Origin of the sequence: Streptomyces crystallinus (genome assembly GCF_039521265.1) — a bacterium.
Taxonomy (GTDB): domain Bacteria; phylum Actinomycetota; class Actinomycetes; order Streptomycetales; family Streptomycetaceae; genus Streptomyces; species Streptomyces crystallinus.
This window is the reverse complement of sequence record NZ_BAAACA010000009.1, coordinates 113,992-171,373: the sequence shown is the minus strand read 5'-3', so window position 1 is coordinate 171,373 and position 57,382 is coordinate 113,992. Positions and strand designations below refer to the sequence as shown.

Here is a 57,382-nt window from a genome sequence, read left to right as displayed (position 1 = left end):
GGCTGCACCCGCTGCCGGAACCGCTGCCCGCCGCCCCTGGCGCCGAGGAGTTCACGGACCGCCTCGCCACCCGCCTCGGCGCCGGCCCCCTCACCGCCTATCTGCGCGAACCACGCGAGGGGGACGGCCTGGCCGCGCTCGCCACCGCGCTGCGCGCCGCGGGCCTGGACGCCCTGCGCTGCGCCGATCCCACGGACCGTGTCCCCGAGCTGCTGCGCGAAGCACGTCTGAGCGGGCGGGCCGTCGTCGTGCCGGGGCTGCCCGGCCACCCCGGCCCCCTGGTGCGGGCGCTGACGGCCGCGCCGGACGTGACCGTACTGCTCACCGACACCCGCCCCTACGACCCGCACTGGTCCCCGTACGACCCGTTGGTCCTCGAAGCACCGGGCCGCCGGGCCGGGGGAACGCCCGCCTGGCGGGCCGCGCTGGGCGCGGACGCGGACGGGTTCGACCTGGCCGCCACCGTCGCCCCCTACCGCCTCGGCGGCGACCGCGTCCAGCGTGCCGCGCGGGCCGCCCGCGCTTTGGCCGACTTCGAGGGCACCGCGGTGACCGCCGCCCATGTGCGCCGCGCCGCCCGCCGCCAGTCCGCCTCCGGCCTGGAACGGCACGCACGGCGGATCCGGCCCGCCGTGGACTGGCGCGACCTCGTCCTGCCCGACGGGCCCCTCACCCAGTTACGTGAACTCGCCCTGCGCGCCCGCCACCGCGACCGTGTGCTGGGCGACTGGCGGCTCAGCGCGGGCGGCGGACGCGGCCGGGGCGTTCTCGGCCTGTTCGCGGGCGAGTCCGGCACCGGCAAGACGCTCTCGGCGGAGGTCGTCGCGGCCGATCTGGGCCTGGACCTCTATGTCGTCCAGCTGTCGTCCGTCGTGGACAAGTACGTCGGCGAGACGGAGAAGAACCTGGAGCGGATCTTCACCGAGGCCGACCGTACGGACGCGGTACTGCTCTTCGACGAGGCCGACGCGGTCTTCGGCAAGCGCTCCGAGGTCAAGGACGCGCACGACCGGTACGCCAACATGGAGAGCGCCTATCTGCTCCAGCGCCTGGAGTCCTTCGACGGCATCGCGCTGCTCACCACCAACCTGCGCGCCAACATCGACGAGGCGTTCACCCGGCGGCTCGACCTGGTGGTCGACTTCCCGTTCCCGGACGCCGGGCAGCGCCTCGCCCTGTGGCGGCACGGCCTGGCGCACGTCCCGGCCGCCGACGGCATCGATCCGGCGGCACTGGCGCGGGACTTCGAGATGGCCGGCGGGTCGATCCGCAGCGCGGTGGTCTCCGCCGCGTATCTGGCCGCCGGCCGCGACGGCGAGGTGACCTTCGCGGATCTGCTGGAGGGCGCCCGCCGGGAGTACCGCAAGGCGGGCCGGCTGGTGCCGGGGGAGGGCGGCTGGTGACCCCGCCCCCGGGCCCCCGAGTCAGCCCTTGTTCGGGTGGACGATCTGCCACTCCTGGTCGTCCGTGTTGGAGCAGTCGAAGAGCGTCAGGCGGGCCCCGACACCGCCGTCGCTGTAGCCGCTCACGTCCAGGCACTTGTTGTTGCTGGCGAAGTTGCGGATCCAGTAGGCGCCGCTGTCCTGCTTCTGGATCCACCACAGCTGGTTGTCCGCGGTGGTGCCGTCACAGGTGAACTCGGCGATACCGGTACGGACGGGCTCGGCCCCGTAGTTGGGCAGGTCCATGCAGAGCTGGTCCTTGACGTTGCGGATCAGGAACAGCGGCTCGCCGCCCGGACCGCCCTTGGGCAGCGTCACCTCCAAATTCCAGTTCTGGTTGTCGCCCGTCTCGTTGCAGGGGGCCTGGTTGACGGGCCCGGCGAGCTGTCCCTTGTCGCGTCCCGGGATGTCGGCGCACATCTTGGTGGTGGTGTTGCGCAGCAGGATGTCGGTGGCGGGCACCACGCCCGGCTTCTTGGAGGGCTTCGGCGGCTGCGGCGCCCCACCGCCGTCGCCACCGCCGGGCTTGTCGGCGGGCTTCTCCTTCTCGGGCGGCGGGGCGGCGCTCTGCGAGGCCAGCGGTGTGGGGCTGGCGCTGGGCGGCAGCGTGTTGCCCGCCTGCTGGGTCTGCTCGGTGGCGCTGCTGCGCACCTGGGGCTTGTAGGCGATCCACAGGGTGACGAAGGTGATCGCCAGAGCCATGGCCATGCCCAGGAACGTCGCCAGCCAGCGGGGCAGGAAGCCCCGCTGGACGTAGGTGCCCTGCACCTCGGTGGGTTCGGCGGCGGCGCGGCGTACGGCCAGGGTGAAGTTCCGCTCTTCCTTGGAGCCGAACCAGATGATCCGGCGGGGCCGCAGGCCCGCGTCCACGAACGCCGCCCGGCCCGGCTCGATCTGCAGGGCGGCCGGGCGGATCTCGTACGACAGGTGGTCACCGGTGTCGCTGCCGCTGACCGACGCGGTGACCTTGGTGTTGCCCAGGTTGTCCACCGCCAGCCGTGGCCGTCCGCGAAAGCGCCCCTTGACCGTCACCGGCACCAGCTCCGCCCGCACCTCGCTGAACGGCGTGATGGTGAGGACGCCCTCCGGGACGGTCACCGCCTCGGGGTGCTCGGCCGGGGTGATCCGCACCGCGTACGGGTTGGGTCCGGCGGTCGCGTCCGGGGTGCGCGGTGGGGCGAACGTCAGCTCCACCGTCCCGGTCGTGCCGGGGTACATCCGCAGTGTCCGCGGCTCCACCGTGGTCCAGGGCGCGAGGGCGCCCACGGGCTCGAAGCGGTACTCGTCCACCACGTCGCCGGTGTTGCGCAAGCGCAGCCGCACTCGGGTGGCGCTGCCGGGGTCGACGGTCGCGGACGCGGGTTCCAGGGAGGTCCAAAGGCTCACACGACGACGCTAGGGTGCGCCTTCGGCGGTGTCAGGAGCCGTCGGGACATGGTGAGTTGCCCACGTCGCCCTGTCCGGTTGCCCTCGCGTTCCCGGACAAGGGGAGGTCGCCCCTCCGGGGGTGCGGCACGCCCCGTCGACGAGCGCCCGGAAGGCGCCGCACTCCCCGGCGTACGACGGCGGAACGTGTCCATACGCTTTTCGGGTCTGCCTCGGCGAGTGCCCCGACGGCCCTGCCGGTCGGGTACGCGCGCCGGTACAACGGCGGGACGGGAGCGGCCCCTGGCCAGAAAGCGGCCGTCTCCCAGCCGTGTGAGGCGGATTCGGAACAGGACCGCCTCTGCCGACCGGACGGGACACGCCATGCGCGCGCACGAGGAACCATCGGGCCGGAAGGCCGAGGAGAAGGGACGGCCTCCCCGGCGGGCAGCGGCCGCCGCCGAGACCGGCGGGCCGCTGGACGCCGCGCGGATGGGCGCGTTGCAGGGCCTGGTCGGCAACCGCGCGGTGGCGCGCCGCGTGGCCCAGGAGCGGCACGTCCACGGGGACGGGTGCGGACACGGCGGCATCGAGGACGCCGGCCCGATGAAGGACACCGGCCCGACCGGTCAGCTGGGCCTGCTCGGTGCCGCCATGAACACCCCCAGCCGCCCGCTCCCCGACGAGGTGCGCAAAGAGGCGGAGCCGTTCTACCAGACGAACTTCTCCAGCACCCGCCTGCATGACGACGCGGTGGCCCAGCGGGCCACCGCGGCCATGGGGGCCGAGGCGATGACGATCGACAACCACATCTTCCTCGCCCCGGCCGCAGTACGGAACAAGAGGCTCATCGGCCATGAGCTCAGCCATGTGAAGAACAACCTCGCCGGCGTTCCCGAGACAGGCAGGGACAACGGCGCCGGGGTCCCGGTCACCGACCCGGGACAGGGCTCGGAACGGTCGGCGGAGAGCGACGGGGACGCCTTCGAGGCGGGGGAGCAGAGGGCCCCGTCCGTCGTCGCCCGGCGGGCGGCCGGCGGGGGGAGCGGGGGCGCCCCCGCGGTCCAGCGGATGACCGGGCACGCCACCGTGGCCCGAGCGAAGGACACCAAGGGCAAGGGCAAGGCCAAGGCTGGTGACTCGGCCGTGGTGGACGAGTGGCAGGCGCGCTACAAGAAGATCGCCGAGCTGGCCAGACAGTGCACCTGTGAGCAGCCGGACCCCCGCTGGGGCCGGGTCACCGAAGAGGTGATCATCCGTTACGCGCGGTCCTACGCGGGCCGGCGGGAGGAGCAGAGCCTGCGGCACGTGGCCCGTGCGGCGTACAGCAGCATCGGCCACCAGGAGAAGAAGGCGAAGGCGGCCTCGGCGGCGGGAAAGGGGCCGGAGAAGAAGGAGGGCAAGGAGAAGAAGGACAAGGAGGAAGAGGTCCAGGCGATGCTGGGCAACGACACCCTCTTCTTCTCCACCAACCGGGACCAGTCCGTCCAGAGCCTGCACCGGGCACTGCTGACCGCCGCGGGTCTGGACGCGGAGGAGGAGGACGCGCCGGGCGAAGCGCTGGCCCAGATGCTGATCACCGACTACGACAAGCCTGCTCCCCCGGACGGCGGGCAGGAGGCGGCGCCCGGGGGGTCGGGAAAACGGCGAGCCGCCACGGTCGACCCCCAGACCGGCAAGCGCCGCCAGACCGGCAAGGGTGCGGGCGCCGCGGCGCTGCCGAAGTACGACGACGCCAAGGAGCGGGACCGCCAAGCCCGGCTGAAGATCCGTCAGGGTCTGAAGACGCAAGCCATGCCGGCCCTGTCGCTGGACTCGGCCATGGACGTGGACGACCCGGCCGCGGCGTTCAAGCGGGACAACGCGACCCTGAAGGCCCTGCGGAACATGAAGTGGGTCCGCCTGGTCGACGTCTCCCAGGCGGCCGCCCAGGACCCGCGCCACCGGGCCTATCTGGCCGAGCTGGTCGCGGGCAGGCACACCGGGTACGCCTATCTGCTGCACAACGGCGGCGGCAAGGAAGCGCAGCACGCCGAGCAGAAGCTCCTGATGCTGCTCAGCCACACCGGCAAGGACGCGGGTCAGTTCCTCATCCGCGGCCGCAAACGCCCCTGCCGGGCCTGCCTCGCGCTGCTCGCGTACTTCAAGGACGAGCTGGGCTACGACATCGCGTTCGACCCGCGTGGCAACCACCTCTTCGTCACTCCGCTCAAGAACGCCTACGAGACCTTCGGCGACGACATCGGACCGGAGGGGCAGAAGAGGTTCGACGCGCATTTCCAGCAGCACATGGGCCCCGGGCAGCCCATGTACGCCTCCGCGCCCAGGAACGCGACGCCCGCCGCCGCCTCGGCCGCACACGGTATCCAGGAGGCGGTGATGGGCGACGACGGTGGCATGGAGCAGAAGCTCGCGCTCATCAGGACCGAGAACGGCAAACTGCGTTACCCGAACAGCGGCGAGCAGCCGACGGTGGACACGCCGTCCACCAGCGAGGCGTCGGACGAGTCCGACACGGAAGGGGTGAGCGGCCTGACGCACGCCACCCGGGAGCTGTCCCTGAGGCCCAAAGCCCCGTCCGCGCCCGTCGGGGACCGCAAGGCACGGGAGGCGGAGGCGAAGGACGCCCTCAGGGCGCGGGTGGAGGGGGAGCTGATGCCGCTGATGGGGTCGGAACTGCTCGAGGAGTACCAGCGGAAGAAGCAGGCCCGGGCCGAAACCGGGAAGAGCGACGGAAAGCCGTACAAGAAGCTGTTTCCCGATGATCTGCTCAGGAAAATCGTGGAACTGACCGCCGGCGAGGGCCCGCCCAGTCAGGCATTCGTGGCGAAGGAAATCTTCGGAGTGGAGGGGCCCGCCCTGAGCGGCAGGCTCCAGAATTTCAAGAGCGGGAAGGTGCGGAAGAAGCCCCGGCAGATCACTGATGGCGAGAAGCAACAGCTCGTCGACGCGATGCCGGACCAGTTCCGCACGGCGTGGGAGCGCGGCACTGGAATCCCGGAGTTCAAGGAGGAACACGAAGAATTCGGAAGACTGGTCTTCACCATCATGTTCCTGGGTCCGCAGGAAGTCTCCCGGAACTCCATGGCGGATGCTCTGCACATCTCCCCGACCGCGATGGCGAATAGGGTGGGCAAGCTGAAGAAGAAGTACGGCCATCTCCTGAACGACCCGGGCGAGGGCCCGGCCCCCACCTGACGCGGTCGTGTCCGTACGGGCACCCCCACGGGCAACGCCCCTGCCCCCGCCCCGGCACCCGGGGCCGTTTCGGGACGGGGGACGCGCGAGTGAGGCTGGGGACAGTCCCATCGCGTACCCGGAGGAGAGCAGAGCATGCCGTCCTATCTGTCGCCCGGCGTCTATGTCGAGGAGGTGGCCAACGGCTCGCGCCCGATCGAGGGTGTGGGCACCTCGGTCGCGGCCTTCGTCGGGCTCGCCCCGACCGGGCCGCTGAACGAACCGACGCTGGTGACCAACTGGACGCAGTACGTCGCGGCCTTCGGTGACTTCTGCGACGGCTACTACCTCGCGCACTCCGTCTACGGGTTCTTCAACAACGGCGGTTCCGCCGCGTACGTGGTCCGGGTCGGCGGCTCGGCCGACGGCGCCGCCGACAAGGGCCGGGGCGCCGCACAGCCGGCCGTCGCGGGCGGCTCGGGCCCGGCCGCCCTGCCCGCCGCCGAGCCCGTACAGCTCGGCACGTTCGCCGTGACGGCCACCGCCGCCGGGACCAACGGTCCGCTCAGCGTCGAGGTCGCCGACCCCGAGGGCGAGGGACCCGCCGAGCGGTTCAAGCTGATCGTCAAGGACGGCGGCAAGCCCGTCGAGACGTTCGACGTGAGCGCCAAGAAGGGCAACCGCTTTTACGTCGTCAGCCAGGTCAAGGAGCAGTCCCGGCTGATCACGGTGACGGAGGCGGCGCCCTCCGCGCAGCTGGCCCGCCCCGAGAACCAGACGGTGGCCCTGGCCGCGCCGCCCGTCCCCGCAGCCCCCGCCGAGAACACCCCGGCCGAGGCGGCGCACCCCGGCCCGGCCCACTACCTCGGTGACTCCGCCGACCGTACGGGCTTCGGCGGCCTGGAGGCCATCGACGAGATCTCCATGGTCGCCGTGCCCGACCTGATGGCGGCGTACGAGCGCGGCGCGATCGACCTGGAGGCCGTCAAGGCCGTCCAGCTCGGCCTCATCGCCCACTGCGAGCTGATGGGCGACCGGGTCGCCATCATCGACCCGCCGCCGCGGCAGAACGCCCGCCAGATCCGTGTCTGGCGCCAGGAGACGGCCGGTTACGACTCCAAGTACGCGGCCCTGTACTACCCCTGGATCAAGTCCTTCGACCCGGCCTCCGGGCAGTCGCGGCTGATCCCGCCGAGCGGCCACATCGCCGGCATCTGGGCCCGCAACGACTCCGAGCGCGGGGTGCACAAGGCCCCCGCCAACGAGGTGGTGCGCGGCGCCGTCGACCTGGAGCTCCAGATCACCCGCGGCGAGCAGGACCTGCTCAACCCCATCGGCGTCAACTGCATCCGCGCCTTCCCGGGCCGCGGCATCCGCGTCTGGGGTGCCCGCACGCTCTCCTCCGACCCGGCCTGGCGCTATCTGAACATCCGCCGGTACTTCAACTACCTGGAGGAGTCGATCCTGATCGGCACCCAGTGGGTGGTGTTCGAGCCGAACGACCACAACCTCTGGGCCCGCATCCGCCGCAATGTGTCGGCGTTCCTGGTCAACGAGTGGCGCAGCGGGGCGCTCTTCGGCCAGAGCCCCTCGGAGGCGTACTACGTCAAGTGCGACGAGGAGACGAACCCGCCGGAGTCGGTCGACGTCGGCCGGGTGGTGTGCGAGATCGGTATCGCGCCGGTCAAGCCCGCCGAGTTCGTGATCTTCCGGTTGGCCCAGTTCTCCAGCGGCAGCGGCGAGTTGGAGGAGTAGGCCGCCCGCCGACTCCCCCGAATCCGTATGCCTCGTAAACCCGTACGCCCCTCCCGGGCCTCCAGAAGGACAGCGAACAGATGAGTCTCCAGCCGGGTGACGCCCTCACCTCACACAACTTCGGCCTCCAGATCGACGGTGTGATGGTCGAGTACCTCGCCGAAGTCAGCGGTCTGACCCTCGAACAGGAAGTCATCCGCTACACCCAGAACAACGGCTCCACCGGCAAGAACGAGATAGCGATCATGCCGGGCACCCAGAAGGACGGGCAGTGCACCGTGGTGCGCGGTATGACCCAGTCCACGTCGTTCACCCAGTGGATCAACGACTCCATCAACGGCCGGATGACCACGGCTCGCAAGAACGCCTCCATCATCATGATGGACTACGAGGACAACCCGGTGAAGCGCTACAACCTGCGCAACGCCTGGTGCAGCAAGATCGATACCAGCACGGTGAAGGCCGGTGAGGCCTCCGCGCTGACCGAGACCGTGACCATCGTGTTCGAAGAACTGGTCATCGAGTAATGAGGCGCACGACTGCCACCGCACCGGGCGCCGCCCCCAAGACCGCGGCGGCGGGAGCGGACGACCCCCAGTCGGCTCCCGCCGTCGCGCCCCCCGCACCGGAACCGGCCCCGGCGGCCGCGCGCGACGAACTGCGCACCGAGTTCCCCTTCGAGCTCCCGCGCGGATACGTCGACGACTCGGGCACGGTCCACCGGGACGGGGTGATGCGCCTGTCCACCGCCCGGGACGAACTGGTCCCGCTGCGCGACGTGCGCGTCCAGGAGAACCCGGCGTATCTGTCGGTGGTGCTGCTCGGCCGGGTGATCACCCGGCTGGGCACGCTGTCGATGGTGCACGACGGGATCGTGGAGAACATGTTCGCCTCCGATCTGGCGTTCCTCCAGGACTTCTACCGTCAGATCAACGCGGAGGGCCACACCCGCGCGGCCGTCAGGTGCCCGCACTGCTCGGAGCCCTTCGAGGTGGAACTCGGCGGGAGCCGCCTGGGGGAATCGTGACGTACGCGACCGACCGGCTGCACGAGGAGATCGCGTACGTCGCCTACCACTTCCACTGGAGTCTGGACGCGATCCTGGACATGGAACACCACGACCGCCGCCAGTACACGGAACAGATCGCGTCCCTGGTGACGCGCGGCGCGGGGGAGGGCTGAGCGGTGGGATTCCTGAACCGGCTGCGGGGCCGTCGGGATGGTGGTGTCGGTGCGGACGGTGGTGTTGCGCCCGTCGTCACGGGGGCCGCCCCGGCGGAGGGTGCGGGGAGTGCCCCGGGCACGGCCCCCATCGCCGCCTGGCCGCACCTGCCGCCTATCCAGCGGGCGACGGGGGCCACGCGGGCCGGGGTCGCCGACGCCGGGTTCGGCGGGCGGCTGCCGACGTGGCAGAACCCGTCGTTCACGGGGGCGCCGTCTTTGGCGGTGCTGGATCCGGCCGCGAGCAGCAGCATGCTGGCGGGCGGGTTCAATGCGCCCGTGCAGCGCGCCTCTGTGGCCGAACGGCCTGCGCAGGCCGGTTCGTTGGGCTCGTCGGCAGGCCCGGCAGGCCCGGCGGCGCAGCGGGTGCCGGTCGCGCCGGTGCGCGCGATTCCGACGGGGGGCGGGGTGCCGACGGCTTCGGCTGCCGGTGCGGGTACGGCGGGAGCGGCGTCCTTGGTCCCGTCCACGGGGCGGTCCGCGTTCCCCGCCGAGGCGTCGATGGCTCCGGCGAGGACGCCGTCCGCGGCGCCGGGCGGGGCGGCTGCCGCGTCCCCGGTCCAGCGGGCCACACGGTCGTCCGCGTCGGCGGCGACCACTCCGGCCCGGGGTGACCGGGGGGTGCGCGTGACACCCGTACCGCCTGCCGCGCCCCGCCCCCGGCCGTCCCTGACGACGGCGCCGGCCGGGCCGTCGGCCGTGCAGCGCCGGGTTCTTCCGGCCAGTCGTCGGGCGACTGGCGCGCCGTCCGCCGGCGGAGGCGCAACCGGCCCGGCCGCGCCGCGTGTCGGCACCGGAACCAAGGCCACGGTCGGCGCGCCCGGCGACCAGGGGGCCGCGCCTGCCGCGCCGCACCAGGGTGCCCCGGATCCGGTGGGAAACCTGGTGCAGCGCGCCGCGACTCGGCAGTCCGCTCAGGGGCACCCAGAGGCGACGGACGCCGTGAACGTGCCCGTGGTCCCGGCAACTCCGGTTGCCGGAAAGGGCACCCCGGTGCAGCGGGCGACGGCTTCTCCGCGCGTCACCGCGCGCGACTCCGGTCCAGACGCTGTACGGAGCGCGAGCTCGCCCCGCACCGATACCGCGCCTGCCGCCTCAGCGGGTACGACGGCCGCCGCGCCGGTGCAGCGGGCGACGTCGACGCGCGGCGCCGAACGAGCCGTTCCCGCCGGGCCCGCGCCAACGGGCGTACCCAAGGCCGACCTTGGCGGCAACCGGCCCCAGCCCGCGACGCCGAGCCACGGGGCCGAGCCCGCGCACTCCCGTGCCTCGGCGCCGGTCGAGCGCCCGACTGCCGCGCCCGGCGCGGCTTCGAGGGGTGACGTCGGTGCCCGGTCGGCCCCCGCGCCCGATACGCCATCTACGACGGTCCAGCGAGCGGTGTCCGCGATGAACTCCGCGCCGGGCTCCAGCGGCGGGACGCTCGGTGCCACAGGCGCGCCGTGGTCGACCACACCTGCCGGGGCCGGGAGCGAGCCGGTCCGTGCGCCGATACGGGACGTCGACACCCGCCCTGCGGCGCAGGCACCCGCCGTAAGGCCGTCGGCCGACGGCACTAGCAGCAACACAGAGGACACCCTCCGGGACCAGGCCACGACCCCGGCCCAACGGGAGACGCCACCGCCCCTGGCGACCCACGCCCAGACACCGCCACCGTGGCCGGTCACGCCCCCGGTTGCTCCGACCGCCGGACGGACGAGTCGTGCGTGGGGTGACGCCGGGCTTCCGGCGGCCTCCGCGATGCCTGCGGTGCAGCGTTCCACTCGGGGGTCGAGCGCCGACCCGGTTGCTCCGCCCGCCGGGCCGACGAGTCGTGCGTCAGGTGCCGCTGGTCTCCCGGCCGTCACCTCCGCCACGCCCTCAGTTCAGCGCTCGACCGCGCGCCCGAGCACCCACCCGTTTGTCGGGCCGACGAGTCCTGCGTCAGGTGCCGCCGGGCTCCCCGCCACCTCCGCCACGCTCCCAGTGCAGCGCTCCGCCATGCGCCCGGGCACCGATCCAGTTGCTCCGCCCGCCGGGCCGACGGGTCTTGCAGCAGGTGCCGCCGGGCTCCCCGCCACCTCCGCCACGCTCCCAGTGCAGCGCTCCACCGCGCGCCCGGACACCCACCCGGTTGCTCCGGCCGCCGAGCCGACGGGCCTTGCAGCAAGCGCCGTCGGGCTCCCGGCCGCCACCCCCGCCACGCCCCCAGTTCAGCGCTCCACCGCGCGCCCGAGCACCGACCCGCTCACCGGGCCGACGAGACCTACGTCAGGTGGCGCCGGGGCCGCCTCCTTCTCCGCCACACCCTCCGTCCAGCGATCGCTCCCGGGCGCGGTCTCCCGTTCCCGGCCCGCACCGGCGACGGCACCGGCCGTCGCCACCCAACCCTCCCTCGGCGCCGCCTCCACCCACCCCGTCCAGCGCAGCACCTCCACACCCCGTATGGGCCTGGGCGCTCCCATCCCGTCGAAGCCGGCTGACATACGCCCGGCCGCGCAGGCCGTTCCGGACGCCGCCCCGGCTCCGGCGGCGCCCGCCCCGGCACCGGCCACCGCAACGCCGGTTCCGTCCGTGGCTGCGACCACCCCGACCCGGCGCTCTCCCCTGGGTGCGCCCCTTACCTCCGCCCCCACCGACACCCTCCCCCTCGGAGAACGGCACCCGGCACCGACCCGCGCCGGCAGCCACACGCACAGCCTTACGTCCACCACGCCCGCCCCGATCCAGCGGTTCACCACCCCCGCCATACCGTCCCCGACCCCGGCGTTCACGTCGGTGCCGCCAACTCCGGCCACCCCGATCCCGGTGCTGCCCCTCACCCCAACCTCCCCCAGCCCCCTCCCCACCCTCCAGCGCGCCGCCAAGGCCCGCCCCGCGCCTTCCAGGGCCGTGCCTCTGCGTCGTTCCGCCGCGTCCGGCGCCAGCCGGGCCCCCCTCCCCGTAACCCCGCTCACCCCACCGCCGCCGCACCCGGCGCCGGGACCGCTCCACCCGGCTCAGGCACCCGCGTCGCATGCCCTGTCCTCGGCGGCTCCGCCGTCAGACGTGCCCGTCGTCCAGCGTGCCCACGGCCGTACCGTCGGGGCGCTGGCCGCGGCCGTGACGTCCACCATGGGGGCCACGCTGAGGCACCTTCAGGGGGCCTCGGGCCGTCAGGACCGGCCCGCCGCCGCCCCCTCCTCGCCGCCCCCGGCCTACAGCCCCGGTGAAAGCCCGCCGCCGTACACGGCGAACCCCGTGGGCGGGGCGGGGGCGGTGGATCCGCCCGGATACACGGAGGTGCCGCAGGGCGCCTTCAACCCCCGGGAACTCACCGAGTTCCAACTCGACGAGCTGGTGCACCAGATCATCGGCCGCATCACCCGTCACATCCGTACGGAACTGCGCATGGATCGCGAACGGATCGGCCGACTGCGTGACACCCGGCGCTGACCAGCGGCCACCGACAACCACCAGCGAGAGAAAGGCGCACCCCGATGTCCCGTCAGGACCCGGGCTCCACCATCTGGTTCTCCCTCGCCATCGACGGCGAGAGCCTCGGCTACTTCAACGGGTGCGAGGGCCTGTCCTCCCAGGTGGAGATCGAGCACCGGCAGGAGGGCGGCAACAACGGGTTCGTCTGGGCACTGCCCACGCGCGTCACGTTCTCCACCATCCGGCTGACCCGCCCGCTCACCCCGGACACCACCAAGGTCGCCAAGTGGATCTCGTCCGTGCAGACCGGGATCAAGCGGCCCACCGCCCAGATCGCGGCGCTGCGCGCGGACGGGTCGCAGGTCGCCCGCTGGGGGCTGATCGACGTGCTGCCGGTCAGCTGGCGCGGCCCCACCCTCGACCCGGCGAGCCCCGGGGTCGCCACGGAAGTGCTGGAGATCGCCCACCACGGCTTCACCGACTGACGCCCGAGGGGCCACAGGACGAAGGACCAGGACAAAGGACCGCAGAGGAAGACCACATGGCGAAGAGCAAGGGCGCGGGCAAGAGCCTGGTACGCGCCACCCTGGCGATCCACGAGCCGCCGCTCGGCACCAGCACCACACCCGGCGGTCTGATCGAGACGTTCACCTTCGAGTTCAACCCGGCGCAGCTCTCCATCAGCCGCCGCGCCCAGTGGAAGGTGACACCGACCGCCGCCGTACGGGACGGCTCCAAGCCGGAGTTCATGGGGCCCGACCCCCGCGAGATGACCGTCGAGATCTTTCTCGACACCTCCGACGAGCCGACCGAGAACACGGTCCTGAAGAAGGTGGAGACGCTCTTCAGCTGCTGCGAGACCACGGACCTGAGCATCGACGCCGACCAGCCGTCGCCGCCCTGGGTGGTCTTCGAGTGGGGGTCCTTCTCCACGGCCCGGTTCACCTCGTACGTCGCCTCGGTCGACGCCGCGTACACCTTGTTCAGCACCACCGGTGTGCCCATCCGCGCCACCTGCCAGATGCGGCTGCACGAGATCCCGTCCAAGGCGAAGTGGCAGAACCCGACGTCGGGCGCGCTGACCGCGCGGCGCGTCCACCGGGTCGTCGCCGGGGACACGTTGCAGTCGCTGGCGTGGCGCCAGTACGGGGACGCCACGGTGTGGCGGGCGATCGCCGAGGCGAACGGCATCGACGACCCGTCCCGGGTGAGGTCCGGTACCGAACTCATCCTGCCCGCCGCCGAGGAGGTGCGTCGCTGATGCCGCCGATCGCGTTCTCCAGTGTCCTGAACGTCACCTTCCGGGGCATGGAACTCCCTTCCGACATCGCCGATCTCCTGGTCGCCGGCACCGTCGACCAGGGGGTGGGAGTGCCCGCCTCCTTCCGGCTCACCTTCCGCGACCCCGCCCGGCTGGTCCTGGACAAACTGAAGATGAAGTTCGGCACCGAGGTGGTCATCACGCCGATCGCCGACGGCCAGGGCACCGGCGTCCCCCTGCTGACCGGTGAGGTCACCGCCATGGAGGTCGACTTCGACGGCGCCGGCACCTTCACCGTCATCCGCGGATACGACTACGGACACCGTCTGATGCGCCAGCGCCGGGTCGTCGCGTACCGCAACCAGCTCGCCTCCGACATCGCCCGCACGATCGCCGTCCAGAACGGCGTCCGTATCGGCCGGATCGACACGACACGGACGCTGTACGAGTTCCTCAGCCAGCCGAACGTCAGCGACTGGGACTTCCTGGCCCGGCTCGCCGACGAGAACAAGATGGTCATGTCGCTCGACGCGAAAGGGCGCTTCCACTTCGTCAGGCCGAAGGCGTCGTCGGGGGCGCCGTCGACCAGGACCGACAGCGACAAGAGCCCGTTCGTGCTGCGGGCGCGCCGCGACATCCTGCGGCTGCGTGCCGCCGTCACCGCCGCCGACCAGGTCGGCCAGGTCGAGTCGCGCGGCTGGAACGTCACCACCAAGAAGAAGATCAAGGAGACGCAGAGGGTCAGCACGGACACGAGCATCGGGATCGGTATCGACTCCGCCAGGATCGCGCGGAAGTTCGCGTCCGCCAAGCTCGTCGAGACCGAAGCGCCCTACGACACGGTCAGCGAGGTACGGCACGCCGCCGAGGCCCTCGCCGCCGATGTGACGTCGTCGTTCGCCGAGCTGGAGGTCGTCGTCCGCGGCAACCCCAAGCTGCGGCCCGGCGTACCCGTGGCCCTGGCCCGCGTCGGCAGCCCCTTCGAGGGCAAGTACACCGTCACCTCGGTGCAGCACGTCTTCGGCGACGGCAAGCACTACGAGTCCTGGGTCAACGTCACCGGCCGCCAGTGGCGCTCCCTGTACGGGCTGGCCTCCGGCGGCGGGGGAGCGGAGGGCGGGGCCGCCCGGCTGCCCGGCGTCGTCAACGCCCTCGTCACCGACGTACAGGACCCGCTGGAACAGGGCAGGGTCAAGCTCACGTTCCCCTGGCTCGACGACACGTACGTGAGTGACTGGGTCCGCTCGGTGCAGTGGGGCGGCAAGGGCGGCGGGGGCGTCTTCCCCATGGACGTCGGCGACGAGGTGCTCGTCGGCTTCGACCGGGGCGCCCTGGACCACCCCTTCGTGATCGGCGGGCTCTACAACGGCCGTGACAAGCCGACCCCGAACGCCGTGCCCCTGCACCACGGGCTGAAGAAGCAGGCCACCCGGCACACCCTGTCCGACCGCAAGGGCAACCGCGTCGACCTGCTCAGCCAGCAGACCGGGCCGCGCGAACAGGGCGTGCGGATCGCCACCGGCAACGACAGGCTGACCATCAGCCTCGACCGCACCAAGACGGAGATCACCGTGGACAGCGCGGGCGCCGTCAGCATCAAGGGCGGGCGCTCGGTGTCGGTCGAGGCGGGCACCGACCTCGACCTGAGGGCCAAGCGCAATGTGTCCATCCGCGGTGGTGGCTCGGTCAGCATCCAGGGCAGCGGTCTGGTCAGCCTCCGGTCGCTGGGGGGTGTGGTGGGTGTGTCCGCGGCGAGTGTCCTGGACTTCAAGGCCGGAGCCGCCGCGACGATGACCGCCGGCGCGGGTGTGCAGATCAACTCCACCGCCAACGTGGGCATCCGGGCCGCCACGCTCCTGCTCAACGGTTTGGTCATGGTCAACAACAAGAAGTACCCGCTGCCCTCATGACGAGGACCCAGAGGGCTCAAGTGACGTACGGGAAAGGGCGGGTGGTGTGCTGATGGCCGAGCAGTTCGTCGGGTCCGGGTGGGCGTTCCCGCTGCGCATCGGGCCCACCGGCGGTATCGCCCTGGTCAGCGGCGAGCGCGAGGTGGAGGAGGCGATCCGGCTGGTGCTGGCCACCGCGCCCGGGGAGCGGCCGATGCGCCCCGAGTTCGGCTGCGCCATCCACGACCTGGTCTTCGCCCCGGTCAACGAGCAGACCGCGGGCCGCATCCAGCACGAGGTCCTGATGAGCCTCGACCGCTGGGAGCCGCGCATCGAGGTGCACGACGTCGACGTCAGCGCCGGTGGCGACCAGAGCGTGCTGTTCATCGACGTCCGCTACTCGATCCGCGGCACCAACAACCCGCGCAGCCTGGTCTTCCCCTTCTACGTCATCCCCTCCCACGACGAGCCCGGTCTGCCGGACTCCTCGGACGGCCCCGGCGGACCGTCCGGCCCCGGCACCCACCCCGAAAGCGAACGCTGATGTCCCTGCCCTCGCCCAACCTCGACGACCGCCGCTTCCAGCAGTTCGTCGACGACGCCAAGCGCTACATCCAGCAACGCGCCCCGGAGTGGACCGACCACAACGTCTCCGACCCCGGCGTCACCCTGATCGAGACGGTCGCGCACATGGCGGACCAGATCGTCTACCGGCTCAACCGGGTGCCGGAGAAGAACCACCTCGCCTTCCTCGACCTCGTGGGCATCACGCTCTTCCCGCCGGCCGCGGCCCGCACCGACGTCACCTTCTGGCTGTCCGCGCCGCAGGAGGAGGCCGTCTCCGTGCCGGTGGGCACGGAGGTCTCCACGCTGCGCACCGAGGGTGACGAGGCCGTCGTCTTCGCCACCGAGCGCGATCTGACGGTCGTCCCGTGCTCGCTGGGGCACCTGGTGGTCCAGCACCGGGGCGAACCGGTCGCCGACCGGACCGTCGACCTCGTCGAGGGCCGTGACGTGTCGTGCTTCGCCGAGGCGCCCCGGGCCGGCGACTGCGTGCTGCTGGGGCTGAGCGCCGCCGTACCGCACTGCGCGCTCGCGCTCGAACTCGACAGCCGTGTCGACGGCGTCGGTGTCGACCCGCGCCAGCCGCCGCTGGTGTGGGAGGCGTGGACCGAGGACGGCTGGCAGCTCTGCGAGGTGGACCGCGACGAGACCGGCGGCCTCAACCGCCCGGGCGATGTCGTCCTGCACATCCCGGGCGGCCACGTCCTGTCCCGCAACGGCGGCCACGAGGCGGGCTGGGTGCGCTGCCGCGTCACCGAGGCACTGCCCGGCCAGCCCTTCTACACCACCACTCCCACCATCCGCTCCGCCGAGGCCTACACCATCGGCGCCACCACCCGCGCGGTGCACGCCGAGACCGTCCGCGACGAGGCCCTGGGCGAGTCCACCGGGCTGCCCGGCCAGCGGCTGCGCCTGGCCAACGCGCCCGTGGTGGGCGACGACCCGCCGCTGCTGCTCCAGACCGCCGCGCACGACGGGTGGCAGGACTGGCAGGTCGTCTCCCACTTCGCCGCCTCCGGCCCCGAGGACCGGCATGTGACCCTGGACGCGGCGACCGGCGAGATCGCCTTCGGCCCCGCCGTGCGCGAACCGGACGGCAGCCTGCGCCAGTACGGCGCCGTCGCCTCCAAGGGATCCGTCGTCCGCGCCCGCCGCTACCGCACCGGCGGCGGCCGCTCCGGCAATGTCGCCCGGGGCGCCGTCCAGGTGCTGCGCACCTCCATCCCGTACGTCGCCGAAGTCGTCAACCGCGAGGCCGCGCGCGGGGGAGTCGACGGCGAGACCGTCGAGGAGGCCAAGCTCCGGGCGCCCATCACCCTGCGCGCCCAGGACCGTGCCGTCACCCTGCGCGACTACGAGGAACTCGCCCGCCGGGCCGCCCCCGAGACCGCCCGCATCACCTGTCTGGAGGGCGAGGAGGGCGACCACGGCGCCTACGCGGTACGGGTCGTGGTCGTCCCGCAGGCCGTGCCCGACCCCGGCGGCCGGCTCCGCTTCGAGCAACTGGTGCCCGGCGACGACCTGCTCGGCCGGATCACCCGCCACCTCGACGAGCGCCGCCTGATCGGCACCCGGCTCGCCGTCGGCCCGCCGTACTACCAAGGGGTCACCGTCGTCGCCACTGTCCACGCGTTCCGGGGCGCCGACACCGACCGGGTGCGCCGCCGGGCCCACGACGCGCTCTACCACCACCTCGACCCGCTCACCGGCGGCGCGGACGGCCGCGGCTGGCCCTTCGGGCGCCCGGTGCAGTCCGGCGAGGTCTTCGCCGTGCTGCAACGCGTCCCCGGCGTCGAACTCGTCGACCAGGTCGTCCTGCACCCGGCCGACCCGCTCACCGGCAAACGCGGCGACCCCACCGACCGCATCGACCTCGACGCCCCCTCCCTCGTCTTCTCCTACGACCACCGCGTCCGCGTCATCGGGGACCCGGCGTGACCGGCGGCAGGGGCTCCGTCGACGGCCTGGGCTCGTCCGCGCCCATCGGCGCCATGCTCCCGGCCGTGTTCGCCGACGACGACCTCGCCCAGCGCTTCGTCGCCGGGCTCGACGACGTGTTCGCCCCCCTCCTCAACGTCCTCGACTGCCTCGACACCTACTTCGACCCGGCCCTGACCCCCGTCGACTTCGCCCGGTGGCTCGGCACCTGGGTCGGCGCGGAGACCGACGGCGGCGAGCCCGAGCACCGGCTGCGCGCGGCCGTCGCCGCGGCCGCCCGGCTGCACCGGGTGCGCGGCACCCGGCGGGGCCTTTCGGAGGCGGTGCGCCTCGCGTTCGGGGTCGCGCCCGACATCACCGAGAGCGGTGGTGCCAACTGGAGCGCGCGCCCCCTCGGCCCGTTCCCCGGCACTCCGCGTCCCCGGCTGCACGTCGCCGTCCGGCTGCCCCACCCGACCCCGGCCGACACCCACCGCCTGGACACCCTGGTCGCCGCCGCCCGCCCCGCCCATATGCCCTACACCGTCGAAGTGACCGCCGCTGAAAGGACCCCGCAGCGATGACCACCCAGCACTGCGCCGAGTGCGGAACCCGCGCGGAACCGGGCCAGTCCTTCTGCGACTCGTGCGGCGCCGTACTCGGCTGGGACCGGGCCGGCGCCCGTGCCTCCAGCCCCGCGGCCACCGCGGGCGGCGCCGCATCCCGGGACGCCGCCGACCGCCCGTCGCCCGCCCCGCGAAGCCTGCCGGACAAGCCCCCGGGCGACCGCGCCACCACCGGCGAGCCGGACAGGGCCGCCGCCCGGGTCACCGGCCCGGAGCCGCACCGCCCCGAGCCCCCGTCCCGTACGGACCCACCGCACCAGGGAAGCGACGGCGCGTCGCACGCTCCGGGCGACCACTCCGCGTACGACCCGGATGCCAGGAACGCCACGGACGGCAGCACCCCCACGGTCCCGATGCCCCCCGCGCCGGCAGCGGGTCCCGCCGACGGCCTGCCGGACAGCGACACCGAGCGGGTCCGCTCCCTGCTCGTGCCCGTGGCCGACCCGGAGGCCCCGGCTCCGGCGCCGCCGGGTGTCGCGCCCGTGCTGCCCGGCCGCCCCGACGCCGACCGTCCGCAGGTGCGCGCCCCGGGCCCCGGCCAGGACTTCGGCGGCCCGCCGTGCCGCTGGTGCTCCACGCCGAACCGGCCCGACCGCCACTTCTGCGGCCGGTGCGCGATGCCCCTCGCCGCGGAGACCGCGGAGCCGAGCGTCCACCGCCCCTGGTGGCGCCGCCTCTTCGGACGGGGGAGCGAGACCCCCTGGGCCGGGGAACGTCCGCCGCTGCGCCGGGTGTTCGACCGCATCGGCACCTGGGTCGCCGCGGTGCTGGCGATGACCGCCGTCATCCTCGGCGTCATCTTCATCCCCGACGGCGTCCAGGCCACCCGCGACCACTTCGCCAAGCGCGCTCCGGTCGCTCCCGACGGCATGCGGGCCTCCCGCTCGTTCCCCGGGCACCAGCCGAAGCTCGCCTTCGACAAGCGGAGCAACACCTGGTGGGGGCCGGGTGTCTCCGAGGCGGGCCGGGGGGAGTGGATCGAGGTGAGCTTCTCCGAGCCCACCCGGCTGCTGGACGTGCTCATCACGCCCGGCGTCTCCGGCCGCCCCGACAAGCTGGGCGACTCTGCGCTGCCGCACCGCATCCGGGCGACGGTGACCACGAAGGACGGAAAGACCACGAACCGCGAGATCACCCTGGACCAGGGCGCGGGCGCCCAGCGACGCCCCTTCCGGATCGTCGACGTCCTCCGGGTCCGCTTCACCCTGGAATCGGCCTACGCGGCCTCCGGCGACAAGCAGGTCGCCATCGCGGAGATCGAGTTCTTCGGCCGCTCCAGCTCGAACGGCATCTGACCCCGGGCGCGGCGGCGGCGCTCCCGGCCCGGCGGGTGGATCAGTGCTGGCTGTTCAGGAAGCCGATCGCGAGAGCGCCCCACCAGGCGCCCTGGGAGACCAGGGCCGTCGCGGCGCTGCGGACCAGCAGCCGACGGCCGACGGGCTCGCCGTCGGCGGCGCCGAGCCGGCGGTGCAGGGCGGACGCCTGGACCCCGTTGAGGGAGAGCACGAGAACGAGGACGAGCTTGGCGCAGGTGAGCGGTGAGCCGAGGTCGGGATGGAGGAACGCGCCGCTGAACAGCAGCCCGCCGAGCCCGAGCCAGACGGGCACGTGCAGCGGCGCCGTGAAGTCGAGCACCTCGCGGAGGGTCTTGCGGCCCATCAGCCACAGGGCGCCGTAGTAGTCGATGGCGAGCACCGCGCCGAAGCCCAGAACCAGGGAGGCGAGGTGGGTGAACAGGGCCACGGTGTGCAGTGTGGCGTCCGCCTTCAGGTGGAGCGCGACCCATATGGTGGCCGCCCAGCCCGCGCACACCGCGAGCGACACCGCCGTGGTCCCGCACCAGCGGGGAAGCCGGAGCAGCTCCGCTTCCCGCCCGGGTCCGTGGGGGCTCGCGGTGACGTCGGCGGCGGACATGGGTACTCCAGGGATCTTCTACGGGGCGTACTCGCACCGACCAGCGGCCGAGCGAAGGTAAGGCTGGCCTAAGCGTTGACGTCCGTCAAGGTGACTGTCCGCACAGTGGGCACAGCGGTGTGCGGTCGCGGTCGCGTGCCTGGGCAGGAGGGATACCCCTGCCCAGGCACCCGCCACGGGCCGCGCCCACCGGGAAGAGGTGGCCCCCGGCCGTCAGCGCGATTCGGGGCGGAAAGGAGTGATGACGGCGAACTTGCCGCCCTGCGGGTCCTGGAGGACCGCCATCCGGCCCGTGGAGCTGTTGAACGGCGGCTTGAGCACCTTGCCGCCGGTGCTGGTCGCCGTGTCGGCGGTGGTGTCGGTGTCCTCGACGGCGAAGTACGTCAGCCAGTGCGACGGAGTGCCCGGCGGGAGCTTGTCGAGGCCCTGCATCCCGGCGACGACCCGCCCGTCGACCGCGAGGCCGAAGTAGCCCTCCTCGCCCTCCAGCGGCGCGTCGGTCAGGCCCATGACGTCTGAGTAGAAGCGCGCCGCCGCGTCGGTGTCCCCGGTGTTCAGCTCGCTCCAGATGAACGCGCCGGGTTCGTTGACGATCCGCGCGCCGAGGAAGTCCCGGGCCTGCCACAGGCCGAACGCCGCGCCCGTGGGGTCGGTGTCGATGGACACGCGGCCGAGCGTACGCACGTCGGTGCCCGCACTGACGACGGTGCCCCCGCTGTCGGCGATCGCCTTCTCGCTCGCGTCGACGTCCGAGGTGGCGAAGTAGGTGGTCCACACCGTCCGCCGGGCGGGGCCGCCGTCCGGCGATATGGAGGTCGTGATCCCGGCCACGGGCTTCCCGTCCAGGGTGCAGATCGTGTACCCGCCGGTCTGCGGCGACCCGGTCTCGCCCTCCCACCCGAAGAGGCCGCGGTAGAAGTCGAGTGCCGCCCGCTGGTCGGCCGCCACGAGGTCGATCCAGCACGGAGTGCCGGGCGGATAAGGGCTGTTGACATCAGACATGAGCAGTCTCCATGGGCCGGGAGGGACGGGCTGATGGAACGAGCTGAGGGCCACCGTACCCAGGCAGTGGGGGACAGCCCTACCCTTCAGTCGGGGGCGTGCCCCGATGACAGGCCGCGTGCGGATGCGCCAGGGTCGTCGTCATGACGACAGGGCCACACCCCGACACGCCCCACCCCACCACCGCGTCCGAAGTACCCCGGCACCGCCCCGCCGCCCGCCGACGCCGTCGGCACCTCATGGCCGCCGCGTCCCTTCTGGCCGCGACCAGTCTGCTCGCGACGGGAACGTCGTACGCCCGCGACGGAGGGGCTAAGACGTGGCAAGCGGCCCAACTGCGCGCGCTGGCAAGGGAAGCGACAGCCTCCGGCGCACCCGGCGTGATCGTACGCGTGGACGACGGCCGTGGCCGCCCGGTGGAGGTCGTCGAGCAGGCCCGCTGGGCGAGGAAGGGCCACCGCCTCAAGGCGGGGGACGAGTTCCGGATGGGCTCCAACACCAAGACCATGATGGCCACGCTCGTCCTGCAACTCGTCGCGCAGGACCGGCTCGCCCTGACCGACCCGGTGGAGAAGTGGCTTCCGGGCCGGGTCCCCGACGGCCGCGCGATCACCCTGCGGATGCTCCTCAACCACACCAGCGGTCTGCGCGACTACACCGAGGATCCCGCGATCCTGCCCTCGATCATGGGTCAGGACCAGCGGGGATGGACCTCGCGGGAGCTGCTCGCCCTCGGCGTACGGCACGACCCGCTGTTCCCGCCGGGCAGCTCGTGGGCGTACAGCAACACCAACTACGCCGCGATCGGCGCCGTCCTGGAGGAGGCCACCGGGAGGAGCCTCGCGGAGCTGGTCCGCGACCGGATCGCCCGCCCGCTCGGCCTGAGGCACACCTATTACGCGACGGACGCCGCGTGGCACGGCCCGCACGCCCGGGGCCAGGAGCCGGACGCGGCCCATATGCCACCGGGGGTGCCTACGGAGTACCGGGACTTCGCGGGGGCGCACCGCGACGGCCAGGTGGACGTCTCCGACAACAATCCGTCGTGGGGCGGGGCGGCCGGGGCCGTGGTGTCCTCGGCGGGCGACTGGCACACCTTCTTCACCGCGCTGATGTCCGGCAGGCTGCTGCCCGCGGCCCAGCTGGCCCAGATGCGTACCGCCGTGCCGGTCTTCCCGGACCAGCCGGACGGGCCCGGCTACGGGCTGGGCATCGCGACCGTCCCGACCCCGTGCGGCAGGGTGTGGTCGCACGACGGCGGCATTCCCGGCTATTTCAGTTTCCACGCCACCGATTCCACCGGCAGCCGCACGGCGGCCATGCTGGTCTCCACGGAGGCGTTCGCCGAGCACCCGGAGGCCTTCGCGAGGCTGGACAAGGCCACCAAGGCGGTGCAGACGGCCGTGATCTGCGCCATGTTCGACAAGCCGGTGCCGTCCGCCGCCGCGGCGGGCCGACCCGTGGCGTAAATCGATGTCCCGGTGAAGGAGGCAGCAGCTGTCTCCTTCAATTCGGTGAACGCGGATGCCCTCGGGCTGACGGACATGGGCATCTCCGCCGCGTCGGACCAGCGCGGGGGAACGGCTACCACATCGCCCGTCCCCCATGCCACCCATGACCCGTGAAACTCACCTGCACAGCAGCTCCGATAGCATGATCGAACGGCGGTTGCCCTCCACGCCCGTGCTCCACCGGGAAAACACGCCCTCCGGTACCAAGGGTGACCATTACTAAAAAACTAACAAATCGGCCAATTCATTGAAATCGATAATACCTCGGGTGTTTTCGCGAATAGATTTTAAAATTGAGTACGCCGCGCTGCGCCGGCCGCGGACGATGCTGTGGGCCGCCGTCACCGCGGTGACCCTCGGATTCTTCGTCGCGCTGGAGATCGTCGCGCGTCATTACGGTATGCCGGGGCCTCTTACGGGCCAGGTGCCGGAGTTGCTTTTCGCCCCCAAGTCGGGGCCGCTGCTGTATGCCGGTATGGCGCTGATGATGGTGGTGCTCACCTGGCGGCAGCGATTCGTCGCGGCCGGTGTCGCGGTCGGTATCGACGCCGTCTTCATGTCGGTGCGCTGGGCGGTCGACGCCAAGATGGCGTTCGGCAACGGCCCGTTGTGGGTGATGGTGGCGTGCGCGGTCATCGCCCTCGTACGCCGCACCGGCAAGGAACGTGTCCTGCTGCTGAAGGGCGTCGGCCTGGGCATGCTGCTGGTGATCGGCCACAAGACGGGCGACACCTGGCTGCTGATCACCTCGAAGACCCGCCCGGACGTGCTCGACCAGTACGTGGTGACGGCCGACCACGCGCTGGGCAACCCGTCCTGGGTGGCGGGCCAGATCGTCGAGGCCTCCGGCCCGGTCGGCTCGCACGTCCTCGACTTCGTCTACGGCCAGCTCCCGCTGGCAGCGGCCCTCTTCGCGCTGTACCAGCTGCGCAACGTGGCGGCCGAGCGCCGTTTCCCGGGTCACCACCTGGTGCGCACCTTCCTGGCGATCGGCCTCCTGGGGCCTGCCATCTACATGATCTTCCCCGTGGTCGGACCGGTCTTCACTTACGGAGGCGGCGCCTTCGGCACGGGCGGCGGGCACTGGGCGCTGGCACAGATGTGGCCGGACACGGTCCCGTCGATCGCTGCCCCGCGCCCGTTCCCGTACGACGAGATCACCCCGCGCAACTGCATGCCCAGCCTGCACACCGCCTGGGCCACCACGATCTTCATTCACTCCCGCAAGGCGCCGAGAATCGGACGCTTCGCCGGTACGTTCTGGCTCGTCGCCACGCTCAGCGCGACCCTGGGATTCGGCTATCACTACGGCGCGGACCTGCTCGCCGGTGTGGTCTTCGCGGTCACGGTCGAGGCCGCGATGCGTGCGTTCGACCGGGGCTGGGACCGCTCGGCCACCCTGTTCATTGTCTACGGCGCGACGGTCTTCTCCGGGCTCCTGCTTTCCTACCGCTATCTGCCGGTGGAAATGGCCGGACACCCCTGGGTATTCGGCCCCCTGCTCCTTCTGGCGATGTCCTCGGTGGTGTACGGATACGTACGGACCACCAAGCGCTGGGAACCGCGGACGGCGCGCGTACAACCCTCGGAACTGGAACCGCAGCCCGAAATGGCGTGAGGCCTGCCGGCCGGCGGGGTCCGGCGCGGCAGCGGGCGGTGCGGGGCCCGGCGGGCCCGGGTCAGGCCGCCGGGACCTGTTCCCGCTGTGCCTTGCGGCGCAGCGCCTCCTCGTCGGTGTCCGCGTCGTACGTGACCAGCTTCGGCAGGGCGGCCGACAGCAGGGCCACGGAGGCCAGACAGGCCAGACCGCCGGACCAGAACGCGGCCCGGGTCCCGGTCCACCCCGCCATGCCGCCCGCCCGGACCTGGCCCAGCTGCGGCCCGACGCTGTACGAGAGCACCTCTATGCCCGCCAGCCGCCCCCGCAGATGCTCCGGGATCGTCTGGTTCCAGATGGTGGAGCGGCCCAGGCCGCTGAGCATGTCGCCGGCGCCCGCCGCGGCCAGGCAGAGCAGCACCAGCCAGATGTCGGAGCACCACCCGGCCGCCGCGATCGCCAGCCCCCACCCGGCCGCGCCGAAGATCACGAGCAGGCCGTGGCGCCGTACCCGCGAGGTCCACCCGCTGGTGAGGCTGACCAGCACCGACCCCGCCGACCCGGCCGCGTACATCAGACCGAGCGCCCATGGCGCGTCCAGCTCGTCCGCGAGGAACGGGAAGATCGTGTTCGGGAACGCGAAGAACATCGCCGCGAGGTCCACGGCGTACGTCCCGAGCAGCACCGGCCGCGACCAGGCGTAGCGCGCGCCCTCGGCGATGCCGCGCAGGGACGGCTTGTCCGCGCCGTGCGCGGGCGGCGCGGGGGAGAGGCGCAGGCACAGCAGCACCGAGACGAGGAAGCCCGCCGCCGTCAGGGCGTACGCCGTGCCGTGACCCGCGTACGCCACCACCAGACCGGCGGCGGCCGGCCCCGCGATCATGCCGATCTGCCAGCGCACCGCGTTGAGCGCGGCGGCGGCCGTCTGCTGCTCGTGCGGGACGATCCGCGCCATCATCGAGTCCAGCGCGGGCCGCTGGAGCCCGGCCAGGGCCGAGACGCACGCGGCGACCACATACAGCGGCCACAGCCGCGGCGAGCCCAGCACCGCGTTCCCCAGCAGCAGCACCGCCAGCACGGCCAGCCCCGCCTCGGTCGCCAGGATCACCCTGCGACGGTCGACGGCATCGGCCAGCGCCCCGCCGTACAGCCCGAACACCACCAGCGGCACCAGCTCGACCAGCCCCATCGCCCCCACCGCCAGCGGCGAGTCGGTGAGCTCCTTGATCTGGAGCGGCAGCGCGACCATGGCCATCGAGCTGGCGAGGATCGCGACGATGCCCTGCACCCAGAGCAGCCGGAAGTCGGCGGAGGACCGCCAGGGGGAGAGGTCCGGGAGCAGGCCGGACAGACGCGGGCGTCTGGGGGAGGGGGTGGGGGAGGTCGCACTGGTCACGAGTGACGATGGTGTGCGCCGCACACCCTCAGGGCAATCGATTTTCCGCGGGCGGGCGGGCCCCGCGGGTGCCCGGTGCGCGGTGTGACAACGTCCCGCGCAGTCCTTTTATGTGTCCCGTGGGAGTGAATATCGGCCTGCAGGAACGGTTACCCGTCACACCGCTCCCACCAGGCGTGATGGGCTTCAGCCGTCACGAAGTTCCCCCCGAATCTTGGAGAGACATGCGTATTCGCCCTGCCCTCGTTGCTCTGGTCGCGGTCGCCGGTGTGTTCGGCGGTGCCGGTGCGGCGGTGGCCGACGCCGGCGCCCACGGTGAGGCCATCGGGTCCCCGGGGGTCCTCTCCGGCAACGTGATCCAGGTGCCCGTGCACGTGCCGGTCAACGTCTGCGGCAACAGCGTGAACATCGTGGGCCTGCTCAACCCGGCCTTCGGCAACACCTGCGTCAACGACTGAGCGGTTCGCGGCTGGTGTCCTGTGGGTGCTGTCCGACCGGTCCGGTCGGGCAGCACCCGCGGCTGTTCTCAGTCCCGCAGCCCCACCCGCTCGTGCAGTCGGCGCAGCGGCCCGGGCGCCCACCAGTTGGCCCGTCCCGCCAGCCTCATGAAGGACGGCACCAGCACCGCCCGTACCAGCGTCGCGTCCAGGACCACCGCCAACGCCAGCCCGACGCCCAGCAGTTTGAGCAGGGTCACCCCGGAGACCGCGAAGACGAACAGCACCGCGGCGACGAGGACCGCCGCGGCCGTGATGATCCGGCCGGTGTGCTGGAGGCCGTAGGCCACCGACTCCGTGTCGTCCCCGGTGCGCAGTCGGCGTTCGCGGATCCGGGAGAGCAGGAACACCTCGTAGTCCATGGAGAGGCCGAAGGCCACGCAGAAGGTCAGGATCGGGATCGTGGCGTCCAGGGTCCCGGTGTGCTGGGGGGAACCCACCAGGAACGACAGATGGCCTTCCTGGAAGACGAACACCATCGCCCCGAACGTGGCACTGAGGCTGAGGGTGTTGAGCACCAGCGCCTTCACCGGCATCAGAACGCTCCCGGTGAACAGGAAGAGCAGCACCAGCGAGAACCCCGCCACGATGGCGAGCGCCGCCGGAGTGGCCCGGGCGATCGCCGCCGTGCTGTCCCTCACCTCGGCGGCCCTGCCCCCCACCGACACCCGGGCGGGGCCGTGCCCTGTGCCGTCCGGCGGTGCCACGTGCCGTAGCCGGCCCACGAGCCGGGTGGCGGCGGGGGAGTCCGGCTCCACCGAGGGGATCACGGAGAGCAGCGCGCTGTCGCCGTTCAGGAGCGCCGGACCCACCGGGCCGGGGCCCCCGGTCCGGCGCCCGTCGGCGTAGCCGCCGGACGCGGCCGTCACCTGGCGGACTCCGCGCACCGCCGACAGCGCACGGGCGTAGGGCTCAAGGGCCTCGACCCCCTCTCGCCCCACACCCTCCACCACCACCGGGACGGTATGCGGCAAGTCCGCGTCGAACTCGTCGCGCAGCAGCTGGGTGGCTCGGTGGACCTGGGAGTCGGCGGGCAGCGAGCGGTCGTCGAAGAGGCCGGGAGTGAGCCGGGCGAAGGGGGAGGCGAGGAGCACCAGGAGCAGCACCGCGCCGCTCCCGTACAGCAGCGGGCGGCGCATCACCGCACTCGCGAACCGGTACCAGCGGCCGCTCCCGGGCGGATCCGCCGCCGTACCGGTCGCCGGTCGCGCGGGACCGCGCAGCCGGGCGAAGACGTCGTAGCGGTTGACGCGGTGGCCCAGGACGGCCAGCAGCGCGGGCAGGACGAAGACGGCTCCGGCCGCCGCCGAGAGCACCACCGCGATACCGCCGTAGGCGAACGAGCGCAGGAAGAACTGGGGGAAGACCAGCAGGGCGACCAGGGAGAGGGCCACCGTCAGCCCGGAGAACGCCACCGTCCGCCCGGCCCTGCGGACCGTGGGCCCCAGGGCCTCGCGGACCGTGGCGCCGCCGCTCAGCTCCTCCCGGAAGCGGGCGAGGACGAAGAGGCTGTAGTCGATCGCGAGGCCGAGGCCGAGCGCCGTGGTGGAGTTCATCGAGTACACCGAGATCGGCACCGCCCCGGCCAGGGCGTTCAGTACGGCGCGGGTCACCAGGACCGACAGCAGCGCGATGACCAGCGGCAGGGCCGCGGCGACCGCGCTGCCGAAGACCAGCAGCAGGAGGACGAGGGTGAGGGGCATCGCGATCGCCTCGGCGAGCAGGAGGTCGTGCGCGGTCTGCCTGCCGACCTCCGACTGCACCTGTGCGGGCCCCGCCGCCCCGACCGTCAGGCCCCGTGCGTCGCGCCGGACCTCCGGCACCAGCCGCTCGGCCGTCCTGGCCCGGTCGTCCTCGTCGCCGCGCAGGGAGAGCGAGATGAGGGCCGTGGAGCCGTCGCGGGAGCGCAGCGAGGGCGCGCGCCCCGCCGTCCAGTACGAGGTGGCCGCCCGCACCCCCGGGGCGCGCGCCACGCGCCGGGTCAGGGCGGTGCCGAGCGATGTCATCGCGGGGGAGTCGACCGGCGTGGACCCGCCGAGCAGCAGCACCAGGTCGTCGTCGGTGGCGGGAAAACGCTCCGACACCAGGCGCGCGGCACGCGAGGACTGCGCCCCGGGATCGGAGAACCCGCCGTGGACCAGCCGGTGTTCCACACCGAGGTCGCCGACACCGGCCAGCACGACGACGCACGCGCTCACCCACAGCACCGCGACGCGCCGCCGGTACAGGGCCGTGCTGAAGCGGATCATGGCGGGCCTCCCGGGGCGAGCGGTCTGCCGTGGCGAGAGTCCACGGCCGTACGGAGCCGTCGCGCACGGCGGTCGGGCACCGCGCGCGGTCGTGAGGCGCGGCGTGACGGCGCGGGCGAGCGGCGTCTTGCGGCCCGTTCGATTGAGGGGCGGGCCCCTGGTGGCGATACTGGCTCCCGTCCGGTGACACCGACGCGAAGCGGGACCCCCATGGACCAGGAACGCGCGCTGCTGGACCTGCTCGGCCACCTCGAACTCGCCCCCGCGCCCGGCAGCGGCGCCGGGGAGCACTTCGTCGGTCCTCCTCCGCTGGAGCAGTCCGTCCCGGTGTACGGAGGGCATGTCGCCGCGCAGGCGCTGGCCGCGGCCGGGCGTACGGTGCCCGGCGGGCTCTCGGCGCACTCCGCGCACTGCTTCTTCCTGCGGCCCACCCTGCCGACCGCGCCGTTCGACCACCGCGTCGAGCGGGTGCGGGACAGCGCCGCCTTCGCCACCCGGCGCGTGACCGCGACCCAGCGCGGCCGGGAGGTGTTCGCGCTGACGGCTTCCTTCCACCACCCCGAACCGGGCCTGGACCACCAGGATCCGATGCCGTCCGTCCCCGCCCCCGAGGACCTGGCGGCCTACGAGGAGCGGCTGACCAAGGCCTTCGGCGCGGTCACACAGCCGCTCGGGAAACCCTACGACCTGCGTTTCGTCGGCCCGTTGAGTTTCGACGTGGAGAACGACCCCTCGCTGGCGGCCTCGCGGAACCAGGTGTGGGTGCGCGCCAAGGGCGACCTGCCGCCGCAGACGGACCCGGACCGTGAACGCCTGCTCCACGACTGTCTGTTGGTGTACGTCTGCGATGTCACCATGCTGGAGACGGTGCTGCTCCGGCACGGTGTCTCGTGGTTCCACGCCAGTGGCCGCAGCCTCGACTACACCGTGTGGATCCATCGTCCCTTCCGGGCGGACGAGTGGCTGCTGTGCGACCTGGAGACGCCGGTCGCCACCGGCGGGCGCGGGCTGGTCCTGGGCCGGGTCTTCACCCGTGACGGGGTGCTGGTGGCCACCCTCGCGCAGGAGGGTGTGATCCGGGTGAGCGGCGGACACGGCGCCCTGGGCTGAGAACACCGCGCCCCCCGCCTAGACGACCAGTCCGCCGGAGACCTCGATGGCCTGCCCGGTGATGTAGCGGGCCCGGTCGGAGGCGAGGAAACACACCAGGTGCGCCACGTCCAGCGGCGAGCCGAAGGTGTGTGTGGGGATGAGGGACCTGAGGAGCTCGGCCCTGTCGGGCGGGATCGCGGCCGTCATGTCCGTCTCGATGAGACCGGGCGCCACCGCGTTGACGGTCACTCCCCGGGCGCCGATCTCCTTGGCGAGGGCCTTGGTGAAGCCGATGACCCCGGCCTTCGCGGCCGAATAGGCCGTCTGGCCGGGGATACCGTGCAGCCCCGACGAGGAGGCGATGTTGATGATGGCGCCGCCGCGCTGCTTCACCAGCGGCATCAGCAGCGGTCTGGTGACGGTGTACATGCTGTCCAGATTGGTGCCGATGACGTCGTGCCACTGCTGCGGGCCCATCCGGGCGAACAGGGTGTCCCGGGTGAGCCCGGCGTTGTTGACCAGGACGTCGAACCGGTCGAGGCGGCCCAGCGCCGCCGTCGCGAAGCGTTCGGCCTCGCCGGCGTCGGCCACATGGGCGTACAGCGGGACGCAGCGCTGGTCGGGGTGGTCGGCGCGCAGCTCGTCGGCGAGGGCGCGGGCCCGGTCCTCTCCGCTGTGGTAGCCGAAGACGACGTCGGCGCCCTGGGCGAGGGCGAGCCGTACGATCGCGGCGCCGATGCCCCGCGAGCCTCCGGTGACGACACACCCGCGCCCCGCCAGGGGCAGCTCATCCACCGCTGCCCGCCCCGGGCACCGGCAGCGACACGTCCACCGGGACGGGCCGGCGCGACTGCCTCTTGCGCAGCGCGGCCTCCTCGCGCAGCTCGCGGTAGCGCTCCTCGGCGATCAGCGCGGAGATCATGGGCGCGTAGAACGCGCCGTCGCCGACGAGCCGGATGCGCTCGGGGGTGATCTCCGCGAAGCCCCGCTCGGCCAGGGCGTCCCAGACGGTGGCGTACTTCTCGTACACGTCGAGGCCGAAGGCGGCACGGTACTGGGTGCGGTTGACCTCGGTGCTGATGAGGCTGCGGAAGAGGAGCATCAGCAGCCAGTCGTCGGGGGTGTGCCTGTAGCCCCGCTCGACCGGGAAGCGGCCGTCGTCCACGGCGGCCTTGTACTGGGCCAGGCTGCGGTGGTTGATGAACGACCAGGAGCGGCCCGGTGGGAGGGCGGGGTTGCCGAAGAAGGTGATCGCCGCATAGCCGAGCCCGAGGGTGTCCAGGTGGTCGAAGCGGGTGGTGTAGCCCTCGCGGAAGTCACGGGCGGCGGGGTCGCCGGGGCGGCGGAAGTTGTACGTGGACAGCTGCTGGTAGCCGTTCTCCAGCAGGAAGTCGCGGCCCGCCCGGTAGATCTCCAGGTTGGCCAGGGTGCTGGGGAGTTCGTGGTAGCGGTTGAGGGCGAAGTCGGTGGGGCCGCCGACGTTCAGCTCGTAGTGGGTGATGTCGTACACCTCCCAGGAGACCAGGGTCTCCAGGTCCTCCAGCATGGAGTCGACGGTCTGCTGCGGCCAGCCGAAGATGAGGTCGACGTTGGCGGACAGGCCCAGCTCACGGGCCCACTCCAGGCTCTGGATGACGTGCTTGGTCGTCTGCTTGCGGCCGCTGAGGCTGTTGAGGTGTTCGTTGACCTGCTGGACGCCCATGCTGACGCGGGTCATCCCCGAGTCGCGGATCGCCTCCATCTTCTCCCGGGTGAAGAGCTGGGGGATCCCTTCCAGGGTGAGGTCGGCCTGGTCGGAGATGTCGGGGAACAGGCCGCGCACCAGGTCCATCAGCCGGTGGTAGACCGGCGCCCTGTAGAGGTTGGAGGTGCCCCCGCCGAAGTAGGCGCCGGTGAGGGTGGTGCCCTCCATCTGGCTCCGGTACATCTCGGCTTCGCGTTCCACGTATCCGTAGTAGTTCTCCAGGGCGGCGTTGCCCTGGAACTCCTCCACGGGGAACAGGCAGTAGCCGCATTTACCGGGGTCGGTCTTGATGCAGTAGGGGACGCCGACGTACAGGAACACGGCCGGCTTGCCGACGGTCCGGGACAACTGGCGGCGGTCCGCGCCGATCTCGTCCAGCGGCACGGAGAGCTCGTTCCAGAATCGCGGCGACGGAAAGCCGTGCTGGATCTTGTTGACCTGGCGTTCGGCGAGGTGGCTGTCGAGGTAGTCGTTGACGAAGTCGGGGCTCAGCACGGTTGCTGGCACTTCCCCTCTGGGTGGGATCTGCCGGGTGGGATCGCCGGTGTGTCGTGCTGCCGGCCGGGGGTGTGCGGGGGTTCAGGAGTCCGGTGCGCCGGTGGCGGCGTCCGCCAGGACGACCCGGTGCAGGAGGTAGTCGGCCAGTTCCTCGATGCTCTGGTACTCCAAGGCCTCCATCGCCTGGAAACGGAAGTCGAGCTTTTCCTGGATGCGCCGCTGGAGTTCGGTGATGCTCAGGGAGTCCAGGCCGATCTCCAGCAGGGCCAGGGACGGTTCGAGGTCGTGGAGGTCGATCTCCAGCTCCGTCGACATCCGGCCGAGGGTGTCGGTGATCTCGTCGGTGAGCCAGTCGACGACGGCCTGGCGGCGCTCCTCGGCGGACAGCGGCTCGATGCGCTCCCGCAGTTCGCGCCGCGAGTCCCCGCTCTCGCGGCCGCGGGTGTCGGGCGGGGCGGCCGAGGTGGCGCTCAGCGAGGCCGGCCGCCGGAACTCGATGTCCTCCAGGGTGGCGACGGTGTTCCCGCTGTCGTCGAGGACCCGCAGCTGGGCCGTGAACGCCGTCGCCGCGTCGTTGGGGCGCAGCCGGACATGGCCCCAGACCTGGTCGGGAAGGGGGCCGAGCAGCACGGCGCGGCCGATGGCCACGGGAATGCGGGCGCCCCTGGCCGCGCCGTCGTGCGCGGCGGCCGCGGCCAGGTGCAGGCAGCCGTCGAGCATGGTGGCGAAGCGGTGCTCGTGGCTCACGCGGGACGCGCCGTCGGGGGCGGCGGTGATCCGGCCCAGCGCCTGTCCGCCCGCCTCGTCGTGCCACACCTCGCGGACGGTGGAGAAGCTCGCGCCGTACTCCAGTCCGTCCTCCCGCAGCAGCCCGTAGAGCCGTCCGGGGGCCAGTTCCGTGGGCATCGCCGCACGCAGCTGCGCGAGTGACGGGCTCGCTGAGCCGCCTTCCCGGGTGAGGGGCCCGGCCTTTCCCTCGCAGTAGCGGGGCAGGCCCTCCCCGTCGGCTCCGGCCACGGTGAACCGGAAGCGGCCCCGCGCGGCGGCTCCCTCCGCCTCCAGGTGCACCTGGACGCCGGTGGGCCGGGCGGGGGAGAGGAGCAGCGGGCGTACGAAGGCGATGTCGCTGAGCTCGACGGGGGCGAAGGCGTGGCCCACGGCCGAGGCGTGGGCGTGTACGGCCAGTTCCAGATGCCCGGTGGCCGGGAACACCGTCGATCCGAGTACGCGGTGGTCCGCCCAGGGTGTGGCCGCCCGTAGCTCGTGCCGGTGGACGGTTCCGGCGGCGGGCCGGGCCTCGGGGGAGGCGGGCCTGCGGCGCGGAGCCGCCGCCCGTACGGCCTCCTCGGTATCCGGATCGGGCGTCAGCCAGTAGCGGTCCTTGCGGAACGGGTACTGAGGGGCGGACGAGGTACGGCGGTGGCGCGGGCCCCGGTGGACCGAGGGCAGGTCGATGCCCGCTCCCGCCGTGAACAGGGCGCCCGCGGTGGTGAGCAGGTTGCGCACGTCGTGGCCGTCGCGCAGGAGCGTCGGGAGCACCGTGACACCCGAGGCGCCGAACGCCTCCGGGATGTGCGCGCGCAGGGCCGGCTGCGGGCCGATCTCGACGACGACCGTGCAGCCCATCGCCGCCAGGGCGCGCATCCCGTCGTGGAACCGCACCGGACGGCGGGCCTGCTGGCTCCAGTACTCCGGCCCTTCCGCGCCCGTCAGCGCCTCGCCGGTGACGTTGGAGACCACCGGCACGGTCGGGGCGGCCGGTCGCAGCGCCGCGGCGGCCTTGCCCAGCTCGGGCAGGACCGGTTCGACCAGCGGTGAGTGGAAGGCGTGCGAGGTGCGCAGCCGGGTGGTGCGGCTGCCGTGCGACGCGGCGAGCCGCGCGACATCCTCCACGGCCCCGGTCCGGCCCGAGACGACCACGGACCGAGGGCCGTTGACCGCGGCGACGCAGACATCGCCCTCGCGCCCCGACACCCAGTCCTGGACGGTCTCCGGGTCCGCGTCGACGGCCAGCATCACCCCCTCACGCGGCAGCGCGCCCATGAGGCGGCCGCGCAGCGCGGTGAAGCGGGCGGCGTCCTCCAACGAGAGCATGCCCGCCACGCACGCGGCGACCAGCTCCCCCAGGCTGTGCCCGGCCAGGGCGCAGGGGACGGCTCCCCAGGCGCACAGCTGCGCGGCGAGCGCGTACTCGACGGCGAACAGCGCGGGCTGCGCCAGGCTCGTGTCGTCGAGCGCACCGGCGGACCGCTCCTCGAAGAGCAACTGCCGCAGCGGCCGGGGCAGTTCGGCGTCGAGCACCTCGGCGCAGCGGTCGAGGGCGGCCGCGAAGACCGGTTCGCTGTCGTACAGTTCGCGGGCCATGCCCGGGTACTGGACGCCCTGCCCGGTGAAGACGAAGGCGGTCCGGGCGGGCTTGGCGGGATGCCCGCTGGAGACCGAGGGCGGGGCGCGGTGGGTGCGCCACAGCCGGAGGTCGCCGGCGATCTCGATACCGCTGCGCCCGGTCACCGCGAGGCGGTGGCGGTGCGTGGCGCGTCCGGCGGCGGCGGTGAACACGGCCGGCGGCAGGGTCTCCGGGTCGGTCCGGGCGAGGTGGTCGGCCCAGCGGTCGGCCAGCATGTCCAGACTCGCCGGGGACTTCGCGGACAGCACCAGCAGTTCGGCGGGCCGGTGCTTGGCCGCGTCGCCGTGGGGCCTGGGGAGCGGCGGTTCGCACAGGATCGCGTGGGCGTTGGTGCCGCTGTAGCCGTACGAGTTCACGGCCGCCAGACGCGGGGTGTCGCCCCGGGGCCAGGGAAGCGGCCGGTCTGGGACCTCCACCGCCGCGCCGCGCAGGTCGATCTTCGGGTTCAGCCGGTCGAGGTGGATGCTGGGGTAGATGGTCTCGCGGTGCAGGCAGAGCGCGGCCTTGACGACGCCGAGGAGTCCGGCGGCGGCCTCGGTGTGCCCGAAGTTGCTCTTCAGGGAGCCGACGTACAGCGGGCGGTCCGCGCTGCGGAAGCGGCCGTACGCGTTGGCGATCGCGCCCATCTCGATGGGGTCGCCGACCGGGGTCCCGGTGCCGTGCGCCTCGACGTAGTCGACCTGGGCCGGGTCGATGCCGGTCCGGGAGAGGACGCTGCGGATCACCTGCTCCTGGGTGCGGCTGTTGGGCGTGGTCAGCGAGGGGGTGCGCCCGTCGTGGTTGATCGCGGTTCCGACGATGCTCGCCAGGATCGGATCGCCCCGCTCCTGGGCGAGCGACTGACGGCGCAGCAGCGCGGCCACACAGCCCTCGCTGCGGACATAGCCGTCCGCCCCGGCGTCGAACGTCCGGCACTGGCCGCTGCGGGAGAACAGCCCCAACTTGCAGAAGGCGATGTGCACTTCGGGGTTGAGGATGAGGTTGACCCCGGCGACGACGGCCGCGTCGCACTCGCCGGTGAGGATGGACTGCCGGGCCAGGTGCAGGGCGACCAGCGACCCCGAGCAGGCGGTGTCGACCGCCAGACACGGCCCCCGCAGATCGAGGAAGTGGGCGATGCGGCCCGCGCTGATGCTGATCGCGTCGCTCATCGCGTCGAAACCGTTGATGCCGGCGAGGCCCATCACGTCGTGCTTGAGGACGAAGTAGCTGTTGCTGTTCATCAGCGCCAGGAAGACCCCGGTGTTGCTGCCCCGCAGCTGGTGGGGGTCCTGCCCCGCGTGTTCCAGGGCGTGCCACACCGTCTGCAGGAGCAGCCGCTGCTGCGGGTCCATACGGGTCGCCTCGGCGTCCGAGATCCCGAAGAACGCCGCGTCGAACCGGTCCACGTCGTCGACGAACCCGCCGTGGCGCACATAGGTCTTTCCCGGGGCCAGGGGGTCGGGGTCGTAGAACTCGTCCACGTCCCACCGGCTGGGCGGCAGCTCCTCGATGCAGTCGCGCCCTTCCCGCAGTACGGCGTGTATGTCGTCCAGCCCGTGCACCTTGCCGGGGAGCGTGCATCCGACCCCTACCAACGCGATGGGCTCAACATCCATGCCGACTACTCCTTCGGAGGGCTTCCAAGGACTTCGCAGGGCGGGGCGGCGCGGTCGTGCGGCCTGACATGGGGGCGCGACGGAGGGCGGCTCCACGCGCGGACGACGGCGCTACGCCCGGGTGCCGGCCGAGTTCCTCCCGGCCGGGTGGTTCCTCGCTCTCCGGCGTCGCACCTTCGCAAGGCTAGGCGCGGGCTCGGGGAGGGGACAAGGAGCCAGAGGGGCGCGGGATCGCGCTCCCGGAGGCGCCGAGGGCGCCCGTCCGGCCGAGCGGCGGGCGCGCCTCGCGGCGTGCACGGCGCGAGGGGTGAGTCAGGCGCCCGGCAGGTGTCCGGGGGAGCGCCGGGCGCGTATGCCGGTCATACCGGCAAGCCGGCCGCCCGCCTCGGTGCCGAAACCGCCCCGGAGTTGACGCGTTGATCACTCCCACACACAATCTCCCCGGCGAACCAGGAACCTCATGGGGGAAACATGCGCAGACTTCGTACCGCCCTGCTCACGCTCGTCGGCGCGGTGGGCCTCACACTCGGGGCGGCACCGGCAGGAGTCGCGGCGGACCCGAGCGGGACGGCGGGGGTCGCGGGCACGGCCACGTACAAGGTCTGGCACTGGAACGTCGCCGGCGACGAGTCGAACTTCGGCTCCACCACCAACGGTCTGGTCGACGCGATCCTGGGCTCGGTCAAGTTCCGCGACCCCGACTTCGTCTCGCTGAACGAGGTCTGCCCGGCGCAGTACCGCGCCGTCCTCAAGGGCCTCCAGGACGCGGGCTGGCCGCAGAGCTCGACCAACTTCGCGCGCTTCGAGCCCATGCCCGACGTGGACAACACCGGGTGCCACACCGACACCGGCGCGGTGGAGCCGTACGGCGTCGCCCTGTTCAGCAAGTTCGCCCCGACCGGCACCGACCGGATCACGCTGCCCGCCGACGGCGACAAGGCACGGAAGCTGCTGTGCGTGCCGGTGGCCTCGCAGCCCGGCGGAGTGCGGTTCTGCTCCACGCACATCACGTTCAAGGCCGAGACGAAGGCGGCCCAGCTCGACGCGGTGCGCGACAGGATGAACGAGCTCACGGCGGCCGGCGGCACCGTGATCACGGCCGGTGACTTCAACACCCAGCCGCACGACCCGCTGCTCAACACCTGGTACGCGCCGGGCGTCGCCACCCCGGACAACGGCGGCAACACGGGCGCGTTCCGTGAGCTCGACGACCTCGACGCCGTCTGCCCCGGCTGGGGCGAGCAGAGCACCGAGGGGGCGCTGCTCGGCAAGTGCGGGCAGAAGGCCAAGGTGGACCACGTCTTCGCGGCCGAGAGCCGGCTGGTGTCCTACGACGAGGACACCCACCCCATCGCCACCGACCGCTGCACCAACCGCAACGGCGTGTACATCCCCTGCTCCAACCACCGGATCGTGGATGCCACGCTGACGGTGCGGACGGGGCCGTGACGGGACTGCCGCCGCGCAGCCGGGGGTTCAGAGGCGGGATCCGAGGGGGCGGCGCGCGGTCACAGGCTCGCGAGCAGGCTGTCCAGGGGGGCCGGTACCCGCTGCGGGTCGAGGGCCTCGACGAGGAGGTGGCCGTAGCGGATCTTGCGGCCCTTCTTCGTGCCGAGGAAGCGCCGCATCTGCTGGTGCGGTGCCCGGCCCCGCTGGGCGGGTTGGCGCAGGAAGGTCTGCCAGGCCGGGAGGTCGCCCTCGGCCCGGAAGATCTCCTCGATCCGGGTCACGCCCAGCGCGCGGACGAGCTCGTCCTCCAGGTCCGCCGTACACACGGAGAACCCCTGGCGCGGCGCGCGTGCCCGTTCCAGAGCGCGGTCGTAATAGGGCTGCTCGCGCTCGTCGCACAGCCCGGCGAGCCGCAGCCCAAGACCCGGCGGCCCGAGCAGGGTGGCGTACCGGCCGACGTTCATCGCCCCGCCCATGGCGATGACGCACACCCCTTCGGCGGGCAGGTCCCGGCCCCGGCGCCCGGCCAGCGTCTCCACGGCCGCGAGGTCACTGAGCCCCTCCACCAGCACCGCGGTCCGCACCCGCAGCTCCCCGGCCAGCTCCTTCGCCGGCCCACCGGGGCCGCCCGCCGCCCAGCTGGTGACCGCCTCCCGAAACGCACGCACATCCGCCATGGTGGCGATTCTGCTCCGCTCCGGGCGAGCGGGCACGGGATTTTCCCGCGCCCGTACGGGGGTTGAGGGACAGGCTCCTACCGCCCGCCCGACACCAGCGACAGCTCCCACAGCGTCTCCCGCGCGCAGTTGGCCGGGTAGTCGTACGGCAGGTGGCGGGCGTAGCGCCGCTGGTCGAGGGTGATCTGCTGGACCATGGTGTGGGCCAGTCGCAGGTTCTCGGCGCCGTCGAGGCCGGGCGCGTAACCCGCGACGAACACGTCGAACGGGAGGCCCTCGCCGCGCTGGGCCAGGGCGGTGCCCAGGCTGCGCAGGGGGCCGGTCATATGGCGGCGCGCGGCGCTGTGGAAGAGCATGCCGCGCCGGTAGGACGCGTCCAGCAGCATGCACACCGCCCAGTAGTGGAGGTTCGCCAGGTGCCGCAGCGCCGCGTCCGGTTCGTCGGGGACGGGGCTGCCGGAGGGGGGCAGCCCGCTCGCGTGGTGGAGCGGGACCACCGGGTGGTCGGGGGAGGACGGGTTCCATACGTCGGAGCAGTCACGCAGGGCCGGGTGGGTGCCCTCGAACATGGACCGGAAGAGCGCGAAGTGCTCGCTCTCCCCTTCCTCGCGCAGCAGTTCCAGGCGGGTGAGCCAGGTCGCGTAGTCGAGCCGGTCGGGTTCCCGGTCGCGCAGCAGTTCCAGGACGCGGGTGACTTTGCGGTAGAGGCTGCCGACCTGGTTGGGGCGCGGCCGTGCGGGTCCGGTCGAGCCGAGCACCTGGTACAGGCGGTCGACGAAGGCGCGGTCCTCGGGGGTGTGCTGCTCATCGGGGTCGACCGCGCCGGGCGAGGCCTCGACGTACACGTACTTGGCCAGGCTGTGCGGGCTCAGCGGCTCCAGGACGAAGTCGAAGGGATAGATGTCCTGCTCGTACGGGAACTGCTGGCGGCCGAGGTGCGGGGCCGCGCCGAGGGCGACCAGCAGCGAGTTGACGATGTCGAGGTGGGTCATCTCCTCGATGGCCACCCCCATCAGGTGCAGGGGGCGGCCCCCGTAGCGGTGGCTGGGCCAGCCGGCGAGGTCGGCGAAGCGCGGCACCTTGACCGAGAAGGCGGCGTAGAGGTACTGGACGAGCAGCGAGTGCTCGATCTCCGCGCCGTCGCGCAGAAGCCGGATCAGCTCCAGCGCCGGGTCGTCGAACACGGGCGTGTAGCCGAGGCGTTCGGTCTCCGCGGCGGACAGGGCCAGGGCCCGGCCCGGACGCCGCACGGGCTCGTGGACGGCGGCCCCCGTCACCGGGGCAGCGGGCGGGCCGGGTTCGTCCTGGGCGGCGGCCAGCACGGCCGCCCGGTAGCGCTCGTAGTCCGTGCAGCGGCACACATGTGAGCCGAGCACGGTGTCGACGGTCTCCTCCAGCCCCTCCTCGACGTCTTGGGCGCCCTGGGCGGCGTGTGCGACGACGACGCTCCCGGCGACGGTGAACCCGGCCGCGCAGTATCCGCACTGGAACGCCTGGAGTCCCAGGATCGCCTGCTGTACGGGATGCAGCGCGCCCTCGGCCGCCACGCCCTCCACGGTGGTCACCTGCCAGCCCCGGACATGCCGCATGCTGGTCATGCAGGCCTGACGGGTCACCAGCGGGGCTTGGGGGCCGACGCGGACCGCGACGGTGCAGGCGCGGCACTCCCCGATCGAGCAGCCGATCTTCGTTCCGGTCAGACCCAGGTCCTCGTGCAGGAAGTGGACGAGGGACATGTCGCCGGGGACGGAACGGCCGTGGTGGCGAAGGCCGTTGACGGTGAGGTCCAGCTCGGTGTTCGGCTCCTGCATCACGACCGCCCGTCGTCGGGGAGGGCCAGGTCCGCCAGGCGGATCGGGGTACGGGTGGGCCAGCAGCGGTCGTCGCCGTGGCCGAGGGCGTGCGCGACGGCGTTGGCGACGGCGGGGGCGACGCTCGTCATCGTCGCCTCCCCGACCCCCTTGTGCCGCAGGCTCGGCCCGCCGGCGCCGAGCACGCCCGTCGGCGGCAGGGGGATCAGCACCGTCTGGCGGCGGATGCCGGTGATGTCGGCGTACCGCGCCAGCCGGTAGCGGTCGAAGTTGACGTAGGGACCGGCGCCGGTCTCCGGGGGCAGCTCCTCGTGCAGCGTATGGGAGATCCCCATGGCCAGCCCGCCCTCCACCTGGCCCTCCAGGGAGGCGGGCAGCAGCGGGTCGCCCGCGTCCAGGAACGTCACCGCGTCCACCACCCGGATCGACCCGTGGCGTGGCGAGAGCTCCACCCCGATGAGGTGGCCCGCCGCCGCGTACAGCGACCGCGGCACGAAGTCCCCGCCGGGGCCCCGTGCGGGCGGGGGCCTGAGCGGGCCGGTCGGCGGCAGCGGCACCGGGTCGTCGTCGGGCGAGCGGACCAGCGCCAGGGCGTCGACCGACGCCTCGTGGGACACCCCGTCCACCTGGAAGGCCGCCTGCGACCAGCCGTTGCAGAAGAAGCCGTGCGCCAGGACGCAGGTCTGCCCTCCGGTGTCCTCCAGCTCGCGGGCCAGCGCCGCGAGCGGCACCTCGGGGCGGCCCGGCAGCCGCACCGCGCCGTCCTGCCAGGCCGCCAGCAGGTCGGCGTCGGTCAGCGACGGCTCGTTCAGCAGGGTGCGCGCCACGGGCAGCAGGCGCAGCCGCAGGAGCGCACGGCATGCCTCCCGTACGACCTGCACGTGGAAGAACGCCGTCTTGGACGCGCTGCTCGCTCCATGCGACAGCGAGATCTTCACCTGATCGTGCGCCCCGGCCTGTTTGAGCCGCTGGGCGAAGCGCTCGAAGGGGCCCACCACACCGAGCCGCGCGACCACCGTGCCGCCCAGCACGTCGCGGGCGGCCTGCTCCAGAGCGGCACGGGAGCCCTGGCCCATCTCCACGCTCTGGCCCCACACCACGACCTCGCCGTCGGCGCTCACCCGCACCGCGGTGTAGACGCTGTCCTGGCTGGTGCCGTACGCCTCCATGCAGCAGGCGAAGCCCACCCCGTACAGCGTGCCGTCGCCCCGCGCGGCGACCCGCTCCCGCAGCTCCTCGCGCTCCCGCCACAGCGGATGCTCCCGCGCCGCCGCGCAGACTTCGGCGGCGGCGACGTGGAAGCGCAGCGGAGTGCCCGCGAGGTCGGTGTCGGGCGCGCCCGTCGAGCCCTCGGCGTGCGGGCGGACCACGTTGGCCAGCCGCAGGTCGATGGGGTCCATGCCCAGGCCCCGTACCGCGAACCGGTCGATCGCGGTCTCCACGTTGAACGCCACCTGCGGGATCCCGAAGCCGCGCATGGAACCGACGATGGGGATGGCCCGCTCCAGCACGATGGCGTGCACCGAGGCCCGGGGCACCCGGTAGGGGCCGGTGGCGTGCAGCGCCGCGAGGCCGAGGACCGGCCCGTTGAGGTTGGCCTCGACACCGCCGTGCAGCACGACGAACGACCGCATCGACCGGATCCGGCCGTCCGGGTCCGCCCGGATCCAGCTGCGCACCGCCGAGGCATGGCGCTTCATGCCGCCCTGGAACTGCTCGCGCCGGTCGTAGGCCAGCCGGACGGGCCCGGGCGCGAACACGGCCGCGAGCGCCAGGTAGTACGGGAACGGCGACTTGTCCCGGCCCCCGAACCCACCGCCGCAGTCCTTCGACCACAGCCGCACCGAGCGCACGGTCGGGTGCGCCGCACGGCCGAGGAGCGTCTGGATGTCGGGCACGTCGCCGTGCGGCGACTGCGTTCCCAGCACCAGGTGCAGGGTGCCGTCGGACCGGTCCAGCCAGGCGAGACCGGCCTCCGGCTCCAGGAACGCCGGGTCGATCTGCTGGGTGAAGGTCGTGGTGACGGCCCGGAGCGCGTCGGGCGGGGCCATGTCGTCCTCGACCGCCCGGAAGAGCTGTTCGGCGTCCGGGTCGGGCTGCCCGTTGCGGACGAACGTCCCCTGCGCCGCGTCATAGCCGACGCGGCCCCGGTTCCAGTGGGAGTAGCCGTCGGGCACGGTGGCGTCGAGCAGATAGTGCGCCTGGCGCTGCGCCCCGGTGAACTCCCGCCGCGTCCACGCCTCCAGGTCCAGCGCGATCTGCTGCTCCTCGCCGGGCGGCGCCACGCCGTCGGCGGGAGGCGGGCCGTACGTCACGGGAGCCGCGCCCTCCCGCAGCTCCTGCGCCGCGCGGCGGAACCGTACGAAGTCGCCGTAGACCACGATGGCCACCGGCTGGCCGATGTAGTCGGCCCGCTCGCCCGCGGGCAGCAGGGCCTGGACGTTGTCGGCGGAGACCCGGTTGCTGTACGGCGGCTCGGGCAGGTCCGCCGCCGTGACGACCACCTCGGGCCGCAGCTCGGCCGGCAGCTGGGTGAAGTCCACCCCGGTGAAGAGCCGGTCCACGTGCCGGCAGCGCAGCAGCAGGGCGTGCATACAGTCCGCCGGCCACCCCAGCGCGCCCAGGTCCGCCGGACGGAAGTCGCTGGCGAACACCTTCGCCCCGGTCACTCTGCGCATGCGCCCGTCGGCTGCGTCGCCGTCACTGCCCATGGCCTCGACCTCAACACCCGCCCCGCCGGTCGGCAACTCACGCTGCGCCTTACGGGTCCCGGCGCCCCACCGCGCGTCGCGGATCTTGTTTGTTAGGCTCCCCTTGCCTCCCGCGGGGGAAGTCCGGTGAGAGCCCGGCGCTGACCCGCAACGGTGTGCGCGGCGACCTGGTGGTCCGCCGCGCGAGCCCGATCGCCCGTGGGGGACAGCGACCCGTTGACTGCTCGCCGTGGACTGCGAGAGGGGGGACCCGCGCGGTCGGTACGGCCGTACGGGCTGTCTCCTGCGCGATGTCCAGCAGGCGGCCCGTGCGAAGGACGGCCCCTCCCGTGCATCGACCTACAGCGCCCGGCCGGATACCCGTGCTGCCGCTCGGCCTGGCCTTGGGGCTGTTACTCCTGCTGTCGCTGGTGTGCGGAGTCGGACTGGGGGCCGCCGGGGTCGGCTGGGCGAACGTGCCGCGCTTCCTGTGGGCCGGGCTCACCGGCGCGACCGTGCACGCGAACGACGTGGCCTCGTACACCATCGTCTGGGAGATCCGGCTGCCGCGCGTCCTGCTCGGCGCGGTGGTCGGGGCCGGGCTCGCCTCCGTCGGCGTCGCGGTCCAGGCGATGGTCCGCAACGCGCTGGCCGACCCGTTCGTCCTGGGGATCTCCTCGGGGGCGGCGGTGGGGGCCAACGCCGTCATCCTGCTGGGGGCGTTCGCCGGACTCGGGGTGTGGGCGCTGTCGGCGTCCGCGTTCGCCTCGGCCCTGATGGCGATGGCGCTGGTGTACGCCGTGGCCCGCTCACCGCACGGGCTGACGCCGCTGCGGCTGATCCTGACGGGCACGGCCCTGGCGTACGGCTTCGAGGCCGTCACCACGGTCATGGTGTTCGGGGCGGCCCGGGGCGAGGCGGCCAGGTCGGCGATGATGTGGCTGCTGGGCAGTCTGGGCGGCGCGACCTGGGCGCAGGTGCCGCTCGCCGCGGTGACGGTGGCCGCCGGGTGGACGTGGCTGCGCCGGCGCGCCGAAGCGCTCAACGCGCTGGCCATGGGGGACGAGACCGCCGCCGCCCTCGGGGTGCGGCCGGCGCGGCTGCGCCGGGAGTTGTTCGTCGTCACGGCCGCGGTCACCGGGACCGTGGTCGCGGTCAGCGGGGCCATCGGGTTCGTGGGACTGATGGTGCCGCACGTCGTGCGGATGCTCGTCGGCGCCGACCACCGGCGGGTCCTCGTGGTGGCCCCGCTCGCCGGAGCGGTGCTCCTGGTGTGGGCGGACGGGCTGTCGCGGCTGCTGTTCGCGCCGGCCGAACTGCCGGTCGGGGTGATCACCGCGGTGGTCGGAGTGCCCGCCTTCCTGCTGCTGATGCGGCGCGGCGGCTATGCGTTCGGAGGCCGTTGAGCATGCGACTCGACGTCGACGCGGTGACGATGGAGGTCTCCGGGGCCCGGCTCGTCGAGGACGTCCGGCTCGCGGTGGACAGCGGGGCGTTCGTGGGCCTCGTCGGCCCCAACGGCAGCGGCAAGTCGACCCTGCTGCGCGCCGTCTACCGGGGGCTGCGCCCGGCGGGCGGCGCGATCCGGCTCGACGGGGACGACCTGCACGCCATGGAGCCGCGCGCCGCCGCCCGCGTTCTGGCCGCGCTGCCGCAGGAGTCGGCGGCCGAGTTCGACTTCACCGTGGCCGAGGTGGTCGCCATGGGGCGGTTTCCGCACCGCGACCGCACAGCGGCCTCGGACCGGGAGATCTGCGCCCGGGCGATGGCGCGGACGGGCGTCGCCCACCTCGCCGACCGGGGGGTGCTCAGTCTCTCCGGCGGCGAGAAGCAGCGCGTCCTCATCGCCCGCGCCCTGGCCCAGCAGCCCCGCGTCCTGGTCCTGGACGAACCCACCAACCACCTCGACATCGCCCACCAGCTGGACGTCCTGTCCCGGGTCCGCGACAGCGGTCTGACGGTGCTCGCGGCACTGCACGACCTCAACCTCGCCGCCGCCCACTGCGACGTCCTGTACGTCATCGACGGCGGCCGCATCGTCGCCTCCGGGCCGCCGCACGAGGTCCTTCGACCCGACCTGCTCGCCACGGTGTTCGGCGTGCGCGCCCACCCCGTACGCCATCCCGAGACCGGGGCCCTCCAGCTCCTGTTCGACCTGCTCCCACCCACCAACCCCTGAGGACGCCCATGCGCAAGCTGCTCGCCGCCGCCGTCTGTCTCGCCGTCGCCGCCACCGGCTGCGGCGCCACGGTCGAGTCCGCCGAGGACACCGAGTCCCAGGCCGTCACCCTGACCAACTGCGGCCGCCAGGTGACGTACGACAAGGTCCCCGAACGTGTCGTCACCAACGACGTCGGCATCACCGAGCTGATGTTCGCGCTCGGTCTGGAGGACCGCATGGCAGGTTTCGCCATGCCGGACGACAAGGGGCAGGTGAGCGGGCTGCCCTGGAAGGGCGGCTACGACAAGGTGAAGTGGCTTTCGAAGGACCAGCTCACCAAGGAGAACGTCCTCGACGCCCGCGCCGACCTGGTCTTCGCCGGATGGAACTACGGCTTCCGCGAGGACGGCGGCTTCACTCCGGACGCCCTCAAGAAGCTCGGCATCCCTTCCTACATCCTGACCGAGTCCTGCCACAACGGCCGTACGAAGGCGTCACGCGGCATCATGCCGCCGCTGGACGCCCTCTACACCGACCTCACCAACCTCGGCAGACTGTTCGGTGTCGAGAAGCGGGCCGCCGCGCTGATCCGCGACTTCAAGCAGCAGATCGCCGACGTACGGGCGAAGGCGCCGAAGGGCGCCGACCGCCCTTCGGTCTTCCTCTACGACAGCGGCCAGAACACCCCCTTCACCTCCGGGCGTTACGCCGCCCCGGAGCAGATCATCACCGAAGCCGGAGGTGTGAACGTCATGCACGACGTGGCGGACTCCTGGACCACCGTCGGCTGGGAGACCGTCGTCGCGCGCGACCCGGACACCATCGTCGTCTGCGACTACGGCGATGTGAGCGCCGAGGAGAAGAGGAAGTTCCTCCTCTCCTACGCCCCGCTGCGGAACGTCTCCGCCGTCAAGAACCGCCGGATCTTCGTCCTCGACTACGCGGACCTGGTCGAGAGCCCCCGCAACCCGTCGGCGATCGCCAGGCTGGGGGCCTATCTGCGTACGGTGTCGGGCGACCGGTAGGGGCTGTTCCTGCCCTTGGTGACGGCTGCTCGCGCGCTCGGTCAGCTGCCGAGCAGGACGGCCACGATGACGGCCGCCGCGACCAGTACGGGGACGGCGACGATGACGAACACGCGACGGTCGGTGAGGTTGTTCGCCCACTCCGCCAGGGAGGTCGGCCGGGCGGGTGCCGGGGCGGCCGTGAGGTGGGGAGGCGGGCGGTGTGCGGTGCCGCCACCCGCGTGCGGCCGCGCCGACGGCCTGCCCTCCCCGCGCCCTGCACCGGCTTCCGCGATCGCGCCCAGCCAGCCCGCGCGCTCCTGCGGCGGCAGTTGGGCGGCGGCGGTGTCGGCGAGGCCGCGCAGGGTGTCCGCGTGCGTGGCGACCGCGCGGGCGGCACGGGGAAGCAGCTGCGGCTGGGTGGGCAGGGCGCGGAGCACCATGACCATGCAGTGGTGGCGTTGGTGGTCGTCGAGGTGGGGGCTGGTGAGCACCCGCTCCAGGAACCCACCGTCCGCATCCGCGTCCGCACCCCCTTCCTCGTCCTCGGTCCCTCCGTCGACGGCGGGCGGTTCGTGTTGGGCGATGAGGGCCGACAGGAGCGCGTCCGGGCTGATGCCGCCCAGGTAGGTCCGGTCCGGGGCCGGGTAGAGGGCACGGGCCATCCGGCGCAGCTTCAGGATGGCGTCCGGGGTGAGCGGCGGAGGGCCGTCGAAGTCCCGGTAGTGGAAGTCCCAGGCGGCCCGGAAGACGGCCGTCGCCGCGTACTTGGTCCTGGCGCGGCCCATGCCCTGCACGGTGATCAGGGTGCGCAGCAGGTCGGGGTCGAGGGCCAGTTCCTCCTTGCGCGCGGCGCGCTCGACGTGTTTCATCTCGTGCTCGATCAGTACGGCCTGGGCCGTCAGATCGTCGGTGAGCTCGTCGGGCGTGTCGAGCAGGACACCGGCGAGGGCGTCCATGTGCACGGCCAGGACGGGGGCGCCGTCGTCGGATTCCGGGTCCGTGTCCGCTTCCGGGGCCGGGGCCGGGGCCGGGGCCGAGGCCAAGGCGGGGCGCGGGGCCGGGTCGAGTGAGGCCGGGGCGGCGGCGCGGAGCCGTTGGCGCACGTCGTCGGCGTTCCAGTCGTCGGGCAGACCGCTCTGGTGGAGAGCGGCGAGGCGCCGGCTGAAGGCGAGGGCCGCCTGCTCACGCAGCTGCTCGCGGTCGCTGTGCCGGTACAGGGCCCGGGGCGCCAGGGCCAGGGCGAGCCCGGTGGTGAGCGCGGCGTTGCGGATTCGCAGGTGTCTCCACCAGACGTCGGCGGAGCGGGCCAGCAGCAGGACGCGGATACGGCGGCCGGGTGCGTGGTGGGCGGCCAGCGCGGCCAGCAGGTGGTCGACCTGGGCGAGGCGCGACTCGGCGTAGTCGACGACGACCAGCACCGGGCGGACCAGATGCCGGAGCATGGTGTACGGCGGCGGTTGCAGCACCGGCACCTCCGACAGGAACCCGGCGGTCCAGGGGACCTCCCTGCCGTCGCGGGCCTCTTCGGCCTCGGGTCGGCGCTCGGACAGCCGTCGGGCGAGCTCCGTCGCCATCCGGGTCTTGCCGATCCCGCCGGGCCCGTGGACGACCGCGACATCCACCGTTCTGCTGCTGGTGGACCACTCCCACAAGGCGCTCAACTCGGTGTCGAGACCGGTGAACTCCACCGTCTCGGAGCGGGGCGAGAGCAGATACGACGCGGCGGAGGCGGGCTGCGGCGGGTTGTCGAAGAGCCCGTCGATGTCGGCGGCCTCCAGTCTCGGGCGGGTCCCGGCGGCCTGCTCGATGATGTCGCAGAAGCCGCGGTCGTCCAGCAACTGCCGTACCGGCACGGCTTCCAGACGGCCGTGGTTCCACCCGGAGGGCTCGGCGGTGACGAGGCCGAGCAGCAGGTCCTCGCAGAACACCCCGGCACCGGAGATCCCCTGCCACGGGGAGGAGCCCGCCTCGCCCTCGGGCGGCCGGCCGTCGATCCGCAGGCTGTAGGTGTGCGAGGCGTTGTCGACGACGTGGATCCGGCCCGTCACGGCGGCGGGCGCCCGGTACGGCCGCTCCGCGCCCGTCGCGTCCGGCCCCCGGCGTACGGCCGCACGCGGCAGCCCCACCGCCGAGCACTCCGGCACCGGGACGGGCTTCGTACAGGTCAGCTCCCCCCACCGTACGGGGGCGAACGTCTCGCCCAGATCCTGCGGCCGGCACCGCAGCAGCGCGGCGTCCCCGCGGTGCCAGGCCACTTCGGCACGGGTCTTGGGGCCGGGCGCCCTGCTGAGGAGCCGGACCCGGCGGGGCTCCGCGTCCAACCCGGGGTGCGGCGCCGCCAGGTGACGTGCCGTCAGGATCACTCCTGGCGCGACCACACACCCCGCGCCGACGCTGTCCCGGTACTCGACCGAGACCGTCCGGTTCCACGACATCGCGGGCCCCCTAGGAGAACGGCCGTGCGCGATGAGCGGGATCCTCGCCGACTTCGCCGTGGTCGCTGACCTGGACAGGTCCATCGGTGTGCAGGGTGACGGTCAGGCGGTGGGTCCGGCCGACGGCCCGCTCGCCACGGGCGTCGGCGCAGACCACGAACGCCTTCACACCGCCCGAGGCGGCAGCCGTCCTGCGGATCTCGATACCCAGGTCGAGGACGACTTCCTTGACCGTGAAGCGAATACCGGAAGGCCCGGTCTCCTGCTGCGCGGCGAACAGACCGGCCCGCACCGCCTTGATCGCTTCGGACAACTCCGTGCCCTCCAAGGCCATGTGCTCCCCCGATCACGAAACGGCACCGGGAACCAGTCTGCCCAGCCCCCACCGGCACGGGGAAGGGGAGCGGGGCGCCGAGGTGCGACAGCTGCCCGTGCCATCCCCTCGTCACCGGAAGTGGAGTGAGAGGCGGGGCGGAAGAGGCGCTGGAGGCGCAGCGGAACCGTGGCGGCCGGACCCTGTGGCCTGGGTGGTTGCGTCTGGACGCACCGACGTTTCGCTCGGGGCGGGAGCACGCCAGACTCTTTCGCGCGGGAGGGCACAGCGATGTGCCGCATGGCTGTCCCGGGCCCACCTCCTCGGGACGGCCATGCTCCGGCTCCTCTCATCCGCACGGCCCGAAGGGCGACGCTCATGGGCAGGCGCACGGCGCTGAGGCGACACCGGCAGGGGGGTGGTCGAACGTAGCCGAGTCCGGGTGCCTCGCGGGATCACGGCCTGGTCGCCACGTAGATGTTGTACCGCCATGTCTCCCGGTGCCGGTACATCTCCACCCCGCTCATCGCGTTGACCAGGCTGTCCCCACGGCCCACGCCGCGTGCGAGCGCGTAGGGCAGCTGTCCGAGAACTGAGAAGCACCGCAGCATGGGCAGGATCTTCTCCGTCGCGTCGTAGGCCGACTCGACGACGAAGCCGGTCTGTTGGAGCAGGTGCTCCAGGTGCCCGTGGGTCAGCGTGAGCATGCCCGGCATGCCGGACAGCTGACAGACGCGGAGCAGGGCGGACCGGGCCTGCGGCCTCAGCTGGGCTTGCGGGGTGCTCGAATACTCCGACATGACCAGCCTGCCACCCGGGCGCAGGACGCGGAAGAACTCGGCGAGTCCCTGGCCGGGGTCGGGGGAGTGGACGAAGGACTCCATCGTGTAGGCGCCGTCGAACGAGCCGTCGGCGAACGGGAGGGCGTGATAGTTGCCCACGAGAAAACGCGTGCGCCCGCCCGACGCGTAGGCGCGGGCCGACCGCTGCCGCGCGATGGCGACGTCCGGCTCGATCCCGTCGATCCCGGTGACGTACGCCCCGCCCGCCCGGGCGACCGTACGCGCCGTGTCGCCGACCCCGCACCCGGCATCGAGCACCGACGCCGCCGCGGGGAGGTCGAGCTTCCGCGCCACGACGAGCTCCATGCGCCGCATGGCCGCGGTGAACCCCCAGGCGGAGTGCCCCGGCTCGTACCAGCCGAAGTGGCGCGTACGCCCGAGCAGCGCCGCGTACCCGAAGCGTGAACCGAACGCCCGGTAGTACGGCAGGACATGTTGCCGGTAGTGGACATCGGTCACCTGGGTCATCGCTCCGGCTCCTAGTCGGTAGCCCCGTTCCGCCCGTGGTCTGCACAGGGAGCAACGACCGGGCGCTCCCCGAGTCACAACGGCCCGTGCGGCCGCGGCATTGCTGAGCCCGATCACCGTGCGGTGTGATGGTGGGGTGGCCTCGCGTGACGGGTGGAAGGGCTGTCGATGATTACCTGGCGACGGGTGACCGAAAGGGATCTCGCTCTGTTGCGGGAGTGGCTCATGCGGCCGCATGTGGCCAGGTGGTGGCAGCACGACACCTCCCCCGAAGGGGTCGCGCGGGACTTTGGACCGGCGATTCGTGGAGAGGAGCCGTCCGAGGACCTGCTGGTCATGCTGGACGGTAGGCCGGTGGGGCTGGTCCAGCGCTGCCGGTTCGCGGACTACCCCGACTATCGCGCCGAGGTGGGCCGCCAGACCGAGCTGCCCGGCACGGCGGTCACGATCGACTATCTGATCGGCGATCCGGCGCTGGTGGGGCAGGGGCTGGGCCCGCGCGTCATCGCGGCGGTCGTGGCGGCGACGTGGACCGACCATCCGGACGCCGCCGCCGTCGTGATCCCGGTCAACGCGGCCAACCGCGCCTCGTGGCGCGCCCTGGAGAAGGCCGGACTGCGCAGGACCGGCACCGCCGACCTGACACCGGACAACCCGGCCGACGGCCGTACGCATTTCCTCTACCGCGTCGATCGTCCCGCCGGTCCGACGCCGAGCAGGCCTTAGCGAGTCGGGCCTCCGCCGCACTGCGCGTACGCCGTGGGTGCGCCCAGGCCCCGGCCCGCTCCTCTCAAAAGGCCGGTATCCGCTTCACGCCGCCGGCCAGGCGGCGAGTGCCAGTTCGGCTGTCCGGGTCAGTTCGGCCGCTGTCGCGCCGTCCTGGGCGCGCTGGGAGAGCCCCTGGATGACGGCGGCGAAGTACGCGGCCAGCGCCTTGGGGTCGGCGTCGGCGGGCAGCTCGCCCGCCTGCTGGGCTCGGCGCAGACGGGCTTCGAACGTGGGCAGGTTGCCGTTGCGCAGGGTGCGCAGGAACGCCGCCACCTCGCTGTCCTGGGGGGTGACGTTGGTGGCCGCGCTGATGGTCAGACACCCGGCCGGGTGGGACGGGTCGGGGTAGATGACGGCTGCCTCGCGCAGGATGCGGGCGAACGCGCCGTACGCCGTGGGCTCCTCCTCCAGGGCCACGCCCATGAAGGCGCCGACGGGGGACCGGCCGTAACACTCCACCACCTCCTTGAACAGGGACTTCTTGTCCCCGAAGGCGGCGTAGAGGCTGCCCGGCCTGATGCCCAGCGCCTCGGTCAGCTCACCGATGGAGGTGCCCTCGTAGCCGCGTTCCCAGAACAGGCGGGTCGCGGCTGTCAGTGCCTCGGCGCGGTCGAAGGTCCGCGGCCGCCCTCGCTTGGCCGGAGCCGGCGTCTCACTCATGCCCACCATTTTAGAGCGGTCGCTCAACAAACGTGCTAACTTCCTTTCTTGAGTGATCCACCAACAAATAGAAGGCGGTCGGCGAGCATGACAACCACCGGGTCAACCTCCAACGGAACGCGGCGACTTGACGGCAAGGTGGCCCTGGTCACCGGGGGCAGCAGGGGCATCGGCCGGGCCATCGCGGAACGCCTCGCCGGGGACGGCGCCCTGGTCGCCCTGACCTACAGCAGCGACGAGTCGGCGGCGCGCGAGGCGGTCGCCCGTATCGAGAAGGACGGCGGCCGGGCGGTCGCGCTGAAGGCCACCCTGGGCCGGCACGGCGACGCGGCGAGCCTGTGGGCGGCCTTCGACGCCGAGGTCGCCGCGTACGCGCCCCTCGCCGCGGCCCCCACCGGCGTCGGCGTGGACATCATCGTCAACAACGCGGGCATCGGTCGCAGCGCCGACTTGGCGGCGCTGACGGAGCAGGACTTCGACGAGGTCTTCGCCGTGAACGTCCGGGCGCCGTTCTTCGTCGTCCAGGAGGGCCTGAAGCGGCTGCGCGACGGTGGCCGGATCATCAACATATCCAGTGGCGCGGCCCGTCTCGCCATGCCCGAGATCATCGCCTACAGCGCCACCAAGGGCGCCCTCGACAACTTCACCCTCAACCTCGCCAAGAGCCTCGGTCCCCGGGGTATCACCGTGAACTCGGTCGCCCCCGGGATCATCGACACGGACGTCAACGCCTCCTGGCTGCGCGACAACCCCGAGGCCGAGGCTCAGGCGGCCTCCGTCGCCGCGCTGGGCCGCGTCGGACAGCCGGAGGACGTGGCCGACATCGTGGCCTTCCTCGCCTCGGACGACGCCCGCTGGGTGACCGGCCGGGTGGTCGACGCCACCGGGGGTTCCGGTCTGTGAGTGCCCGCGCCCGGTGCCGAGGCGCGTGACCGCCGGACGCCCGCGCCTGTTCACGCGCGGATGTCCCCGCGTGCAACCCCTGTGGCAGCCGTGTACGGAACATGTCACAGCGCTCCGATCCCCGGGTCCCGTGGCTTCCCCCGGCGTCCCGTCGGTGGGATGTTTACGGGCCGAAGCGGCTGGAATCAGCCGCCTTGAGGGATCGGGGTGGACACCTTGACGTACCAACAGCACGGCACCGACGGCGGTAGAACCGGCGGCGGAGCGCGCGGAACCGGCAGCGGCGGAGCTCGCGGAGTCGGCGGTTCCGGAGCGGTCGGCGCCACGCGCCGCCGCCGCGTGGCGCTGACCGCCACGGCCATCGCCCTGGCCGCCGGACCGCTGACCCTCGGCGCCCCGGGCACCGCGGGTGCGGCCGGCGACCACCCGATCGTCTTCGCCCGCTACACCACGGCGGCGCCCACGGAAGACCTCTACACGATCAACCCCGGAGGCGGCGCGACCGTCAAGCTCACCCACAGCTCGACGGTCAGCGACGTCATGCCCAGCTGGTCCCCGGACGGCAAGCGGGTGGCCTTCGTCCGGTACGGGTCCGGTGGCGCCATCGACGGCATCTGGACGATGACGAGCACGGGCGGCGGACTGAAGGCCGTCCCCGGCACCAAGGGCGCCTCCGACCCGGCGTGGTCCCCGGACGGCAAGCGGATCGCCTACGCCAAGCCGGTCGGCACCCAGCGCGAGCTCTTTGTCGCCGACATCGACGGCACCCCTTCGACCCGGCTCACCCACACCGCGGCCGACGAGTTCCACCCGACCTGGTCGCCGGACGGAAAGTACCTGGCGTTCAGCCGCGCGGACGCCGCCGGCAACAGCCGGGTGATGCGCATCCAGCTGTCCACCCTGGCCCAGACGCCCGTCACCGCGCCCGGCTCCCACGACTGGACGCCCGACTGGTCGCACAGCAACCACATCGTCTTCAGCCGCGTGGACTCCACCGGTTTCGCCCACCTGTACGTCGTCCGCCCCGACGGCACCGCGCTGCACGGCATCACGTCGGCCGCCGCCAACGACAAGTACCCGTCCTGGTCCCCGGACGGCAGGCGCCTGGTCTTCACCCGCGGCGGCACCGACGACACGGACCCGGAACACCTCTACCTCGTACGGGCCGACGGCAAGGAGCTGACCCAGCTCACCAAGACCGGCTCCCACGACCTGGAGGCCGACTGGCGCCCGTGACAGTGCCGGTCACCGGCTGACGGCCGCCCGGGTCGGGGCGCGTGCGGTGCCGACCCGGGCGAGCCCGCCGGCCCCTGGCGCGCCCGTCTGGTGGAACGCGCCACGAGCGGTCGTGCAACGGCCGGCACGGGCCCTGCGGCCGTCAGCGCCCGTACACCGGCGGATCGCGTCGGGCGGGATGCGGAACGGGGTGTGAGACTGCCGACAGGAGGAGGTGGTCGGCCATGGGCAGGGACGGCGGCGAGGGCCCCGACTACGGCGAGCGACTGCTGGAGGACCTGCTCGCCCAGGCGCACACCGCCACGCCGATGGACCTCCCGGCACTGGTGAACCGCTGCGCCGAGGCCTTCGGCCTGGGGGAGATCGTCATCTACCTGACCGACCTTCAGCAGCGCCGCCTCGTCGCGCTCACCGAGGGGGTGCCGGTCCTGGACATCGACACGTCCATCGCGGGCTGGTGCTACCGGACGGTTTCCCTGCGGATGGAGGACGTGGAGACCGGTGTCCTGTGTCTGTGGCTGCCGGTCGTGGACGGATCCGAGCGGTTGGGCGTGCTGGGGGTGCGCACGCGCTCCGTGGACGCCGTACGACTGCGCCGCTGCCGGATGCTCACCCAAGTGGTGGCGATGGCCATCACCTCCAAGCGCGCCTACAGCGACAGCTTCGCCCGCAAGGCCCGGGCCGAGCGGATGCGGCTGCCCGCCGAGATGCTCCGCGCCTTCCTGCCGCCGCGCACCATCGGCAACACCCATGTCGTCTCCACCGCCGTGCTGGAGCCGGCGTACGAGATCGGAGGTGACGCCTTCGACCATTCGCTCACCCAGTCCACCCTGCACGCCGCGATCCTCGACGCCATGGGCCACGACCTCGCCTCGGGTCTGACGACCTCCGTCGCCCTGGCGGGCTGCCGCAACGCCCGGCGGGCCGAGGCCGGGCTGATCGACCTCGTCGAAACCATCGACCAGGCGCTCGCCCAGTGGCTGCCCGACAAGTTCTGCACCGGCATCCTCACCCAGCTCGACCTCGCCTCGGGCGTGTTCAGCTGGTGCAACTGCGGGCATCCCCCGCCGCTGCTGATCCGGGACGGACAGGTCGTGGCCGGAGCCCTGGAACGCAGTGCCCAGCCGCCCATGGGCCTCCCGGCCAGGTTCAGCAACGAACCCCGGGCGGTGCACCAGACGACGCTCCAGCCCGGCGACCGCGTCCTGCTCTACACCGACGGAGTGACCGAGGCGCGCACCGCGAGCGGCGGCGAATTCGGTATGGAGCGCTTCACGGACTCCATCATCCTCGCCACCGCCGCGGGCGAACTGGCCGCGGAGTCGCTGCGTCGCCTCATCCACTCCATCCTCGACAACGAGGACAACGACCTGCGCGACGACGCCACCCTGCTCCTCATCGAATGGTGGGCCCCCGACACGAAGCCCGAGCCCAGGAGAGGTTGAGAGAGGGCAAGAGCCCTCCCTGCGTCACCGGTTTGACCGGTGACGCATTCTGTGCGACAGTCGTTGCCATCGAGGACGCCGTCATCTGTCTCCCTCAGTGCCACTCGTCGTACGAACGGAGTTCAGTCATGGAGAGCACGCACGTCACGGACGCCGCTGCCGCGGTACGCCAAGCGCGGTTTGGCAGTCTGCCCCCGCGGATACGCCACGAGGACATGGTCGAGGAGAAGGCCGCCACGGCGAACGACCCCGCACGGTACGCCTTCAACCCCGAGGCCTCCTGGAGGTCCTTCTCCTGCCTCGCCGCCGACCTGGGACTGTGAGCGGGCCCCCTTCCAAGCCCTGGAGGATTGCCGCTCCGGCGGGTGACGGAGCTTGTCGCGCCTTCCGTCACCTGCCAGGATGGTGATGTGAACCTCGACCACGTCTTCGTCTGCGGGAACCCGGCCCTCGACTTCGTCGCCACGCTCCGGGCGCGTCGTTCACTGCGCTTCGAGATGTTCGTGACGCCGGACAGGCTGAACGCCTGGTACGTCGAGTCCGGCGTCGTCGACGCGGTCTCCCCTAGCCGGGAGGCCGACGTGGAGGAGGCGATGGCCGTACGGGAAGCGATGTACGAGCTGGTCACCGCGCGCCGGCTCGCCAAGGACTACGACGGGGCGGCCCTGACCGTACTGAACAACGCGGCGCGCCGACCGTCCGCGGTGCCGCAGCTGACCCCGTCGGGGCGGTGGACGCAGGCGACACCGGAAGAGGCCCTGTCGACGGTGGCCCGCCTCGCCGTCGAGCTGTTGAGCGGCCCGGACGTACCGCTGCTCAAGGAGTGCGGCAATCCGGAGTGCACCCGCACCTATATCGACCGTTCGCGGGGTATGCGGCGGCAGTGGTGCGGCATGGAGTCGTGCGGCAACAAGATCAAGGCAGCCGCGTACCGAGCCCGGAAGAAGACCGAGCCCGCGGCGGCGCACTGACCCGGGGTGCACGGCGCCCCTCCGCGAGGGCGCCGATCGCCCGCCTGCCCGCGTCGGCACCGGCTCAGCGGCCCGTCGAGCCGTCGATCAGTTCGCGGAGGATGTCCGCGTGACCCGCGTGGCGGCCGGTCTCCTCGATCATGTGCGCCAGGGCCCAGCGGACGCTCGGGCCAGGGTGTCCCGGCCGTGGGCGGGGCAGGTGTGCGCCCAGATCGGCACAGCCGTCGAGGACGGCGTCGGCGCGCGCGACCGTCTCGCGGTAGCGGGCCACGACGTCGGCGACCGTGTCCGTCGGGGCCGCGTGGAACGTGGCTTGCCAGTCGGTGACCCGGTCGCCGAGGAACACCGAGCGCTCCACGTACGTCAGATGGTTGAGCAGCCCGAGCAGGTTGGTGCCCGAAGGCACTGCGGCCGTGCGCACCTGGGGCTCGGGGGCGCCGTCGAGCTTCGCGGCGACAGAGGTGCGGAGGTAGCCGAGGAACCCGCGCAGGACGTCGGCCTCGCTGGTTCCGGTCCGGGGTGGTGGGGTGTCGCTGCGGGTGGTGGCGCTGGGCATCGGAGGTCGCCTTCCTTTGCCGGTAGGGGAGTTGGGGCGCCGCGTCAGGCGGTGCGGCGGATGAGGAGGACGTGGTCGGTCACCTCGGCGGTGCGCCCGTCCGGGCCGGTCGCGATCCGGCGCGGGGCATCGGCACGCTCGACCGCCCATGTCTGCGGGGCCAGTTCGATACCGGCGGCCACCTCCTGCGGGCTCGGGTAGCGGGTGTCGGGGTCCTGGTCCCAGGACCAGGGCGCGGCCGAGCCGTGGTCGACGACCAGCAGCCGTCCGCCGGGGCGCAGCGCGTGTGCGGCCGAGCGCAGGACGGCTGTCCGGTCCAGGTTCCAGGGGGTGTGCAGATAGTGGGCGCAGACCAGGTCGAACACACCGGGCGGGAAGGACTCGTGCAGGTCGTGCCGTACGGCGTCGACACGGTCGCCCAGGCCGTGTGCGCGGGCGAGGTCGGCGAGCCGCTCGACCGCCACGGCCGAGATGTCGGTGGCGGTGACATGCCAGCCCCGGCGTGCCAGCCACAGGGCGTCGCCACCGCCCCCGCACCCCAGGTCCAGCGCGGCGCCGGGCGGCAGCCCGGTCACCGTCTCGGTCAGGCGTGCGTTGGGGCGGGGGTGGCCTGCTGCCGGCCGGGCGGCGTAGAGACCGTCCCAGTACGCGCCCGCGTCGGTGGTGTTCATCAAGACTCCTCGCGTCGGTGGACGCTCAGTCTTGGCGGGCGCACCACGGCCTGGCACGCGATCTTGCGGTAATGGCAAGGTGAGCCGCATGGATCCCACATCGGACGACGCGGTACTCGACGCGGTGGGGCCGCGGCTGCGCGCGCTGCGCCGCGAGCGCGGCATCACCCTGGCCCACCTGGCGGCGGCGACCGGCGTGTC

47 protein-coding genes (2 of these 47 running past the window's edge) are annotated in these 57,382 nt (G+C 72.6%); 29 read left to right on the top strand and 18 right to left on the bottom strand.

Going from position 1 to position 57,382, the window contains the following annotated elements; all coding sequences use genetic code 11:
• Window positions 1–1,403, top strand: partial view of an ATP-binding protein gene (locus ABD236_RS07935; RefSeq protein ID WP_344072249.1) — the 3' portion only. 607 nt of this gene lie to the left of the window's left edge; the window shows 1,403 of its 2,010 coding nt (coding positions 608–2,010); the start codon falls outside the window, past its left edge; the stop codon is at window positions 1,401–1,403.
• Window positions 1,404–1,424: 21 nt separating this feature from the next.
• On the opposite strand, the gene ABD236_RS07930 is transcribed toward ABD236_RS07935, so the two are convergent.
• Window positions 1,425–2,828, bottom strand: a complete 1,404-nt coding sequence (locus ABD236_RS07930; RefSeq protein ID WP_344071713.1) for an RICIN domain-containing protein — start codon at window positions 2,826–2,828, stop codon at window positions 1,425–1,427.
• A gap of 363 nt (window positions 2,829–3,191) precedes the next feature.
• Between ABD236_RS07930 and ABD236_RS07925 the strand changes: the two genes are divergently transcribed.
• From ABD236_RS07925 to ABD236_RS07905, 5 genes are all read left to right on the top strand, one after another.
• Window positions 3,192–6,005 (top strand): eCIS core domain-containing protein, encoded by a 2,814-nt coding sequence (locus ABD236_RS07925; RefSeq protein WP_344071711.1) that lies wholly within the window; start codon window positions 3,192–3,194, stop codon window positions 6,003–6,005.
• Window positions 6,006–6,140: 135 nt separating this feature from the next.
• Entirely contained in the window at window positions 6,141–7,739 is a 1,599-nt protein-coding gene (locus tag ABD236_RS07920; protein ID WP_344071709.1) for a phage tail sheath subtilisin-like domain-containing protein, read from the top strand.
• An 80-nt stretch (window positions 7,740–7,819) separates the two neighbouring features.
• Window positions 7,820–8,266 carry a phage tail protein gene (locus ABD236_RS07915; protein WP_344071707.1) on the top strand — a complete coding sequence of 149 codons (447 nt, stop codon included), beginning with the start codon at window positions 7,820–7,822 and terminating at the stop codon, window positions 8,264–8,266.
• Window positions 8,266–8,766, top strand: a complete 501-nt coding sequence (locus ABD236_RS07910; protein WP_344071705.1) for a hypothetical protein — start codon at window positions 8,266–8,268, stop codon at window positions 8,764–8,766. Before ABD236_RS07915 ends, ABD236_RS07910 begins: the two co-directional genes overlap by 1 nt.
• On the top strand, window positions 8,763–8,921 hold the full coding sequence (locus ABD236_RS07905) for a DUF6760 family protein (RefSeq protein ID WP_344071703.1): 159 nt from the start codon (window positions 8,763–8,765) through the stop codon (window positions 8,919–8,921). The genes ABD236_RS07910 and ABD236_RS07905 overlap by 4 nt, the downstream gene beginning before the upstream one ends.
• Window positions 8,922–11,152: 2,231 nt before the next feature.
• Here the strand turns inward: ABD236_RS07905 and ABD236_RS07900 are convergent.
• Window positions 11,153–11,323 (bottom strand): hypothetical protein, encoded by a 171-nt coding sequence (locus ABD236_RS07900; protein WP_344071701.1) that lies wholly within the window; start codon window positions 11,321–11,323, stop codon window positions 11,153–11,155.
• 664 nt (window positions 11,324–11,987) lie between these two features.
• Between ABD236_RS07900 and ABD236_RS07895 the strand changes: the two genes are divergently transcribed.
• From ABD236_RS07895 to ABD236_RS07860, 8 genes are read left to right on the top strand one after another with little or no spacing between them, the layout of a single operon-like run.
• Window positions 11,988–12,374, top strand: coding sequence for a hypothetical protein (locus ABD236_RS07895; protein WP_344071699.1), 387 nt, complete (start codon window positions 11,988–11,990; stop codon window positions 12,372–12,374).
• Window positions 12,375–12,418: 44 nt separating this feature from the next.
• Window positions 12,419–12,841, top strand: a complete 423-nt coding sequence (locus ABD236_RS07890; protein ID WP_344071697.1) for a phage tail protein — start codon at window positions 12,419–12,421, stop codon at window positions 12,839–12,841.
• 56 nt (window positions 12,842–12,897) lie between these two features.
• Window positions 12,898–13,617, top strand: a complete 720-nt coding sequence (locus ABD236_RS07885; protein ID WP_344071695.1) for a CIS tube protein — start codon at window positions 12,898–12,900, stop codon at window positions 13,615–13,617.
• Window positions 13,617–15,527, top strand: a complete 1,911-nt coding sequence (locus ABD236_RS07880; protein WP_344071693.1) for a VgrG-related protein — start codon at window positions 13,617–13,619, stop codon at window positions 15,525–15,527. Before ABD236_RS07885 ends, ABD236_RS07880 begins: the two co-directional genes overlap by 1 nt.
• 52 nt (window positions 15,528–15,579) lie before the next feature.
• The gene (locus ABD236_RS07875) at window positions 15,580–16,050 is read left to right on the top strand and encodes a GPW/gp25 family protein (protein ID WP_344071691.1); all 471 of its coding nucleotides are present in this window, start codon (window positions 15,580–15,582) and stop codon (window positions 16,048–16,050) included.
• Window positions 16,050–18,008 (top strand): putative baseplate assembly protein, encoded by a 1,959-nt coding sequence (locus ABD236_RS07870; RefSeq protein WP_344071689.1) that lies wholly within the window; start codon window positions 16,050–16,052, stop codon window positions 18,006–18,008. The genes ABD236_RS07875 and ABD236_RS07870 overlap by 1 nt, the downstream gene beginning before the upstream one ends.
• A gap of 53 nt (window positions 18,009–18,061) precedes the next feature.
• On the top strand, window positions 18,062–18,571 hold the full coding sequence (locus tag ABD236_RS07865) for a phage tail protein (RefSeq protein ID WP_344072247.1): 510 nt from the start codon (window positions 18,062–18,064) through the stop codon (window positions 18,569–18,571).
• Complete coding sequence (locus ABD236_RS07860) at window positions 18,568–19,908, top strand: NADase-type glycan-binding domain-containing protein (protein WP_344071687.1); 1,341 nt, start codon at window positions 18,568–18,570, stop codon at window positions 19,906–19,908. Before ABD236_RS07865 ends, ABD236_RS07860 begins: the two co-directional genes overlap by 4 nt.
• A 40-nt stretch (window positions 19,909–19,948) precedes the next feature.
• Here ABD236_RS07860 and ABD236_RS07855 read toward each other — a convergent pair whose 3' ends face one another.
• Both ABD236_RS07855 and ABD236_RS07850 read right to left on the bottom strand, forming a co-directional pair.
• Window positions 19,949–20,527, bottom strand: coding sequence for a hypothetical protein (locus ABD236_RS07855; protein WP_344071685.1), 579 nt, complete (start codon window positions 20,525–20,527; stop codon window positions 19,949–19,951).
• Window positions 20,528–20,740: 213 nt separating this feature from the next.
• Entirely contained in the window at window positions 20,741–21,529 is a 789-nt protein-coding gene (locus ABD236_RS07850; protein ID WP_344071683.1) for a VOC family protein, read from the bottom strand.
• Between the two features lie 380 nt (window positions 21,530–21,909).
• Between ABD236_RS07850 and ABD236_RS07845 the strand changes: the two genes are divergently transcribed.
• Both ABD236_RS07845 and ABD236_RS07840 read left to right on the top strand, forming a co-directional pair.
• Window positions 21,910–22,998: a serine hydrolase domain-containing protein gene (locus ABD236_RS07845; RefSeq protein WP_344071680.1), complete on the top strand. Its 1,089-nt coding sequence runs from the start codon at window positions 21,910–21,912 to the stop codon at window positions 22,996–22,998.
• A 367-nt stretch (window positions 22,999–23,365) separates the two neighbouring features.
• The gene (locus ABD236_RS07840) at window positions 23,366–24,658 is read left to right on the top strand and encodes a phosphatase PAP2 family protein (protein ID WP_344071678.1); all 1,293 of its coding nucleotides are present in this window, start codon (window positions 23,366–23,368) and stop codon (window positions 24,656–24,658) included.
• A 61-nt stretch (window positions 24,659–24,719) separates the two neighbouring features.
• Here ABD236_RS07840 and ABD236_RS07835 read toward each other — a convergent pair whose 3' ends face one another.
• Window positions 24,720–26,033, bottom strand: coding sequence for an MFS transporter (locus tag ABD236_RS07835; protein WP_344071676.1), 1,314 nt, complete (start codon window positions 26,031–26,033; stop codon window positions 24,720–24,722).
• A 224-nt stretch (window positions 26,034–26,257) separates the two neighbouring features.
• Between ABD236_RS07835 and ABD236_RS07830 the strand changes: the two genes are divergently transcribed.
• Window positions 26,258–26,491, top strand: a complete 234-nt coding sequence (locus tag ABD236_RS07830; protein ID WP_344071674.1) for a chaplin — start codon at window positions 26,258–26,260, stop codon at window positions 26,489–26,491.
• A gap of 68 nt (window positions 26,492–26,559) precedes the next feature.
• Here ABD236_RS07830 and ABD236_RS07825 read toward each other — a convergent pair whose 3' ends face one another.
• A complete protein-coding gene (locus ABD236_RS07825; protein WP_344071671.1) occupies window positions 26,560–28,779 on the bottom strand; it encodes an MMPL family transporter in 2,220 nt (739 codons plus the stop codon).
• A 210-nt stretch (window positions 28,780–28,989) separates the two neighbouring features.
• On the opposite strand from ABD236_RS07825, the gene ABD236_RS07820 reads away from it, so the two are divergent.
• A complete protein-coding gene (locus ABD236_RS07820; protein ID WP_344071669.1) occupies window positions 28,990–29,889 on the top strand; it encodes an acyl-CoA thioesterase in 900 nt (299 codons plus the stop codon).
• A gap of 18 nt (window positions 29,890–29,907) precedes the next feature.
• On the opposite strand, the gene ABD236_RS07815 is transcribed toward ABD236_RS07820, so the two are convergent.
• From ABD236_RS07815 to ABD236_RS07805, 3 genes are all read right to left on the bottom strand, one after another.
• Window positions 29,908–30,666, bottom strand: coding sequence for an SDR family oxidoreductase (locus ABD236_RS07815; protein WP_344071667.1), 759 nt, complete (start codon window positions 30,664–30,666; stop codon window positions 29,908–29,910).
• Complete coding sequence (locus tag ABD236_RS07810) at window positions 30,659–32,122, bottom strand: coproporphyrinogen-III oxidase family protein (RefSeq protein WP_344071665.1); 1,464 nt, start codon at window positions 32,120–32,122, stop codon at window positions 30,659–30,661. The genes ABD236_RS07815 and ABD236_RS07810 overlap by 8 nt, the downstream gene beginning before the upstream one ends.
• A 72-nt stretch (window positions 32,123–32,194) precedes the next feature.
• Entirely contained in the window at window positions 32,195–36,118 is a 3,924-nt protein-coding gene (locus tag ABD236_RS07805; protein WP_344071662.1) for a type I polyketide synthase, read from the bottom strand.
• A 471-nt stretch (window positions 36,119–36,589) separates the two neighbouring features.
• On the opposite strand from ABD236_RS07805, the gene ABD236_RS07800 reads away from it, so the two are divergent.
• The gene (locus ABD236_RS07800; protein ID WP_344071660.1) at window positions 36,590–37,567 is read left to right on the top strand and encodes an endonuclease/exonuclease/phosphatase family protein; all 978 of its coding nucleotides are present in this window, start codon (window positions 36,590–36,592) and stop codon (window positions 37,565–37,567) included.
• Between the two features lie 59 nt (window positions 37,568–37,626).
• Here the strand turns inward: ABD236_RS07800 and ABD236_RS07795 are convergent, their stop codons facing one another.
• The 3 genes from ABD236_RS07795 to ABD236_RS07785 form a co-directional block, all read right to left on the bottom strand.
• Window positions 37,627–38,244, bottom strand: coding sequence for a TOPRIM nucleotidyl transferase/hydrolase domain-containing protein (locus ABD236_RS07795; RefSeq protein ID WP_344071658.1), 618 nt, complete (start codon window positions 38,242–38,244; stop codon window positions 37,627–37,629).
• 77 nt (window positions 38,245–38,321) lie between these two features.
• Entirely contained in the window at window positions 38,322–40,055 is a 1,734-nt protein-coding gene (locus ABD236_RS07790) for a ferritin-like domain-containing protein (RefSeq protein WP_344071656.1), read from the bottom strand.
• On the bottom strand, window positions 40,055–42,766 hold the full coding sequence (locus ABD236_RS07785) for a xanthine dehydrogenase family protein molybdopterin-binding subunit (RefSeq protein WP_344071652.1): 2,712 nt from the start codon (window positions 42,764–42,766) through the stop codon (window positions 40,055–40,057). The genes ABD236_RS07790 and ABD236_RS07785 overlap by 1 nt, the downstream gene beginning before the upstream one ends.
• A gap of 290 nt (window positions 42,767–43,056) precedes the next feature.
• Between ABD236_RS07785 and ABD236_RS07780 the strand changes: the two genes are divergently transcribed.
• Genes ABD236_RS07780 through ABD236_RS07770 form a run of 3 tightly spaced genes read left to right on the top strand, consistent with a single transcriptional unit; the run spans window position 43,057 to window position 45,931 of the window.
• Entirely contained in the window at window positions 43,057–44,151 is a 1,095-nt protein-coding gene (locus ABD236_RS07780; RefSeq protein ID WP_425543837.1) for a FecCD family ABC transporter permease, read from the top strand.
• A gap of 2 nt (window positions 44,152–44,153) precedes the next feature.
• Window positions 44,154–44,924 (top strand): ABC transporter ATP-binding protein, encoded by a 771-nt coding sequence (locus ABD236_RS07775; RefSeq protein ID WP_344071646.1) that lies wholly within the window; start codon window positions 44,154–44,156, stop codon window positions 44,922–44,924.
• A gap of 8 nt (window positions 44,925–44,932) precedes the next feature.
• Window positions 44,933–45,931, top strand: a complete 999-nt coding sequence (locus ABD236_RS07770) for an ABC transporter substrate-binding protein (RefSeq protein ID WP_344071644.1) — start codon at window positions 44,933–44,935, stop codon at window positions 45,929–45,931.
• 41 nt (window positions 45,932–45,972) lie between these two features.
• Here ABD236_RS07770 and ABD236_RS07765 read toward each other — a convergent pair whose 3' ends face one another.
• From ABD236_RS07765 to ABD236_RS07755, 3 genes are all read right to left on the bottom strand, one after another.
• The gene (locus tag ABD236_RS07765) at window positions 45,973–48,348 is read right to left on the bottom strand and encodes a hypothetical protein (RefSeq protein WP_344071642.1); all 2,376 of its coding nucleotides are present in this window, start codon (window positions 48,346–48,348) and stop codon (window positions 45,973–45,975) included.
• A 10-nt stretch (window positions 48,349–48,358) separates the two neighbouring features.
• On the bottom strand, window positions 48,359–48,661 hold the full coding sequence (locus tag ABD236_RS07760) for a trypco2 family protein (protein ID WP_344071640.1): 303 nt from the start codon (window positions 48,659–48,661) through the stop codon (window positions 48,359–48,361).
• A 455-nt stretch (window positions 48,662–49,116) separates the two neighbouring features.
• Window positions 49,117–49,971 (bottom strand): class I SAM-dependent methyltransferase, encoded by an 855-nt coding sequence (locus tag ABD236_RS07755; RefSeq protein WP_344071638.1) that lies wholly within the window; start codon window positions 49,969–49,971, stop codon window positions 49,117–49,119.
• A gap of 168 nt (window positions 49,972–50,139) precedes the next feature.
• Here ABD236_RS07755 and ABD236_RS07750 point away from each other — a divergent pair, with 168 nt between their 5' ends.
• Entirely contained in the window at window positions 50,140–50,697 is a 558-nt protein-coding gene (locus ABD236_RS07750; RefSeq protein WP_344071636.1) for a GNAT family N-acetyltransferase, read from the top strand.
• Window positions 50,698–50,781: 84 nt separating this feature from the next.
• Here the strand turns inward: ABD236_RS07750 and ABD236_RS07745 are convergent, their stop codons facing one another.
• Window positions 50,782–51,408 carry a TetR/AcrR family transcriptional regulator gene (locus ABD236_RS07745; protein WP_425543836.1) on the bottom strand — a complete coding sequence of 209 codons (627 nt, stop codon included), beginning with the start codon at window positions 51,406–51,408 and terminating at the stop codon, window positions 50,782–50,784.
• Between the two features lie 78 nt (window positions 51,409–51,486).
• Between ABD236_RS07745 and ABD236_RS07740 the strand changes: the two genes are divergently transcribed.
• The 5 genes from ABD236_RS07740 (at window position 51,487) to ABD236_RS07720 (ending at window position 55,954) form a co-directional block, all read left to right on the top strand.
• Window positions 51,487–52,302 carry an SDR family oxidoreductase gene (locus ABD236_RS07740; protein WP_344071632.1) on the top strand — a complete coding sequence of 272 codons (816 nt, stop codon included), beginning with the start codon at window positions 51,487–51,489 and terminating at the stop codon, window positions 52,300–52,302.
• Between the two features lie 216 nt (window positions 52,303–52,518).
• Entirely contained in the window at window positions 52,519–53,538 is a 1,020-nt protein-coding gene (locus ABD236_RS07735; RefSeq protein WP_344071630.1) for a hypothetical protein, read from the top strand.
• Window positions 53,539–53,762: 224 nt separating this feature from the next.
• The gene (locus ABD236_RS07730; protein WP_344071628.1) at window positions 53,763–54,983 is read left to right on the top strand and encodes a PP2C family protein-serine/threonine phosphatase; all 1,221 of its coding nucleotides are present in this window, start codon (window positions 53,763–53,765) and stop codon (window positions 54,981–54,983) included.
• A 128-nt stretch (window positions 54,984–55,111) separates the two neighbouring features.
• A complete protein-coding gene (locus ABD236_RS07725; protein ID WP_344071626.1) occupies window positions 55,112–55,306 on the top strand; it encodes a hypothetical protein in 195 nt (64 codons plus the stop codon).
• 87 nt (window positions 55,307–55,393) lie between these two features.
• Complete coding sequence (locus ABD236_RS07720; protein WP_344071624.1) at window positions 55,394–55,954, top strand: CGNR zinc finger domain-containing protein; 561 nt, start codon at window positions 55,394–55,396, stop codon at window positions 55,952–55,954.
• Between the two features lie 64 nt (window positions 55,955–56,018).
• Here the strand turns inward: ABD236_RS07720 and ABD236_RS07715 are convergent, their stop codons facing one another.
• Entirely contained in the window at window positions 56,019–56,510 is a 492-nt protein-coding gene (locus ABD236_RS07715; RefSeq protein ID WP_344071622.1) for a DinB family protein, read from the bottom strand.
• A gap of 44 nt (window positions 56,511–56,554) precedes the next feature.
• Window positions 56,555–57,181, bottom strand: a complete 627-nt coding sequence (locus tag ABD236_RS07710) for a class I SAM-dependent methyltransferase (protein ID WP_344071620.1) — start codon at window positions 57,179–57,181, stop codon at window positions 56,555–56,557.
• A gap of 88 nt (window positions 57,182–57,269) precedes the next feature.
• On the opposite strand from ABD236_RS07710, the gene ABD236_RS07705 reads away from it, so the two are divergent.
• A protein-coding gene (locus ABD236_RS07705; RefSeq protein WP_344071618.1) for a helix-turn-helix domain-containing protein crosses the window boundary here: on the top strand, window positions 57,270–57,382 show its 5' end (the start). Its footprint extends 493 nt past the window's final position; only the first 113 of its 606 coding nucleotides appear in the window; it begins with the start codon at window positions 57,270–57,272; its stop codon lies off the right edge, out of view.

Excerpts from the sequence above, each read along its gene's own strand:
- ABD236_RS07775 (WP_344071646.1), top strand. The coding sequence starts at position 44,154 with ATGCGACTCGACGTCGACGCGGTGACGATGGAGGTCTCCGGGGCCCGG.
- ABD236_RS07920 (WP_344071709.1), top strand. The coding sequence starts at position 6,141 with ATGCCGTCCTATCTGTCGCCCGGCGTCTATGTCGAGGAGGTGGCCAAC.
- ABD236_RS07740 (WP_344071632.1), top strand. The coding sequence starts at position 51,487 with ATGACAACCACCGGGTCAACCTCCAACGGAACGCGGCGACTTGACGGC.
- ABD236_RS07865 (WP_344072247.1), top strand. The coding sequence starts at position 18,062 with ATGCTCCCGGCCGTGTTCGCCGACGACGACCTCGCCCAGCGCTTCGTC.
- ABD236_RS07850 (WP_344071683.1), bottom strand. The coding sequence starts at position 21,529 with ATGTCTGATGTCAACAGCCCTTATCCGCCCGGCACTCCGTGCTGGATC.
- ABD236_RS07860 (WP_344071687.1), top strand. The coding sequence starts at position 18,568 with ATGACCACCCAGCACTGCGCCGAGTGCGGAACCCGCGCGGAACCGGGC.
- ABD236_RS07795 (WP_344071658.1), bottom strand. The coding sequence starts at position 38,244 with ATGGCGGATGTGCGTGCGTTTCGGGAGGCGGTCACCAGCTGGGCGGCG.
- ABD236_RS07750 (WP_344071636.1), top strand. The coding sequence starts at position 50,140 with ATGATTACCTGGCGACGGGTGACCGAAAGGGATCTCGCTCTGTTGCGG.
- ABD236_RS07730 (WP_344071628.1), top strand. The coding sequence starts at position 53,763 with ATGGGCAGGGACGGCGGCGAGGGCCCCGACTACGGCGAGCGACTGCTG.
- ABD236_RS07820 (WP_344071669.1), top strand. The coding sequence starts at position 28,990 with ATGGACCAGGAACGCGCGCTGCTGGACCTGCTCGGCCACCTCGAACTC.
- ABD236_RS07890 (WP_344071697.1), top strand. The coding sequence starts at position 12,419 with ATGTCCCGTCAGGACCCGGGCTCCACCATCTGGTTCTCCCTCGCCATC.
- ABD236_RS07925 (WP_344071711.1), top strand. The coding sequence starts at position 3,192 with ATGCGCGCGCACGAGGAACCATCGGGCCGGAAGGCCGAGGAGAAGGGA.
- ABD236_RS07800 (WP_344071660.1), top strand. The coding sequence starts at position 36,590 with ATGCGCAGACTTCGTACCGCCCTGCTCACGCTCGTCGGCGCGGTGGGC.
- ABD236_RS07870 (WP_344071689.1), top strand. The coding sequence starts at position 16,050 with ATGTCCCTGCCCTCGCCCAACCTCGACGACCGCCGCTTCCAGCAGTTC.
- ABD236_RS07790 (WP_344071656.1), bottom strand. The coding sequence starts at position 40,055 with ATGCAGGAGCCGAACACCGAGCTGGACCTCACCGTCAACGGCCTTCGC.
- ABD236_RS07725 (WP_344071626.1), top strand. The coding sequence starts at position 55,112 with ATGGAGAGCACGCACGTCACGGACGCCGCTGCCGCGGTACGCCAAGCG.
- ABD236_RS07830 (WP_344071674.1), top strand. The coding sequence starts at position 26,258 with ATGCGTATTCGCCCTGCCCTCGTTGCTCTGGTCGCGGTCGCCGGTGTG.
- ABD236_RS07915 (WP_344071707.1), top strand. The coding sequence starts at position 7,820 with ATGAGTCTCCAGCCGGGTGACGCCCTCACCTCACACAACTTCGGCCTC.
- ABD236_RS07785 (WP_344071652.1), bottom strand. The coding sequence starts at position 42,766 with ATGGGCAGTGACGGCGACGCAGCCGACGGGCGCATGCGCAGAGTGACC.
- ABD236_RS07825 (WP_344071671.1), bottom strand. The coding sequence starts at position 28,779 with ATGATCCGCTTCAGCACGGCCCTGTACCGGCGGCGCGTCGCGGTGCTG.
- ABD236_RS07780 (WP_425543837.1), top strand. The coding sequence starts at position 43,057 with ATGTCCAGCAGGCGGCCCGTGCGAAGGACGGCCCCTCCCGTGCATCGA.
- ABD236_RS07755 (WP_344071638.1), bottom strand. The coding sequence starts at position 49,971 with ATGACCCAGGTGACCGATGTCCACTACCGGCAACATGTCCTGCCGTAC.
- ABD236_RS07855 (WP_344071685.1), bottom strand. The coding sequence starts at position 20,527 with ATGTCCGCCGCCGACGTCACCGCGAGCCCCCACGGACCCGGGCGGGAA.
- ABD236_RS07745 (WP_425543836.1), bottom strand. The coding sequence starts at position 51,408 with ATGGTGGGCATGAGTGAGACGCCGGCTCCGGCCAAGCGAGGGCGGCCG.
- ABD236_RS07770 (WP_344071644.1), top strand. The coding sequence starts at position 44,933 with ATGCGCAAGCTGCTCGCCGCCGCCGTCTGTCTCGCCGTCGCCGCCACC.
- ABD236_RS07910 (WP_344071705.1), top strand. The coding sequence starts at position 8,266 with ATGAGGCGCACGACTGCCACCGCACCGGGCGCCGCCCCCAAGACCGCG.
- ABD236_RS07765 (WP_344071642.1), bottom strand. The coding sequence starts at position 48,348 with ATGTCGTGGAACCGGACGGTCTCGGTCGAGTACCGGGACAGCGTCGGC.
- ABD236_RS07880 (WP_344071693.1), top strand. The coding sequence starts at position 13,617 with ATGCCGCCGATCGCGTTCTCCAGTGTCCTGAACGTCACCTTCCGGGGC.
- ABD236_RS07840 (WP_344071678.1), top strand. The coding sequence starts at position 23,366 with ATGCTGTGGGCCGCCGTCACCGCGGTGACCCTCGGATTCTTCGTCGCG.
- ABD236_RS07805 (WP_344071662.1), bottom strand. The coding sequence starts at position 36,118 with ATGGATGTTGAGCCCATCGCGTTGGTAGGGGTCGGATGCACGCTCCCC.
- ABD236_RS07715 (WP_344071622.1), bottom strand. The coding sequence starts at position 56,510 with ATGCCCAGCGCCACCACCCGCAGCGACACCCCACCACCCCGGACCGGA.
- ABD236_RS07875 (WP_344071691.1), top strand. The coding sequence starts at position 15,580 with ATGGCCGAGCAGTTCGTCGGGTCCGGGTGGGCGTTCCCGCTGCGCATC.
- ABD236_RS07885 (WP_344071695.1), top strand. The coding sequence starts at position 12,898 with ATGGCGAAGAGCAAGGGCGCGGGCAAGAGCCTGGTACGCGCCACCCTG.
- ABD236_RS07710 (WP_344071620.1), bottom strand. The coding sequence starts at position 57,181 with ATGAACACCACCGACGCGGGCGCGTACTGGGACGGTCTCTACGCCGCC.